Genomic DNA, 53,356 nt, shown 5'->3' with positions numbered 1-53,356 from the left:
CCGGCGAGATCCTCCACGACCTCCTACCACCACGCCGACAACGCACCAACCCCCGCGTCGTCAAACGAAAGATGTCCGGCTGGCAACTCAAACGGATACCCAAACCCGCCTAAGTAAACGGTATTGGGGCTAAATGGGTGTGGCCTCTTCGTGTGACCGGTTCCAACAGTAGCCTTGGGGCCTCAGGATCGTGACAAGCGGGCTCGGCTCTGGCCATAAGATCACTCTCACCCGTGCCTAAGCAGACAACCCTAGCTAACGACACTTGAGTAGGCTTTGAGGCGGGTACAACAGCTCAGGTGATGCCGATAGAGAACTAAACGACGTAGCACGCATATGAAGTCAAATGTCGAGATGTCTGCAGAAAATCCCTACATGCAGCCTGCTTTCGTAAATGGCAAAGTGAACTCTATTCTTGTACCGATCAAACTTTGTATGCCATTCAAAGGTAACATTCTCATCATTAACGGAGCGCACTCGGGTCGACATGGCCTTGCTATTGCGCCGGGTCTTATTGCTCTCCTTCGAACAATCAACTCCAGCGCGAGAGCCCATCTCGGCTGCGATCCTATTAGGATCGTTGGTCGACGTGTAGATTTCTAAAAAGTGATCATCCAGTGCTGAAAGATGAACAATAAGAGTATCGCGCATGGTGCTCTCATCGCCATCGAAGTCCTTGACGCCGTTCCATACCCTGTCGACGAATATCAATGTTGGGAATGCTCGCCTCGCTACCTGCTCTACACTGGTAATTGATGCCCTCAAGGCAGATGGTACTTGCCGCCAAAAAAGCTTAAAATGTTGATTGTTGGAAATAACAAAAATTCCCAAGCTAGCATCCTGGTGAGGCTCCCAAGCTTCGGTGGCATCCGAATAGGCCCGCAGAATTGTCGAAAGGACAGCGGAAGGGGTTCCCGAAAGCATTCTCGTAGCGCTTTCTTGAAAGGCGCGAGAAGTAGCTTGATCATGCCTTTGATCTTCAGACTTCTGACCGATAACGTCATCCGTTGCAGCCCAATTCTGGCATTTTTGGAGCATGCCCGAGAGCCGGTTTCGAACATCGCGGTCGATCCCGGGCAGGAAAAGTATGTCGCTCAGACTTCGATTATCGGTTGCCATTAGTTCCCAGATCGTCTCTAAGCAATGCACATCACTTCCCTCACTTCGCGCAGATAACAGCACATCTGCAAGCTGAGAAAATATGACGGAGATTGCGTCATCGGAAATCTCACCCAGGCAAAGGGACGTCTCGTCTAAGAAGTACTCGGCATGGCTAATCACACTCATTGGACGGCAGTCGTAATCACAAATAGATCCTTATCCATCTGGTCAAAGAATCCAGCAGGCCACTGACTTAGTCTGCCACGGCTGTCAACGTCGATACTCTCTACTGCATCCTCCCCGAAAAAATGTAGTTTTACGTCGGAGTGGCTGAGGCTAGCCGAAGTTGCGACATGTCGTCGAATCCCGTTGATTATATGGTCACTGTGGGTCTCTATCAGCACCTGTACGCCCGTGCTGGCCACGGCAGCTAAGAACCCTCCCATAGCGGACTGGCCAGCGGGGTGTAAATGAGCCTCTGGACTATCGACGATCAGAAGGCCCTTCGCTTGAGATATGAGACCGGCCACGACGATGGGCAGGCAATAGCTCACTCCGAAACCGGTGTTGGCTGGAAGGACCCATTCTGAGGAGAAATTCTGCTTGCGAATACGTAGCGTTACTAAGTTCGTTCGGGGAATCTGACTAGCCTCGACTTGTGTGGCACCCACCATGTCGCTCAACCAAGCCTCGACCTGCGAACGAAGGGTGTGCACATCGGGTTTGGACTCATGACGAAGCCCCTCGGCGATCTCTTGGCGGCCGGAGACTGCAAGAACATGCGCCGTAAAGCGTCCGTCCGGCCCTACGGATGGCTTTTCCGGATCCTGCGAGGAGCTGGGATGCGTGGTGCGAGGCCCAAGGCGTTCTGCGCCGAGATAGACGAAACTCGAATTCCCGAAAACCGCATCTGGATCCTCTGGTTGCTTTACTACTTCCAGGTAGGGCACGTCTCCGACCGGGCCTATGTCAAATATCCACTCAAACGCCTCTGTATTCGTCAATCTGACCGTCATCTGGCCGGAAACGCTATCGTGGTTCAGAAGATCAGCGGAATGCCCGAGGTCGAGTCCTGATGTCACATCCAAGGAAACTGTTGACTGGGCGTTTGTGGCGGCCTTGTGGGCCAATACAACGGATTGGATAATGGTACTTTTCCCGCTGCCGTTTAGTCCGCTTAGAACAGTTAGCGGAGCAAGATCTAGGCTAAGTTCATGGAATCGCTTAAAGTTCTGTAATTCAAGCTTTTTTAGCATTTATTGCCTCTTCCACGGTGTTTCGGGCTACGATGAATCGTGTTCTCACGCGACCTGGGTGAGAAGTGGATGTTGTAATGCTCTCAAGGTACGAGTAGTCAGTAGTCATCTTTTTTCGTGCACTGGACGCAATGTCCTTGGCAGCAGGTTGAATCTCAGACGGTGAATGATCAGCAAGAACCGCGCTCCAACTCTCCAGTAAAGGGCGGTTGATGGGGCTTAATCTGGAAGTCCCTAGCGGCCATTTTCTGAATGCATGATCTCCGAATATAATCCTGGCATTTATCATGGCACGTTCGAAATCCTCGAACAGCTGATCAAGCTTGTTGTCAGAAACGCGTGATGGATCGTCAAGTTGCTCGGTAGCCCAAGAAAGTAGCCTTTCGAGCGATCCGAACTTCTCATAGGCACTAAGGTCTACCAAGAGTCGAAAAGCACAAAAACGAAGTACAGCTTCACGATCCTGCATTCGAACATGATCATATAATGCGTCACTCGTTGTTTTTCTGAACTCGATGCTGTCGATGCATCGCTTGAGAAAGCTTCGACTTCTATCTTTGCTCATGCAATGGCGTATTTCCATGGAGTTCAAGGGGGCGCCACCGGTATTGATTCGGGCAAAGATATCGTATTTAACCTCAGTGGGCGTCGATGGGTCAATAACGTTAGCAACTATTTGAGCATTCAGGAGTCGACGCTGCAGGACTGCGGGAAGTTTATCAAAGCGGAGACCCTCCTGGCCGGAGAGGTACTCAAGGTCTCGGAGCAGGAAATTCAGACTTCGTGCGTATGAATGAATGGTGGTAAGACGTTGAAGGCCATCGACCACCCTTAGAAGACCATCAGTATCTTCGGAAAAGTAAAAGGCGGGCATTGGAATTTGCAAAAACAAGCTCTCAATTAGTCGGGACTTTTGTTTAGCCTTCCACACGAACTTTCTTTGAAAGTCTGGAGCGAGATCCAGATCTCCGCTGTCGATCATGTCAAGTATGTGCCGCAATGAGAATGTCTTCGTCGTGACGCGAATTTTTTCGGGATCCCAGGGTTTAGGTCCGTCTTCGTTTGAGAAGTCGATCTCGCCTTCGTCCTCTTTTTCGACGCCAAGACTGTGTCCCTCGAACCATTCTTCTTCAGGTCCATCTGGAGCGATTGTCATGCAAGCCAGTATGCAGCAGTTCAAATGTCAAGGCGAACTGATGGTCCGAACGTTGAACGGCAGATAGTGACTTTGCCAGCCACCGCTCAGCGGGCAGGCGTTATCGACGGTTTCGAGGCGGCAACCTGCACTTCCGGCACCTTCTCTATTTCTTCCCGGCTATGCTGATGCAGGTGGTGGCGTCGTGGATCGTCACTGCTCGCGGAAGGACAAACGAATGGCTCGAGCGACAGTTCAGGACGTCGCCAAAACGGCGGGCGTGTCCGTGGGGACGGTCTCGCGCGTCTTGAACGGGAGTTCGGCTGTCAGTGCGGCGGCCAAGGAGAAGGTCACCGCCGCAATAAAGGAGCTCAGCTACCGCCCTCTCGCCTCGGCGCGGGATCTTCGGCGTGACCGGACAATGCGCGTACTGGCCCTTGCCAAGAACCTCGACTCCCTCGTTATCAGCGAGGTCTTCCGAGGTGTCGGCGACGCTGCGGCGGACTCGGGCTACGTCAGCCTCATCGCGGCCACGGACGGAGACCTCGACCGCGAACAGCAACTCGTGGACATGTTGCGCAACGGTTCCGTAGATGGACTGGTCATCTTCTCGCCAACGATGCCGGACGAGGACGTCAACACAGCCGCCGAGCAACTGAGCGTCATCCAGGTCTGTGAAATCGTCGATGCCGAGGCCGCGTTCGGAGTGTCCATCGATGACCGCCAGGCAGCCTACGACATCACCAAACACCTGATCGACACGGGTGCCAAGAAGCTGGCCATGCTCGCCCACAGGGGTGCCCGCTCGGGCCGGCTCCGGGAAGAGGGCTTCCGCCAAGCGCTCACTGAGCCAGGCCTGGAACCGGACCAGATCCTGTTCGGCGAAGGCAACTTCGGCTTCCACGCCGGCCGTACGCTCGCCAAGACGCTTCTCAAAGCAAAAGACCTCCCGGACGCCGTTTTCTGCGGGACCGATGTCGTTGCCGCCGGCTGTGTTCGCGAGCTCACCGATGCTGGCCTGAGAGTTCCCCAAGACATCGCCGTAGCTGGTTTCGATGACTCGGCTCAGGCGGAAATGTGCGTCCCGGAGCTAACCACCGTGAGGCAACCCGCCTACGAGATGGGCCGTGTGGCCTTCGCTGAACTCCTTGAGCGGATGACAGTCGAGGGCTCGCATCGCAAGGGAAGAACCTTCCTCCCGCACGAACTCGTCATACGAGACTCCACGAAATAAAGAGGGTTGACAGTCCTCAGTGGTCCCTGTCACACTCTTTTGGAATCGATTCCACGGTCGCAAGGCCGTTTTTCCAGACAACATTTGGAATCGATTCCACGAACCAATAAGAACCGCCGGCAAGGAAGCCACCCTCAGCACGCGAGACAGTCAAAACGCGCACTGAACGCCACCCGCCCACAGCCACCAAAGGAGCCACTTGTGGACTTGAACCGACCTGCTTCCCCGCTCCAGAGCCAGAACAACGCCGCAACACCCCGAACGACGAGGGGCTTCGGAGCGGCGACCGCAATAGCAGCAGCCCTCCTCCTCAGCGCTTGCGGCGGGGGAGCAGCGCCCCAAGGTGCGGAACAAGCGGCAGCTGCCGACCCGGCGTCGGGCGCTAATGCCAGCGGTTCCGTGAACATCTGCGGCGTCAAGGACGCAAGCGGCATCTACAAGGGCACGGCTGAGGCGTTCACCAAGGCGAACGGCAAGGTCACGGCCAAGTACACGGAGATCGGCGCCACCACGGATGAAGCCCGCACGCAGATCGTGCAGCGGCTGGAAGGCAAGTCCACCGAGTGCGACATCTTCATCACGGACGTCATTTGGACCTCCGAGTTCGCCTCGCAGGGCTGGCTGCTGGATCAAACCAAGCTGGTGGAAGCCAACAAGGATCGACTCATTCCCTCCACAGTGGAAACCACCAAGTACCAGGACAAGTACTGGGGCTCGCCGTTCTTCACCAACGCCGGCTTGATCTATTACCAGAAGGACAAGGTGGCCAAGCCCGAGTCCTGGCAGCAGCTCTACGCGGAAGCCGCAAAAGCTCCCGGCAACGGCTTCGTCTACCAGGGCAAGCAGTACGAGGGCCTCACGGTGAACTTCCTCGAGATGCTCTACAGCGCAGGCGGCGAAGTCCTGGACGATCAGGGCAACGTCAAGATTGACTCCAAGGAAACCCGCGACGTCCTCAACTTCATGAGCGACGGACTCAAGAACGGCTCAGCCGACCGCGCCGTCCTCACCTACAACGAAGACCCGGCCCGCCTCGCCTACGAGTCCGGCGACTTCGGATACCAGCGCAACTGGCCCCACGTGTACCGCCTGCTCAACGCGACACCGCTGGCGTCCAGCTTCGGCGTCGCGCCGTTGCCGGCGTGGGAAGGCGGCAAGGCCTCCGGCGTGCTGGGCGGCTGGAACCTCGCGATCTCGGCCCACTCCACCAACCAGGCCGGGGCTGTCGCGTTCATCGACTTCGCCACCACCCCGGACTGGCAGAAGCACGTTGCCATGGACTACTCGCAGGCCCCAGTGAACGAGGCCGCTTACTCGGACCCGGCAGTGCTGCAGAAGATGCCGTTCGCCACCGAACTCCTCGCCTCCGTGAAGGGTGCCAAGCCGCGTCCGATCTCACCGGTCTACCCGCAGATCAGCCAGGCGATCTACAAGAACGTCTACGCCGTCCTCTCCGGCACCGCCTCCACCGAGGAAGCCGTCAAGAGCATGTCCGAGGAAATCACCGCCGCCAAGGCGAGCTTCTGATTATGGCCACCAAGACACTCCAACCGGGCCGGGCCGCACCGGCAAAAACAAGCGGCCGCGACCGTGCCGAACGGAAGCTCGCGTTCCGCATGACCGCGCCGTCGCTGGTCATCATGGCGCTGGTCGCGGCCGTCCCCATCGGCTACGCGATCTGGCTCTCGCTGAACCAGTACAGCGTCCGCACCGCCGGACTCTCACGCTTCGTCGGGCTGGACAACTACATCGCCGCGCTGACCAGCTCAGAATGGTGGGCCGCTTTCGGCCAGACCTTCCTCTTCGCAGGCCTCTCCGTCAGCCTGGAACTCATCCTCGGCACGGCTATGGCGCTGCTGCTCAACCTAGCGTTCAAGGGCCGTGCCGTCCTGCGCACCGTGGTGCTGCTGCCGTACGCGATCATCACCGTGGTCAGCGCCATCACCTGGCAAACCATGTTCCAGCCCAACATGGGCCTGGTCACCAACGTCCTCTCCACGCTGGGACTGCCGGGCGGCGACGTCGTCTGGCTCGGTGAGCACGGCTATGCGATGGCCGTGATCGTCATGGCCGACGTCTGGAAAACCACGCCCTTCGCGGCACTCATCATCCTCGCGGGTCTGCAGGTCATCTCGGCTGAAACCTACGAGGCCGCGGAACTGGACGGCGCCAGCAAATGGCAGACCTTCGTGAACATCACCCTGCCGCTCCTGCGCCCGGCGATCGTCCTCGCTGCGATCTTCCGCACCATGGACGCCCTCCGCGTCTTCGACCTGCCGTTCGTCCTCACCCGCGGCGCCAACGGCACCGAATCCATGTCCATGCTCGCCTACGGCCAACTGCGCGAAAACCGGCTGGTGGGCGAAGGCTCGGCGCTGTCCATCCTGACCTTCCTCACCGTCATGGTGGTCTCCGTCATCTACATCCGCTTCGGCGGCGGCAACATCCGCGACGTCGCGAAGGAGGAACAATGAGCACGCTGACAGCAGAACGCCCGACGCCGGAACTCGCCACCGCGCGCAAGGCGCCAAAGCGTCGCTTGCGTGGGGAATCGAAACTGCATTCCTTGGTATGGTTGTTCGTGGTTGCCGTCATGGCTTTCTCGCTCATCCCCTTCTACTGGCTGGTCAACACCTCGCTCAAGAAGGGTGCGAGCCTGTCCCAGGGCGAGCTCTTTCCGAGCCAGCCGACCCTCGAGAACTACTTGGTGGTCTTCCAGAACCCCGAATTCCTCCTGGCCCTGCGCAACTCGGTGATTATCGCCGTCGTGACCACAACAGTGGCGCTGGTGTTCGCATCCTTTGCCGCCTATGCGCTGGCTCGGCTGAAGATGCGCCGCAAGGCGATGATCCTGACGCTGATTCTCTCGGTGACCACGTTTCCGGCCATCGCCATCGCGGCCCCGATGTTCTCCATCTGGCGGGAAATCGGCTTGTACGACACCTTGCTGGGCCTCATCATCCCGAAGCTGACGTTCGCGTTGCCACTGGCGATCTACACGCTGACGTCGTTCTTCAAGGAGATCCCGCGTGAGCTTGAGGAATCCGCGTACATGGATGGCGCTACGCCGTTTGTCGCGTTCCGCAAGGTGATCCTGCCGCTGGCGGTTCCCGGCCTGGCGACGACGGCCATCTTGGTGTTCATCTCGGTCTGGAACGAATTCCTTTTGGCCGTCACGCTGACCACCTCGCCGGAAGCACGGCCCGTGCCGGTGGCGATTGCATTCTTCAGCGGAACCAGCGAGTTCGACCAACCCCTGGGCACCATCAGCGCCGCCTCGGTGATCATCACCGTCCCGCTCGTGATCCTCGTGCTGCTCTGCCAGAAGCGCATCGTGTCCGGCATGACGGCCGGCGCGGTCAAGGGCTAAGTCCGTCAGCAAACCAAGAAAACCACAGAAAGAACAGGAACAACGTGAGCATTCAGCAGCAGGCCCCATCCGCAACCCCCAAGGTAGGAGTTGTGGGCATCGGTTGGGCCGGCCAGCAGCACCTCAAGGCGTACAGCAACATTCCCGGCGTCGAAATTGTGGCCGTCGCGGGCATGGAACAGGAGCTCCTCGCCCAGCTGACGGAGGAGTACAGCATCCCTCATGCCTTCGCCCGCTGGGAGGACATGATCGAGCTCGAAGATCTCGACGCCGTCAGTGTCGCCGTGCCCACGTTCCTTCATGCGCCCATCGCGATTGCGTCGCTTGAGCGAGGCCTGCATGTGCTGAGCGAGAAGCCGATCGCGCGCAACGCCGTCGAAGGTCAACAGATGGTGGACGCCGCCCGCAAGGCTGGCCGCGTGCTGGACGTTGCGTTCAACCACCGCCGCCGCGGCGACATCCAGGCGCTCAAGGAAGTGATCGACGCCGGCACGCTGGGTCGCCCGTACTACGCCAAGGCATCGTGGCTCCGCCGCCAAGGGATTCCGATGTTGGGCAGCTGGTTCACCAACCCTGAGCTGGCCGGTGGTGGTCCGCTGGCTGATATTGGCGTCCACGTGTTGGACTACTCCCTTCACCTCCTCGGGGAGCCCAAGGTTCTGGCCGTATCGGCGTCCATACACTCCGAACTCGGCCCGCGCGGTCTCGGCGGCAACGCCCGCTATACAGCCTCGAACTCCAGCCATAAGTTTGAAGTGGAAGACTTCGCCTCTGCATTTATCCGGCTTGAAGGCGGCGGTACCTTGATCCTGGAAGCCGGATGGGCCGCGTACCGCGACGAGAAGGACCTGATGGACTTCACCGTTTACGGGACCGACGGCGGAGCAGACTTGCGCTCGGTGGGCGCCTCCGAGAATCCGGTAGCGGACGTGCACGTCTTCACGGAGAAGGACGGCCAGAATGCAGATTTCGAAGTGGTGGCCGAACCCGGGCGAGCCCACCAGGCCGTCGTCGACGATTTCATTGCCGCCGTCCGCGGTGGCGAAACTGTTTGGGGAAGCCATGACGGTTCGCTTGCCCTGAGCCGTGCCTTGATACTCGATGCTTGCTACAAATCCGCCCTCGAACAACGTGAAGTGGTGCTCTGAAATGTCTGAACAGAAATTGAAGGTTGTCGTCTGGAACGAGGCCGTGCACGAGGCCCGCAACGAGCCTGCAACTATCGGCGAGATGTACCCGGAAGGGATCCACGGCGCCATCGCTGCTGGTCTTCGTGGCTTCTACCCGGACTCCGAAATCTCGACTGCCACGTTGGCGGATCCCGAACACGGGCTCTCCGAGGAAGTCCTTGCACAGACTGACGTGCTGCTCTGGTGGGGGCATATTGCGCACGAGGAAGTCGCTGACGAAGTGGTCGAGCGCGTGCAGCGGCATGTGCTGGGCGGCATGGGTTTGGTGGTTCTCCACTCCGGGCACTTCGCCAAGATCTTCACCCGATTGCTGGGGACCACCTGCTCCTTGAAGTGGCGCAACGAGGGCGAACGTGAGCTCGTATGGACGGTCAAGCCTTCGCACCCGATTGCGGCTGGGATTGAAAGCCCGATCGTCATTCCCCAGCAGGAGATGTACGGCGAACTGTTCGACATTCCGGAACCCGATGACCTGATCTTCATCAGCTCGTTCACTGGGGGAGAGGTGTTCCGTTCAGGCGTGACGTTCTCCCGCGGCAAGGGCCGGATCTTCTACTTCAGCCCCGGCGACCAGGAATACCCGGTGTACCACCAGCCGCAGATCCAGAAGGTGATCGCCAACGGTGTCGGTTGGGTAGCTCAGCCGGGTGTGTTCCGTGAGGCACCCGAGGTCTCGAACCCAGCGCGGGGCTGGTTCGAGGCCTAAGAGGGTGATCGCTCTCCCTGTTCCCTCTGGCCGTCCCTTGGGCGTGACCGCCGTCGGCTAACTAGCAAAGAGAACTCAGTTTGAACGGGTTGATACCCTGCGCAGCCATGAGATCCCCTGCCGTGCGTTCTACTCGAGCGATCCGGGGCAGTTCTTTATGAGGACGACGTTCAAGTTGTCGTGGTCCCGTACGAAGAAGTGGGCCTTCCCAGCGATGCTCATGGCATTCCTCGTCATGGTCTTTGAAGGTCTTCCCTGGGCGAGCTATGGCCGATTCAGGAGTTCAAGATCGGGACCCAGGTCTTGGGCCAGCTCCTTCAGATCCTTCCCGCTGGGAGGCCTGTTTGTGGTTGTCAGTGGTTCCACTGCGGGCTTGCCTTTCAGAGATAGGCGCCTCTAAGATCGACCGTTGGCTTGCGAGCTGGGTCGCGAATCCAGTGCTCGCACGACAAGGGACGCAGAGAACATGCCGATACCCAGCGGGAGCATGAGCTTTGTCAGAAAAACTGCCAAGCCGAACACGACGAAGCTCCCAACCTGAGCATTAGGCCCCAATGCGGATGATGCGGCCGAAGCTACCGCAGGCATGATCCACTCACCAGCCAGCATGCCGAAGGACATAAAAGCGATGCCTAAAGTAAATAGGCGACGAGCTGAGAGCTTCGGAGGCCAACCTTTACCGCCCCCTTTCGCCTCTGAGTCGGCCAAGTCATCGTGCGAGTCCTCCGCGCTAGTCATAACTTCTTCCTCGTCCTCAATTAAAATCGATTTCTACAAACTTCGACTTTCCGGCCTGCAATGCTCTCGAGTCGAACAAACGAAGTTCATCCGACATGAAGCTTCGTGTCAAGTCAAATGCAACGGAATCGTGCATAGGGGCAGATGGGAGGATGGCCAGTCGCATCCTCCCATTTGCAACCTAAGAGGCAGCTTTATTGGAATTGCCCAAATCCACCAGTCCAGCTAATGGAACGAGCTCTGATCGCCGGATACGCTGAGACGTTGTCCCACGGGACGCCGACCACTGCGGAGCGACCGCAACCAATGTCATACCAGGCCCTCCAGAGCCCGAAGCTGCTTCCGTTGTAACCTTGGTAGTAGCCCACACCTTGAGCGCATGCCGTGGTATTACTGCTCCCGTCCATGAACCAGCTGTAGGTTTTTCCAGCAGACCCCATGAGGTATGTATTTCCTCGGATCTCACCAGTCCACCCGTTGCCTATGGGGACCCAAAAACTTGTAAGGCTTGTGCTTGCCCTTGGTGTAATGGTAGGGGTGGATTCCGTTGTGTCGCTTCAGAGCTTCGCCCTCTCGGTGATTTCGCTGAGAATACGGGTTTCTTCGGATTTTGCAACTTTTCCGGGCAGAACTTGCAGGTCCTTCGCTACCTCCGGGAGAACAATCAGCGAGTTTTTCGCATCATCCGGCAGTGGGTAAAAGGTTGCACCACCATCTTCCGCGGCGGAATCAGAGGTATTCTCGCTGATCACAAATATCCCGTTGTGCTTATCTCTCATTCCGGGGCCTTTTTCCTCAACCGCCGCGAAAGCGTTTGCGGGCCGCAGCACTGCCAAAGTAAGAATTCCAATTGCGAAAAAGCTTGAACTAACTCTTCGAGCCATAACCATGGTCTCATCCTCCCGATGATCTCACTTGATTGCCTCCCCAGCGAAAGACTGGTTGAAAAGTAACACGTAAGTTCCTGACTGGCGATACTTTATTTAGTTTTTTATTGCGATTATTTGCAGTTATCGTATTGAGAAAAGGCGCAGCAAATGATAACCGCGAGAGTCCTTTTGGAATTGACGGTGTAGGTGTGTTGGCAGAATTGATGACAAATGCGATCAGCATTGAGCGCGGATTGAATCCATAAACTGCGCTGGTTAGTTCAGGGTCGGTGTTTCATTTAACTAGCCAATGTAGAAGAAGAAACTCATACCATGCCTCCACAAGTCTCGGGTCAGTGACCTTCGGAACCTAACCCCAGATTTTGTGACTAGGTACTGAATGCGTGGAAACTAGGTGGTGATTGGTGCCCTCTAGGTGGTGATTATCAACAAAATGAGTGGTGGCTAGCATGGTCTAGGTATTCAGCGGCCTCAACGATCCTGAGCCCGCTTTCTCTCCGCGGAGCCGCCACCCAGCCCGACGCAAGCACATCGGTGCGCCACAGGCCCTTCAGCACGAGGTCTTGGGCGAGGTCGCCACCGGACGGGGTGGATGCCTGGATCCTCGGGGTGCTGAACAGCGGCCCTCTAGGTGGCGGAGGGCCCCCAATCGGGCGCTTAGCTTGGAGGCAAATGCCTCAACCCGCGCGAACACTTCGGCTTGGGCTTGCTGCGAGGCCCGCCAATCGTTCGGGATCTGCAAAGAGTGATCGGCTCCCGGCACCTCAACGAACGTTCCGGCAGTCTCGCCCCTACGTCCGCCATCCCACAGCTTGTCCAAGGATCCACCTATAAACAGGTCATCTTTCAATGATGTGCTGATCGAGCTCCTCACCAGCTCATCTGTAAGTAGGGGCGTCAACCATATACCTGGGGTGAGGGTCTCCTCGGCCCACGGAATGCACAACGTGCTGAAGGATTTAGCGACAATCAAGCGTTGAGCGGCGTCGGGCGAAGCGGCAAAAGCATGTTGAGCGGCATTCGCGGCAAATTCATGTGGATCGGCGCTTGGCGAATCGTCGGAAGTCCACCGGACGGCCTGAACATGCCATCCCTGAGATCCCAGCATTTCACCTATCCAGAAGAGGACCGGGCCTTCTACCGGGTAGCCGGAACCGGGAAGCAGAACAGCGACTTTGGTATTCTCCGGGTGTTCGGTGGAGGTTTTCGCCCACGTGAAGGATTCCATAAGGCATGCTACTGCGCGGGTGAGGGGATTTCGGCCAGCAGGAGTCATCTGATGAGCGGCAAACGAGGCACCACCTAGACACCCCTCATCCACCACCTAGGTACTACCAATTGACCCCTATTTTCGGCCCATTCACCACCTAGTTCCCCCCTTTCCACCCTGTGGGCCTCCAGCCCGCCCATAGTGTCCTTCTCAGAACGCGGCCCCGGATCATCCGCCGGGATTGCTGCAGAACTTGGACAACTATTGGGGTTGGGGAATTGAAGCTGAGTCAGCAACAGAGCATTGCCGCCGCTGTGGATCAGTGGATCACCGGCATATCCGGACGGATCCCGGGCCACGTCATTTTTGTCGAGAATCCCGAACACACGGGCTACGCGAAGACGCTCGCCGGTGAGGGCTCCACCATCCTGGTCTTGAACGGTGACAAGGCCGACGCCGGCATCGTCCCGGTATCAGGGTCTTTTGACGCTGCCGGGGAAGAGCTCCTGGTCGATGGCACGCTCAGCCTGGAGATCCAGGACTATGTGGCCATCCCTTTCGTGAACCTGGTGGGCGTGACGGTGGTCAGGATTACCACCGAGGAGGACTGGCAAGCCTTTTTCGACGACGCAGGAGAGGCGATTCGCTCGGGCCACTTTGTCCAACAGCTCACCGAAGTCAACGCAGTGTTGGCGGAACGTGGACTGTTGAGCGGGGCTGGCAAGGGCAACCTCCTGCTGGCGCGGCTCCACATTACCTGGGACGGCTCCGTCAGGACCGGGCCCTACGGAACCAAAATCGGCAAGGTAGGCGACTCACTGGTGGACCTGCGGGTCCGGGCTATTTCGCTTAAGCCAGAGGCCGCCGTCGCCTCTGTCTACTATCCCTGGGACATTCAAGATTCCCTCGCCGCCAAGCCCTGGATCCCGCGATACCTTGCCGCACTGGATGCTTGGAAGTTCATCCCCCGGGAAGACCGGGCGGACACACGTCTGCTCGGGTTCGGCCTGAGCCTTTACGGAGCCGCAGCCAACCACGGCCTTCCATCAGCAAGTGCGCCCTTCATTCTCAAGAGAGGAGCAGAGCACAGCTTGCTGGACACGCAGACGGGCCGGCTCTTCAAAATCGGGACGGACGCAGCAGCCATCATTGAAGCCGTCTCCAATCTGAAGGACATCAAGGCTGCCGCCAGGGTGGTGGCACCGGCGCTCAAGGTATCGGTCGCTTACGCCGAAGGAGCAGCGCGCGGAGTCCTGGAACGGTTCGACCAACTCGGCATCGACATCATGGGTGCGCGCTGATGACCGTTGTGCCTGTCCTTCCGACTCCAAGAACGCAGCTCCCGCTCTGGGTTCCACTCGTTACCCAGCACGACTTTGATGAGGACAGTTACACGGCCGTCAGCGCCGAAGGGGTCCACGTCACCTTCGCGGATGGCCGGCGACGAATCTGCGCAAAGAGTGGCCTTTGGAACACCAACCTGGGCTACGGAAACCAACACATGGCGGAGGCCATAGCCAAGGAGCTCCAGGAAGCTTCCTACCTTCCGCTTTTCCGCACGTCCCACCTCAAAGCAGTCGAGGCTTCGAAAGCTCTCCTGAGCCTGCCAGCACACAACTTCCAACGGGTGGTCTTTTCAACCTCCGGTGGGGCGGCCAATGACGCGGCGATGAAGCTCGCCCGTCATTACTGCGTCCTGAACCGGCAGCCCGAGCGGAAGCTCATTGTGGGTCTGAGCGGCAGCTATCACGGGCTGACGTATGGAAGCCAGGCCCTGAGCGGTGATGAACTCGGCCAAGCAGTGTACGGCGTGGACCGCCGCAATATCCGCCACGTCAGATTCGACGACGACGGCGCGGAACTGGCCCGGCTCATGCAACGGGAAGGCCACAGGATCGCTGCCTTCATCATGGAACCCGTTCTGGGCTCGGGGGCGGAACAGGTACCAAACCACTTCATCAATGAGGTCATCAAACACCGGAACCAGCACGGCTTCCTCCTGGTTGCCGACGAGGTGGCCACGGGTTTCGGCAGGGTAGGCGGCTGGTTCGCGTCGGATGAATGGTCCGAGCAGCCTGATGTCATCGTCACGTCCAAGGGCCTGACCAACGGCACCAGCGCATGCGCCGCACTGTTGATAGCCCAACGGGTGACCCAACTTTTTGACCAAAGCGAGGCCGTCTTCGTCCACGGTGAAACCCAAGCTGGAACCCCGGCGACGTGTGCCGCCATCCTCAGCACCATCCACGAAATGAAGCGCCTGGACCACAACACGCTGACCAAGCAGGTGGCATCAGGGCTCGACCACCTGATCGGGGAACTCCAAGGCATCCGCGGCGTAGGTAACTCATCCGGTTTTGGCTGCATGCGCGGACTCAAGCTGCATTCCAGGAACGGCATGCCCCTGGAATCAAACGGAGTCCTGGCTGTCGTCCGGAGCATCCATGAAGCCGGGGCCATCGTGCAGCCAGGACCCGGGCGGATCCAACTCTTGCCGGCGCTCACCTACACCGAGGAGAACTTCGAGGAACTGCAGACCGCAATGGAAACAGGCCTGGCATCGGCTGAACGTGACGGAGTTTTCGAATGATCGCCGACCACGGGTGGAGGACCCGTTGCATCATCGTCGACGACGGGACGCTACCCAAGTACGTCGGCGGCCTCACCCGTGGACGCACGGGCGTGGTGGTGGACAGCGCACTTACAGTACACCGCGACAAACTCCTCTCAGGTGACCTCAAAGGAGCAGCGGTCCTGGAACTGTCCGCCGAACCGGTAACGGTGCAAACCCTGCGGAACGTGGGCAGCTTCATTCGCGAAAACGGACTTCAGACCATCGTGGGGCTCGGCGGTGGCTCAATCCTGGACGCGGTGAAGCTCGCCGCGCTCTTCACGGCTGACCCAAGCCTGACGATATTTGCCGAACGTCACGCCAAGCGCTCCGGCCTGCTGGTCCTGCCCCCGATCACGAACCCCAAGGAACGTCCCAAGACAATTCTCATGCCGTCCACCGTAGGAACCGGCGCGGAAGTCAGCGGTGTAGCGTGCCTGGACACCGCCGTCGGACGCCGCCTGATTGCCGCGCGGCACCTGGCAGGTGAGGTTGCAATGCTCGACGCCGGACACCTCGCCACGCTGCCCGGGCACCTTGTTTTTGAAGGACTGCTTGAGGCTGTCCTGCGGGTGGCCGGGACCATGATCGGCAGCCGACAGAGCATCTTCGACGATGACGGCCATGCCCTCATTCAACGGATGGTCCGCCTGGGGCAGCTGCTGACCCTGCACGATGCCCCGGAGCTGCGGCTGACTGCGGCCCGCCTCAGCATGGAGACACACCTGGGTTGGGCGCTCATGGGCCGCAATCCCTACGGCGCCAGGCATTGGTACCTCGCGAATGAGCTTGCGTACGTGACCGGGGCTCGAAAAATGACCGCAACAGTGTCCGTGATCGGTCCCGTCTGGGAGGAAATCACGAATGGTGCAGCAGCTTGGGGCGATCGCCGGCGCCTCCAAGAGCTTTGGTCCGTGGTTACCAACGAGGTTCCTGGCCTTGATCCCAACCCGGCTCTTGGCATCAACGAACTGATGGCGCGGTGGGGCATTGCCGGACTCGAAACGATCACCGAGGAGACGCTGGTCCGAACCACGGACGCCGCCATCCGGAATTGGGGCGGAGCGCTTCCGATGCTTCGCGGCATCGACGCCGTGCAGATTCAGCACATACTCACGGCAGCGGCCAGCGCGCGCCCAGTTCAGCACAAACCAAGTCTTGTCAGGCCCAACGGGCGATCCAACAACGGCAAGGGAGAGGAGGTGAGCACATGAACAGCAGCACAACACTCCAGGCTTTGGACCTCAACATTCAGGAGCTGGAAGCCATGGACGTTCCGGACGACTGGGACGAGCGAATCAAGGGCATCACGGCAGGACTGGCCCTGGTGGGAATCGCCGTCAGCATCACCTGATCGCGCACATCCAGCCACAAATGCACCGAGGGGAGGTGAAAGCGCATGCAAAATCAGCTCAACATCTCCGTTCAGGAGATCGAGTCAATGGATACCCCGGACTTCAACAACTGGTTCATCGGTGTGTCCCAGGGAGTTGCCATCGGCCTGATCGCCGTCAGCATCACCTAGGCACTGAAATTGGGCCGGCATCCAGAGACATAAACCCGCATCCAGAGACACAAGAAAGGAGGAGCCAATGATCGCAACCTCGAACCTTCAGCTAACCATCGAAGAGCTGGAGAACCTCGACACCCCGGACGATACACCGTGGTACATCCGCGTTGGTGACGTCATCATCATCGCCGGCGTCGTCGTCGGCCTCGCCGCCACTTAAGCCAGTGCACGCGGGTGGTGCACGTTCCGCCGCCACCCGCGTGTAACCCCATCCAAACTCCCGGAGAACACGAGCTGATGAACATCGCACCAGATAAGACCGCTGACGCCATCCTGCGGGTCCTGGGACACGTCGATCCGCCAGAGGATCTGTACAGCGCTTCAGGATCCCGCCTTTACGACCAAATCACCGCCAACGACTTGACCGAGCTTCCCGAAATCCTCACCGCCGTGCGCAAAACCTCGGGACCCATCCTTGAACTTGCTGCAGGATCCGGACGGATCACCCGGCCGCTTCTCGCCCTGGGTCGTCCGCTTGCCGCCGTCGATTCTTCACCGGAGATGCTCGCCATGCTGCAGGAAAAGGCAGGCACCAGGACGTTCAATCCGCGTGGAGTGGCTGTCGAGTTGATGGAGGCTGACATGTCCCGCTTCGAGGTGGACGGCGGATACGGTTGCGTGGTTCTCGGGGCCAGTTCCATCACGCTCCTGGATCCTGCGGGCAGGCGCGAATTGTTTCGGAGGGTACGCGACTGCTTGACGCCGGACGGCCGTTTCCTGCTGACTGTCCTGAACGCTGACAGTCACCAAGGGTCGGAAGAGGACGACGACGGCGGCACTACAGTTTCGCCGCTGGGGGACGACGCATTCCTGATTACGTCCGAAAGCCGCGATCCCGTGAACGGAGCGCGCCACGTGACCATGATCCATGTCAGCTTCAATGAGGAAGGCACGTATCGATCCTCGGCGTACGCGAGCGACATCGCTTTTGTGAGTAACAGCCTGATCGAAGAAGAGATCCTGGCCGAGGGCCTCACCGTCCTGGAGCGCCGACCGGTTCGGATAGCGTCGCCGAGTCCCGGGTTGAAGGACGTGGAGCTCTGGGTATGCGGCAAGTGAGCGTGGATCCCGTGCGGACGCTCGACCCCTCCCTGGGACTCGTGTCCGAAGCCTCCGTGTACGCGCCCAACGAGGTAGGTCTTTGGCGAACCGTGGGGCTGTTGGCCAATGGGGCGCCCGGCGCCAGGCTCGCCTCCGCCGTTGGTGCCTTCGACGTCACCAGGCGTGCTTCCCTGACCCGCGGCGCAGGAGAGGCTGTTGAACGATTCGCGTTGGTCCCTGTGCCTGCCGATTCCGAATGCCTCCATGCTCCGACCGGCAGTCGCGACGCGAAAATCGACTTCGCCAGCGCCGGATTAGGACGCGCATCCGCCCTCGCCCATGACTTTCCTTGGTACCGTGCCACTGATTTGCTGACGGGGAAGCCCACTCAAATCCCCGCGGCTCTGGTTGATTACACCCCCGGACGCGAGGAGTCGAACCCTTGGGATGAGTTCTTCGATCCCTCACCCAACGGCGCGGCGTCCGGACCCTCCGAAGCCTTTGCCCGGACATCGGCCATCGCGGAAGTCGTGGAACGGGATGCCTTCCTTACAGCCTGGCGTCTGAGAACTCCACTGCAACGATTCGACGCCGAAAGCATGCCCGTCGCGGTGCGTCAGGCGCCGGAAGCAAGAGGTCTTAGCCTGCTCCTTATTGCTGCGCGGGCAGCCGGGGTTGAGCCTACTCTCGCCTTCATTCCTGGCGGTCATAGTCCGCTGCTCACTGCTGTGTGCATCATTGCGGAAGAAAAGGGAACCGCTGGTTATGGCGCCGTCGGACTCAAGACTGCCTCGGACCCGGTCATTGCCCTGAGGGGAGCGCTCCAGGAAGGTTTGCAGATCCGGGAGCTCTTCCTCGCCCGAAGGCAATCCGCCGAGACGATTCCCGCCGAGTCGATTCCCACCGAGTCGGTTCCCGCCACTCCTTCTTCGGCAGTGACGGATGACGACTCCCGTGCGGACTTCTGGACTTCCGCGCCCGCGGTCGCTGAGTTGCGCCAGTGGGTTATGTCCTTCAAACCCTCCACCTTTCCTGTCGGCCAGGCCGCACCTGACGTGGATGCTTTGGTGCAGTACTTGGCGGGACGGAATATCCGCTCGCACTGGGTGGACCTCACATACAGGCTTCCCCCAGCGATCCGCGACTTGGGCTGGGTGGCTGGCAAGGCCATCTGCCCGGGGGCCATTCCCTTGACCATGGACGAGACCAAGAATCTGTTTGAGATTCCGGACCGCCCCTCCACCCCGCATCCCCTGATATGAGCAGCTCAGGGAGGCCGGAGGTTGAATGGCCGGTGCAGCTTGCGCCGTCGGCCTCCATCGATAGGCCGCTGCAGGAGGGCGGGCCTTGGATAGTCGCCGTCAACGGTGTGCCGAAAGCGCGAGTCTCCGCCGACGTCGCAGATGTCTTGAAGACCGTGGACGGCCACCTGCAAGCTGCCCAGGTCGCTCAACTGCTGGGGTCAGTTTGGAAGCCTGCGGACGTGGAGGGGATCGTGCGCCAGCTGGCGCACACAGGAATTTTCGACGGCGGTGCGCAGCCAACGGGGATCCGACGGGTCCAGTTCAGGCCACCCCTGACTGTTCAGTTCACCCTTTTCAATCCGGCACCGCTGTTGGAAGCTCTTCGGCCGGCAATCACAGCCATGGTTCGGCCAGGCGGGGCCGCCGCATCCCTGTTGCTCCTGCTCAGCGGACTATTCGGCGTGTTCCTGGCAGGGCCCAACATGTGGCGGGTTCTATCGACGCCCCTTCCTTTGGAAGCCTATCTGTACGTGATGGCGGCGATGTTTGTCTCCACGCTGCTCCACGAACTGGGTCACGGCATGGCGCTCACTTACTTCGGTGGCACGCCGCGACGCATCGGGATCATGCTGTTCTACCTGTCGCCTGCCTTCTTCTGCGACGTGACCGACGGATGGCGATTGAGTTCCAGGAAGCAGCGGGTACTCGTTGCCCTCGCAGGACCTCTGGTGCACGTTGCGCTCGGGAGTTTTGCCATGACGGTACAACTGTTCCTTCCGGAGTCTGCAGCTAAGGACGCGGCCGTCCTCTACGGGATGATTTGCTACGCCGTGGCTGTGCTCAACCTGTTCCCCTTCATCAAATTGGATGGCTACGTGGCCCTCATGTCCGCCGTGGACATTCCTCATCTTCGGAAGAAATCGATGGAGGCGTTGGCCGACATCGTCAGTTCCCGGGTTCTAGGATCTGTTCGCACCTTCCCCAGCCGAGGTCTTTTGCCCTGGTTCGGGCTTGCGAGCTTTGTTTCGGGAATTGTTTTCATGGTGGTCGGCTACCAACGGCTCGTGCCGATCTTCCTGCAGCTTGGCTACGCAGGGCACCTTGTGGTTCTCGGGGTCCTTTGCCTACTGCTTGTGATGGCTGTCAGAAGCATCCTCCGGTTCTTCCGCTCGGCGGCCACGAACGGAAGCCCGGCGTGGAGGCGGGCCTTTGTCATCTTGCTGGGAGCGGCGGCTGTTGGAGCGCTTCTGATGCTCGTTCAAGTGAGACCGGTAATCGTGGCCGGCTACACGTTTGCCGATGGCGAGTTGCGGATCGTGGCGCCGATTCAAAGTGGCAGGACCCTGGAGCCGGGCGATCGTGTCACCCTGCAATCGCAGGGAATGATTATTCACGAACATTTGGGCCGGGCCACCGTTGGTGAGCAGCCGCCGTCGAACTCCATGGCGTCTCTGGACACCATCGCGCCTATCGCCCTTTCCGGCAACAATCTGCCGGTTCTTGCGTACCCGGGCCAGCTGGAATCGGGGATAAACCTGGCCTCATCCGGACGCGCCGAAGTGACAAGTCAACGGGTCACGAGTTTGGGGGAGTGGCTGTGGGACGTGGCCAGGAACTCCCCGCTCTGGCCAGCTCAGTCCGGGCAAAGCATCGAATCCCAGAAGGGGGACTTATGAGCATCCACGCCAGTTTCGAGGCGTTCAGCAAGAAGAGAGGCTCACGGTTCGCCGTCGAAGAGCTAACTTTCAACGTGCCGGCGGGGCGTGTGGTGGGCCTCATCGGGCCCAATGGGGCGGGGAAGAGCACTGCGCTCGCCGGGCTAACGGGGCTATTGGAAGCAACATCGGGGCGAGCAACAGTCTTCGGCAGTGACTACAGGTCCCTGAGGAGTCCAGCTACCAAAGTTGGCGTGAACCTGGATGGTATGGAAGTGGAGCCCGGCCTGACGGGACGCCGACACCTGCAGATTTGCAGCCTCGCTGTTGGGGTTGGTCGCGAGGACGTGGAGCGGGTTCTTGAGCTGGTGGATCTCGCGGCCGAAGGAAACAAGAAGGTGCGGGACTATTCGCTGGGCATGCGGCAACGCCTGGGTATTGCGTCCGCCTTGGTGGGCAGCCCGCAGCTGCTTGTCCTTGATGAACCTGCCAACGGACTGGACCCGGAAGGCATCCAATGGCTGCGGCGATTCCTCCGGGACTTCGCTGCGTCGGGAGGGAGTGCCCTGGTTTCAAGCCACCAGCTCATGGAGCTGGAACAGGTTGTTGACGAGGTTGTGATCCTCAAACAGAGAATGCTGTTTCGTGGAACGCTCAGAGAGGCGAAAGCCCTGGGCGGAGGCAGCTTGGAATCCGCGTACTTCAAGATTCTGGAGGGCGCCCCGTGAAGGCAGCCACGCTCAGTTTCGTGACTCGTGGGCTGCGTTCAGAGCTTCTCCGGTACTTCAGTGGGTATTCGGTTCTCGGCATTCTGGCATTCACCGCACTGGTCCCTTGGTTCGCCGCAAACTTCCTGGGCTGGCCAGCTAACTCGGGCGAGCTGTCGGCAGCGGACAACGTCCAGGCTTTTTGGGCTCTGGCAGCGAGCATTGCGCCGGTAGCTACGTTTGCCGGGAGCTACTTGGTAACCCGGGAGTCCTACTACGGGACCCTCCGGCGCAGCGTGGTGATGTCAGGACTGCTGCAAGTGGTGATGGCCAAGTACGTGACCGCATTGGTTGTTGGTCTGGCCACGGCTGTCACAGGAATAGCGATTTTGAGCGTAAGCATGGCATTTTCGCTAACTCCTGACGTTCTGACCGAACTTCTGACAGCCGAATCATGGATCCAGTTGCCTGGTGTGGTGCTGGCCTCGGCCATGGGCTCCCTGTGGGGTTGCTCGCTCGGATGGATCATCCGGCACTACTACGCGACGACGATACTCACCATGCTGATTCCGCTCGCCATCGAGTTACCTCTCCTCGCAAGCGCCCCCGAGATAGCGCGCTGGCTTCCCTCCGGCGCTTTGGCGGGGGTAGTTTCCCTGCCCTTCGAGGGCCTGCTTGATCCGTTGCCAGCCTTCCTTGTTGCCCTGGGCTGGCTAGTCGCAGCTGGTTTCTGTGTACACCGGGTTCTCCAAGGGAAGGAGTTTTAGCATGGCTCACGTAGTGCCCGCTTTCCTTTCTGACCTTCATCGGCCATCGTTGTGGCGGGGGTCAGCCATTGGTGCCCTGCTGGTGTTGGGACTCCTAGGAACGCTCGTGGCCACAGCAAGTCTGGAACCCCAAAAACCACCGGGGATTGATCGGGTTCTCCTGAAAGCAGGCATGTCGCTTATGCTCACGGTAGCTGCAGTGCTGGGGTCCTTCTCCTTCACGTCGGACTATCGATCGGGCTGCTTCACCCGCCGGGTACTGCTGTTCCAGAGGGGTGCCGCTTTCGCTGGCCGGGCAGCCGCAACTGCGTTGGCGGCCCTTGTGATGGGAGCAGCCGTAGGCGTGCTTTTCGGCCTCTCCGGTGAACTGCTGGATGGTCTACGGGGCTTCAACTTCCCAGCCGTCCTGGGCTTCGCCGGCATGGCCGGTATGGGGTCGCTGTGGGGCTTTGCCGTGGGCTCCTTGATTCGCAGTCATTTGGTGAGCCTCTTTGTGGTCCCTCTGACTTTGGTGGTTCCGGAGCTTCTGTCCGGCTCGCTAGGGCAGGCCAAACAGTTCCTCTTCCCGGTTTTGGCTGCCGATTGGGCTGACCACGTAGCTTTCCACATACCAGCATCAGGTTCTTTCGTGGGAGTCGCGAGCTGGCTTTTAGTGGTTACAGCGGTTGCCTTTGGGGCGTTCCTAAAACGGGATCTGGCCTGACTTTTCATCTCTTCAATTAAGGAATTCGCAATGAACCGCAGTCCGTTGGTTTGGCTCTTCTTGGCATTGGTCCTGGGCGCCTATGCTGTGTCCATTTTCGTTTCGAATTCGGACCAAACGTGGTGGTCCACCGCTTCCGGGATCATCATCGCGGCAGCATCATTGCTCATGCTGTGGAGGTTCAGTCGGGAGGTTAGGAAGAACCGCCAACCTTGAAAAGATGAAACGAACCGGGCGCCGCAGCAGAAACCCGCCCCGCAGGCGCCCTTCAAGGGTGCCTCCGAGGCGGGCTTCGTCCGCTCGAGGAATGAGTTACACGCTACTTGCCAGGGTTCAAGGGCTTCACCACCATTGCCGAACCTCCACCACGGCGGTCCGGTTCGGCGGCCGCAGTCAACGATCCGTCCTTGTTGAACTCGATGGCGGTTGCTGAGCCTATTTCGGCAGCAGATGTAAAGGCGTCACCGGCTGGAACCAGATCATGCCCCAGCGACTCCAAGGCAGGACCGTAGGCGTCGATAAAAGCAGGCTCGGAGCTGACCGTCGCACCGTTACGTGGAGAAGTTCGTGGTGCAGCGAGAGCTTCGGACACATCCATTCCCAGGTCGATGCGGTTGAGGATGGTTTGCAGCACGGTAGTAATGATGGTGGAACCACCGGGGGAGCCGAGAGCCAGGAACGGATCGCCATCCTTCAAAACGATGGTCGGCGACATCGAGGACCGCGGACGCTTACCTGGCTGAATCCAGTTGGGATCACTCTCTTTGTAGACAGTGCTGAAGTCAGTCAGCTCATTGTTGAGCAGGAAGCCACGGCCCGGAACGACGATCCCGGAACCGTGCCGCCGTCGGGACCGAGAACTGCCGTCAAGACTTGCCTGCCCATGAGCACCCAGGGCAGTCTGACTCAGACGCTTCGGGGCGGCTGGGGTGTGAGGCATCAGGATACTATGCCGACTGGAATAATTGGGTGCGGGCCATCAGCCGCCTCCTCCCCTCTGCTATAGGTAGCTCTTCACGCTTTCCCGGAGAACTTCGCGTGCTCGTAGATCTCGTCAAGCGAACTGATGGGCACGCGAGTCTCTTCCTTGTTTGCGTCGAACAGGCCGATGTATTTCTGTGCTCGGTTGAAGTGGAGACGTGCGATTGGCTTCCTGTTGTTATCGTCCAGGAGTACGGCAAAGTATGACTTTGCATCGCGCTGGACGACGCGGGTGGGCTTCACTTCGCTGCAAACTATCGCGCGGACAATCTGGTAGCCCTCAATTTCTTCAAGGGTGGTCTCCAATGCGTCCGCCTCTGCCAAATCCGCCTCGGCGATGGGTTTGCTGGATACTGTGGCAGCAGCTATATCGTCGCTGGCCGCATAGGCTTGGGCGCCAAGTGCTTTTTTGAGCCGCTCGTTGACCTGATCATTCAGGAATTGCTTGGTGGCCTTAGCAACCAGTGCTGTGAACTGCTCGCGAACGCGCTGGGTATACGCGCCCGTGTAAACGCGAGAAGTTAGGAACTTGACCCATTCATCTTCTGGCTCACGAAACTGCGCGGCGAGGGTCCGTTTGAGTTCACCGATATATTTCAGTTCGCCTGCCGCGCTGATGATGGAATCCAAGTCGAAGACATCTTTGGAGAGTTTTTGGAGCTCGGGCAGCAGGGTCTCATCGATGTCGTTTAGGTCCAGCACCAGGAACGGCTTGGCGTCCATCCTGTTTGGGGCGTCGAGATCGGTGAAAAACTGGTAGGTCTCCCCGTTGGTGAGGATGGCGATCCTGGCGTTTGTTACCGCGAAGTAGCGGAACAGTTGAGATGCATGTTCGATCTTTACCGGCTCAATCGATTTCTTGCACTCAATAAGAATCTGGACTTCGCCATCCTTGACGATCGCGTAATCAATCTTCTCGCCCTTCTTCACGCCCACGTCTGCGGTGAACTCGGGAACTACTTCAAGCGGGTTGAAAACGTCGTAGCCCAGGATTGAGGAGATGAATGGCATGACGAAGGCGTTCTTCGTTGCTTCTTCTGTCTCAATAACACCTCGTTGCTGACGCACCTTTGCTGCTAGTGCAGACAGCCGTTCTGCAAATTCCATGCGACCCCCATTGGTCTCAATTTCGACAGGTGTGCCTACCTTAGCCGAGCTTTGGACTCTTGGGGCGAAACGGCCCGCGCGCTTAATCATCCTGCCGACCAACTGGCAGCCGCCTATCAAACAACCAACCTCAGCGGCCGCTGCCCCAACTGCACCGTGATCTCCTGCCCCCACGAAGCCACCAGCCGGTCATCTTCCATCCCGTCGCCGAACACCACGAGCTGATCCGATGCCACGGTGATCCGCAGTACTTCTCCGGCTTCCAGGACACCCTCCGTCAAAGAAGCTCCCGTTACTGGTGATGGCCATGCTTCGCGGACGAACCACGCGAGCCGCGGATCGGTCGGGGCGGGAAGGGCACGTCCGCCGCGTTCCAAAGCGATCGAAGCGCACCATCCGGTAGCGCCGGTCCCGGTTGAAACGATAAGGCCCGACGACGACTGCCGCTCAGTCTGTCCGCCCGGCTGGGTGAAACTTGGCGCGGTGACGGAGTACTTTGCCGACTGGTGCGATGCGTGCCCCACGAAAACTTCGTTGAGCGCTGAAAGCTGCTGACCGTCGTCGAGCGTTGCCGTCACAGTGGTGAGGTTTTGGCAGCGCAGGCGCGCAACGTCGCCGGCACCCAGAAGGGCGGCTGCCGCTGCGGGCGTGTGACGGACAAGCACGCCGGGGTTCGCGCCGGGCTCGGGATCGATGCCGATCACCGGCTGGCCGTTCAGATACTTCGCAACGTTCGCCACCAGCCCGTCTTGCCCCACCACGACGATGATGTCCTCGGCGGTGAGCAGGAAGCGGCTCAAGTCCGCCCGTTCTACTTCAGCTTGTCGCCAATCGGCCGGCACTGCGGACCTGATGGTTGTGAGTGCGGAAGTGAGTCGATCATGCCGTTCCTGCACGTCCTGGATGCTCCGACCGCGGGTGCGGAGGAAGAACTCGGCCTGGCCACGGGTGGCGTGCCTGTCCAGGAGTTCCTGGAGTTCGGTCCGGCGGTGGACGATGACGATGCGCGGGGTTGCCATGACGTGTCCTTATTTGGTGTCGGCGGTGGCGGCGGGCTCCTTGAACAACCCGGCGAGTGCTCCACTGAGCAGGTCCGGGGTGATGGTGAGGTTCCCGATGTTCGGCAGGCTTCCTGCTGCGTCCTTCAGAGCCAGTGCCAGCAGCGTGGCCTGTTCCATGCCGCGGTAGACCTCCATGGTGGCTGCTTCCCGTGCGGCGGCTGCTTCACCCACCAGGCGGATCTGGTTGGCCTCGGCTGCTGCGCCAATTCCCTTCCGTTCAGCTGAGCTCTGCGCCTCAATCAAACCAGCGGCGGCCTTCTCCTCGGCAGCGCGTCGGGCGTTCGCACCTTCCTGCGCCACCAGGTTTTCGCGGCGGACTGCCAGTTCGATTTGGCTCGCCATTTCGTTCTCGGAGATGGTCCGTTCACGTTCGACGGCGACCGCCCGCCTCTCGTAGACGGCCCGGTCCGCTTCGGCTTGGAGCTGTTCCCGAACCGGTGTCTGCAGGGCACGTTCGACGTCGGATTCGGGCCGCACCGCCAACACCTGGACACCGAGGATTTCGATGCCGGTGGACTGGAGCCTTGCGTCGGCACGGAGCGCGTCGGTGAGGACCAGCCGGAGCTGGCTGACTCCGCGTTCGAGTGCTTCGGCGAGCGTGGTGGTGGCGATCTGGTCGATTGCGTGGCTCTGGCACAGCTGGCCGATGATGGTGGACACTTGCTCGCGGCCGGTTGCCGGCGCCTTGCCTGCAGTCTGCAAACCGAAATCGAGCCGGGTTGAAACAGCTACGGGGTCGATGAAGCGGTAGGTCACGTTGGCCTGGACGCTGACGTCCTGGTGGTCGCGGGTGATGGCGTGGAAAAGGGTGGGCAGTTCCTGGTCGTCCACGGGAACCTCGCTGAGCACGGAGTTTGCGGGGCGGAAGAAGAACGCCTGGCCCACTCCTTGGTGCTTGACGGCGCCCTTTTGCAGGTGGACGACGTAGCCGGTGGGGCTGCCGAGGAAGTGGCTGAGCCAGGGGTAGCGCTTGATGGTGGCCATGATGATCACTCACTTTCGTTTAGTTGTCGTCAACTTGACGATAACTAAACCATAGAGCCGACTCTGGATTATTGTCAACATGACGATAATTACCTACGATTACTCCATGCCTGTATCCCATCCGGCGCCCGAGCGCTTCCCGGTAACTGTCGACGTCGTCGCCCTGACCGTGCGTAAGGGCGAGCTGAACGTCCTTCTCATCACGCGGCTAATCGAGCCTTTTCGCGGCAAGCTCGCGCTTCCGGGCGGATTCGTCCTTGCGGGCGAGGACCTGCACGAGGCGGCGGCCCGGGAACTAGCGGAGGAGACCGGCGTCGGGCGCCTGCCCGGCCATCTGGAACAGCTGGGGAGCTACGGACCCAGGGGTCGCGATCCCCGCGGAGACGTCCTGACGGTGGCGCACCTCCTGCTGGCGCCGGACTTTCCGGTGTTGGCCGCAGGCAGCGATGCCGAGCACGCTGCCTGGTACCCGGTTCGGGCCGTCCTCGATGGAGAGCTGGAGCTGGCCTTCGATCATGCCCGCATCCTGGACGACGCCCAGGAACGGGCTAAGTCGAAACTAGAATATTCACCGCTGGGCGCTGCCTTCTGCGGCGAGGAATTCACCATCGCCCAACTCCGTGCCGTGTACGAAGCCGTGTGGGGGACCCGCCTGGACCCGCGGAATTTTCACCGCAAAGCGACAGGGACGCCCGGCTTCCTTGAGGGCACGGGTCGAATGACAGCGGGCGACGCCGGGCGGCCGGCCGCGCTCTTCAGGCTGGCCCCCGAGGCGCGTCCGACGGCGGGCCAGCCCACCCGGGCGGTCCTGAACCCGCCGCTGATGCGCCCGCGGGATTGAAGCGGCGCCTCTGTGCCAAACTAGGTGCCCAACCAGGGACAGCAAACGTTCCATGGAGGGGTCAGCGGGCCTTTATCTGTCCCTCAGTTTGCCGGCGTGGGTCAGTATGGAAGCGGCAGTGGACTCAGGGTTCGGCGTCGAGATGAGCCGCGTACGTCGAGGTGTCTCCAGGACGATGGCCGGTCCGCCAACCAGCAAGCCCCACGTGCGTTGGCCCAAGTACCTGACGCCGAATCCTTCGGTCAGGGAACTGGGCGGCGCGGGGGAGGCGTCAACGATGTCCTCCAGCGGGATGGTCCTTGAGTAGAAAGGCCGGCATCCGACAACCAGGGTCTGGTCCGTGGCTTCAACAGTCACGGTGATGCGGAGTACTGCCACCGTCAGCAAGGCGATGACCGCAACCAGCCCTGTGCTGATCAGCAGGACGCCGCTGGGAATGGCCATTGCAATGACGGAGAAGCAAGCCAGCCCCACGACGCTTGCAATGACCTTCTGCGAGCCGCCGCTGATCCCGGCCTCTGAAATCAGGGGCGACGTTCTAGGGCCGCTCAAGATCGTGCGTTTCACTAAATGAGCTCCTCTGCGCACGTTTCGATTGCACTAGCCGATCAACATATAGAACCGCCGCAACTACAACGAAGCCGATCAGCAGGGCGTAGATAAATCCGAGAGGCCGCACCAAGAGCGCGTATGTCCCGAATCCGAACACGAACGTCAGAAGACTCCGTCTGGTTTTGGCACTCATCAATCCCCCAAAGACCCGCCGTTGTTGGCATGGGGGTGAGCCTACCCGGCGAGCGGCAGCACGCAAGTCACGTGCCTTGAACGATCAGTTGGGGTGAGGGACGGCCGGTTCCTTTCTTGTGGCAGAGACGAGCCGGTTCAGCTCTGCCAACACCCGCTCCGGAGTCTCAGCGGCGTGCACCACCACAAACCCGTCGAACTCAGGCAGCGAATGGTAAGCGGAACGGAAAGCCTGCAGGTCAGCCGGTGTTTCCTTGTCCGTACCGCGCGCCATGACGCGATGATGGGCAACACGCGGGTCAACATCGAAATGCACGTGCAAGTCGGGGGAGGGAAGCTTTTTCAGAAGCCAGGGGAGCAGGGGGCCGCGTCGCAAACCGCTGGCTTGGCGAAGCGCCAGCTGGCAGTGCAGGTGGCGGTCCATGACCACCAAACCGTCGAACTGCCGGGCGCGCACATGGTTAACCAACACGTTGAAGAGGCGAACGCCGGTTTCGACGAAGTCCGAAACGCGGGGCGCCACTTTCCAGCCAAAGCGCGCCGATAGAAGCGACATCCTCCGGCGGGCGGCGTGATTGCTGAGCAGCAGGGCGCTTCGACCTTCAGCGCGAGCCGAATCGACCAAGGCATGGGCCGCCGTCGTTTTTCCTGATCCGTCAATTCCCGTCAGAACTATGAGCATGAGCCCTCCCTTCGTCTTCTGTGCGAACTCGTTCTTTGTACAACGCGGCGAAGGCCTCGGTTGTGCCGGGTGAGGTGCAGATCACGCCCCGGGCTGCCCAAAACGCCCAGCTATATGAACCGGGCTTTCCGCGGCTGAGGAGCGCACGGAGGCCGATCGGCATGTTGGAGTAACTCCGCAGCGGCTCCAAGAAGGGTACTAAGTTTCCTGTCCAAATACTTCGCCCTAGCGGAGTGCGCGCCTATCATGATGCTATGTACGTGCCCCTCGCGGACTGCGGTTTTGGTTTGAACCTAATTTCGTGGGGGTACGTAAGCGATATGGAGAGCAATTCTCCGATCGGTGCCCGTTGGCATGGGTGGCGCTTCAGAAATGGAGTACCAGCGGACGCCTTCCTGAATAGACAACCGTTATTGAAGGGATGCGTAGCTCAATGAATACACTTTTGATTATCGCCGGTGTTATTGCGATCATCTTGCTCTTGGTCGGCGGATTCAACCAAGCCCTCAGCTTCCTGCTGTGGGTGGGAATCATCCTGCTGGTGTTGGCCCTTATTGGCTGGGTTCTGGGCCGTGGCCGGTCGCGCGTATGACCACTGATCCAAGCGAGGTTGCCGGTTTCGCGCAGGTTCGCGACGGGACAACCACTCCGGGACATCCCATTCCCCGGGATCCGGGGACGCCGGAATCGAGCAGCCAGGTACCCGTGGGTGATTCGTCGTCGGAAAGTCCGGAAGACGCCGTCGACGCTGGTCCCAGCGAATCAGCCAACCCGCCCGGGCCGGCAGAAGAGAAGGACGAAAAGACTGCGGACAATCGTGGTCTGACAACCGAAACCAACCCTACGGACTGAGTAGGGCAGGCGCGGCCGCGGACGGGAGAGATCCTGGTCCGCGGCCGCGTTTCTTTGGTCTTCAGCGTGTTTGTCAGTATGCTTACTAATAGCTGGGGGTTATCAGTTCAGCGATTGGGGTAGTGATGCGAATCGGTTCGATTGTGGGACTGGTGGTGGTGGTATGGCTCATTATCGGGGCTGTGGCAGCGGGGCAGCGCGGGTACTTTACCGCTCCGCCCGCACAGTGCTCGCAGTTTGCCACCATCGCACTGAATATTGTCGCGGGCCCATTGAATTACACAGGTTTGGATCCCCAGGGTGGTTGTGAAATTCCGCAACCGTCTTGATGCGCAGGTGATTCAGGGCTGTACAGTAACGCCTTCGCTCTCTAATTGCTAAGATTACTGACTAATTTCGTCAGAGCATGGACATGCCACCAGCTGCACTTATAGGTTCGAAGTGTTCCATAAACACGTTCACCGCTTTGGAAAGGACAGGTCTCATGGACAAGCAGAATGCCACACCGGAAGAGGAAGTGGGAGGCTACGGCACTCCTACGGCAGAGCAGGAGGCCGGCGGCGGCCAGGCTCAGCCCCGCGTGGAAGAAGACATCGAGGAAGCCGCTCTCGGAGAAGGCACCGGCGCCCCGAATCTAAGCCACTTGGATCCGGAGGATTCCGATAGCTCCGGAGAACCAGGCGCGGGCCGTTTTGGCGGAACCGACGAGCAGTACCTGGCCGAGCAGTCCACCCAGCCGGACGGCAATGATGGGGACCTTCCCGACGGCAGCGGCAACGACCTCCCCCAAGAAGAGTCGCCCAACGACGATGATGAAGAAAGTTTCGACGCCGGCTAAGAGCTTTGGCTGGCGCGCTTAAGACAGGCGCGCCACTGGTTAAGCAGCCAGCCGGCTGGCGCGCCACCAGCATTACCGCATGAGCACCCGAGACACGATCGAAGGAGCAAAACCTATGGCTACGGTTAATAAGTCAATCGAAGTAGACGTCCCTGTATCTGTTGCCTACAACCAGTGGACACAGTTCGAGACCTTCCCTCAATTCATGAATGGAGTGGAAGCCGTAGAACAAATCGATGAAACCGGCCTCCATTTCTCAACGAATGTGGGCGGAGTCAAGCGGGAATACAGCGCCCAGATCATTGAGCAGGTCCCCGATTCCCTGGTCAGCTGGGCCAGCGTTGACGGTCCCCGCAACGGCGGAACGGTGAGCTTCGAACCCCTGGACGCCGGCAGGACCCGCGTCAACGTGGAGATCGTCTGGGAGCCGGACGGCCTCGCAGAAAAGGCGGGCTCGGCCCTTGGCGTAGACAGCCTGCGCGTAGGTGCGGACCTGGACAAGTTCAAGAAGTTCATCGAAGCCCAGGGACATGAAACAGGAGCCTGGAGGGGCACGGTTTCCGGTGGCGATGTTGACGACACCGGCGAAACCTTCGGCAGCGGCGGGGTGGCAACAGCCGAGTTCCCGCCCGTCGATCCGGACCTCGCGGCCCCGGCGGCCAACGAAGGTCCTGCGGAACCGCCGCAGCCGCGCACTCCCGGGATCTAGCGCGTTGGGGTTGATCTGACCCACACTGGTTACAGAACCAATAAGTAAGCTCCAGCGAGGGCCGGCCACCACAAACGGGCCGGCCCTCGCGGCATACCCCGAAAGGCAGGAGTCCGCGGTCATGGCAACCTCCAGCAATGTGGAAGCCGAGCAGAAGTTCGACGCCGAAGCGTCCACGCCGCTCCCCGCCCTCGACGCGATCGACGGGATAGGGCGGGTGGGTGACCCCGCAAATCACAGTCTGGAAGCAATCTACTTCGACACGCGGCATCTGGCACTTGCTGCCCGGGGAATCACGCTGCGCCGCCGCACCGGAGGGCCCGACGCCGGTTGGCACCTGAAGCTCCCGCACAGTGCAGGCAAGCGAACAGAGATTCATGCACCGTTGGGCACTGCCGATACTGTCCCGGTGGAACTCATGGACCGTGTGCTTGCCTACACGCGCGGTCACGCAGTGGCCGCCGTCGCAACGCTGAACACCGAACGTACCAGCTACCCCCTATACGGCCCCGATGACCGCCGCGTGGCCGACTTCGTTGATGACCATGTCCGCGCCAAAGCAGGGCTCGGTGAACCCCGCGAGCTGGAATGGAGGGAGTGGGAGGTGGAGCTGGCGCCGGACGAAGCCGACGACGACGCCTTGCTGAACACTTTGACACAGCAACTTTCCGACGCCGGCGCAAAGCCAAGTGAGCGTACTTCCAAGCTGGCCACAGCACTGGGAGACCTGTGGCCTGCTTCGCAGCGGGCAGACCGTGAAGAGTCCAGCGGCAACGGCGCGGCCGTCATTCCCGTCCTCGAATATCTGGACGAGCAGGTGGCCGAGCTGCTCCTTCAGGATTCCCATGTTCGCCTTGAAAGGGACGACTCAGTCCACCAAATGCGATCCCAAATCCGCCGAATCCGTGCAGTGTTGCACGGTTACAGGGCGCTCTTCGAACAGGCGCCTGTTAAGGACCTGGAAAGGGAGCTGAAATCGCTGGCGAAGACTCTTGGCCGCTACCGCGATGTTGAGGTGTTGCACGAACGCCTGAAGAACAGCCTCGATGAACTGCCGGGGAAACTCGTCCTGGGCCAACTCCACAATGAACTGGAAGAACGGATGGCGCTGAGGGCCGATACTGCGATGTCTGCCATCAGGAACCGTTTGAACAGCCCCCGCTACTTCACGCTGCTGGATGACCTGGAAGCCTTCATCGACGTTCCGCCCATCACATCACAGGGATCCGAACCGGCGAGGGAGACTACGGCAAAGCTCGTCAACAAAGCCGGCAAAAGGCTTCGCAAACGGCACGACGAAGCGGTGGGTGCCGCCGTCGGACCTCAACGTGACAAGGCCTTCCACGAAGTCCGGAAGGCTGCCAAGAAGCTGCGCTTTGCCGCAGCGGCCGTCGAAGGCATCCACGGCAAACGTGCCTTGAAGCTCGGGGACGCTGCGCATAAGGTTCAGTCGATCCTTGGCGACCATCAGGACAGCGTCATGGCGCGCGCTGAACTGCTGAAGCTGGGCTCCGCGCCGGGTGTCAGCAACGGTGCATTCACGTATGGAGTGCTCCATGCGATGGAACGCACCGCCGCCGACACCACGGAGCAGGAGTACCTGCAAAAAGGCAAGAAGGCGCGGAAATTGCGCCTCAAGGAGTAAGAAAAAGGTTACTTCTTGAGGAAAGCCAGCAACGCCTCGTTGATCTCTGCGCCGTGCGTCCACAGCAGTCCGTGCGGCGCGCCTTCGATTTCCAGGTACTCGGCGTTGGGCAGCGCGTCCTTGAACCGGCGTCCCGTGACGTCGACGGGAAGGATATTGTCAGCTGTGCCGTGAACGATCAAGGCCGGCACGTCGATCTTGGGAATGTCGGCACGGAAGTCCGTCAGCCATGTGGGCTGGGCGGCAACTGATGCGAACGCTCCGGACTTGCTGGCCAGGTTCCAGCTGGCATCCAATGCTTCCTGGCTGAGGCGGTCCGTGCCCAGGAAGGTGTCGGTGTTGTAGAAGTTCTTGAAGAAGTCGGTGAAAAAGGCGTAACGGTCGGCGGTGACTGCCGAGGCGAGGCCGTCGAACACGTCCTGCGGCACGCCGTCCGGGTTATCGTCGGTCTTCAGGAGGAACGGCTCCAGCGAACCGAGGAACACGGCCTTGGCAACACGGGCCGAGCCGTACGTGCTGATGTAGCGCGCAACTTCACCGGTGCCCATGGAGAAGCCCACCAGCACGGCATCGTTCACATCCAGGGTGTCCAGCACCGTCTTCAAGTCAGCGGCGAAGGTGTCGTAGTCGTAGCCCTCGGTGGGCTGGCTGGACTTGCCGAACCCGCGGCGATCATAAGTAATGACGCGGTAACCGGCGTCGAGCAGTGCGGCAGTCTGCTTCTCCCACGAGGACCCGTCCAGGGGATAGCCGTGGATCAGGACCACTGCCTGGCCGCTCCCGTGGTCCTCGTAATAGAGCTCGATCTCAGTGCTGTTTTCGTTTCCGACGGTGATGTAAGCCAAAACTCAAGTCCCTTCGATGCGGTTCAACACGAACGTTTCCAGCCTACTGTCCGGGGCTGACAGTGGCACGGTCCCGATCATGGTGCTGCCTCGACGCCGCCACAGCATCCATGTTGTCCTCGGCCCATGCCTTCAGGTCGAAAATGATCGGAAGCAAGGATCGTCCACGGGGAGTGAGCTCATAATCAGTCCGCACCGGAACAGAAGCCGTGACCTCGCGGTGAATCAGGCCGTCCCGCTCGAGTGTTCGGAGCGTGGAGGTCAGCATCTTCTGGCTGGCTCCGGGAATATGGCGGCGGAGTTCACTGTGCCGTTGCGGACCGTCCTCCAGGGCGAGCATCACCAAGGTCACCCATTTACTGCTGATGGCTTCCAGCAGCTGGCGCGCCGGGCAGAGCTCCAAGGAGGCGTTGTAGTGGTGCTGCGCTCTCCGGCGGCTCTGGTCAGCTGTGAGTGTCATGCCCTCATCATTGCAGGCACGTGGAGGTGCCTTGGGCACCATAAAGTGCGTTCTTACGCTGCGTGACATCCCGGGCGAGGATCGAGGAGGGGACAAGACGACCCCTGATTCGAAAGGAACACCATGCCCTCCATCCTCCACATCAACGCCTCACCCCGGTACGCCAACAGCGATTCCCTGCGCCTTGCCCGCCACTTCATCGACTCTGTTCAAGCTGCAGCACCGGGGACGTTCGAACTGGAGACCCTGAACCTGTTCGACGACGGCGCGTTGCCGGCTTTTGGTCGGACGGCGGCTGCCGCGAAAATGTCCGTTTTCACGGGCCAGGACCAGACACCCGATCAGATTGCGGCGTGGGAGTCCGCTCGTGCGGTCTTTGACCAGTTCGCAGCCGCGGATGCCTACGTGTTCAACATCCCCATGTGGAATTCCGGTGTGCCCTATGTCCTGAAGCAGTGGATCGACATCATCACCCAGCCAGGCTGGAGCTTCGGGTTCGACCCCCACAAGGGCTACAGCGGACTCATGGAAGGCAAGCATGCTGTAGCGATCCACAGCAGCGGTGTCTACGCGCCCGGCGTTCCGGCAGCGTTCGGGTCCGATTTCAGCAGCACGTTCTTTGCCGACTGGTTGAACTTTGTCGGCATCCACGACGCCACGCATGTCCGGTTTGCCCCGACAGTACTCAACGCGGATGTGGAAGGCACCCGCCAGCTCGCTGAAACGGACCTCAGCGACGCCGCCCTGTTGTTCGCGGGGAAGCTGTGGGCGCTTCAGCTGGTCACCGACTGATTCCCCTACAGGTTGGTCATGCGCTCACCGGCTTCGTTGTACCTGCCACCCTCCACGGTGATCTTCGCCGCGGCCGCCTCGATTTCGTCCAGCTCAGCAGGCGAAAGCGCGACGTCGGCCGCGGCCAGGTTTTCTTCGAGGCGGTGCAGTTTCCGTGTGCCTGGAATCGGCACGATCCACGGCTTCTGAGCGAGCAACCATGCCAAGGCGATCTGGCCCGGCGTCGCGCCTTTCCTTTCAGCGATCCCGGCGAGCAGGTCCACCACCGCCTGGTTGTTCTGCATGGCCTCCGGGGTGAACCGCGGGATGGTGCTGCGGATATCGTTACCGGATTCGAAGCTGGTGGAAGCGGTGATGGTCCCGGTCAGGAAGCCTTTGCCCAAAGGGCTGAAGGGAACAAAGCCGATGCCAAGTTCTTCGCAAACGTCCAGGACTTCTTCCTCGGGGCGCCGCCACCACAACGAGTACTCGCTCTGCACAGCAGCCACGGGAAGGACCGAGTGCGCTCGCTGGATGGTCCCGGCCGCAGCCTCAGACATGCCGAAGTGCTTCACCTTTCCGGCATCCACCAATTCCTTGACAGCTCCGGCCACGTCCTCGATGGGGACGTCGGGGTCAACCCGGTGCTGGTAGTAGAGATCAAGTGCGTCCACTCCCAGCCGTTGCAGTGATCCTTCCACTACCTCTTTGATGACTTCCGGGCGGCTGCTGACCTTCCCGCTGGCCTTCCGCGCTGCCGGGTCAATGTCCCAACCGAACTTGGTGGCGATCACCACCTGGTCCTTGAACGGAGCAAGGGCTTCGCCCACGAGTTCCTCGTTGGCGTAGGGGCCGTAAATCTCGGCGGTGTCGAAGAACGTTACGCCCCGCTCCACTCCGGTGCGGATGAGCGAGATCATTTCGTCGCGGTCCGGCCGTTCGCTGTACCCGCCGGTCATGCTCATGCATCCCATGCCGATGGCGGATACTTCCAAGCCGCCGTTGCCAAGTGTGCGCTTTTCCATGGTTGATCTCCTGTGTGATTCCGGCAGATTGCTTCTTCGACGGTATGGCGATGCTGCCGCTTGAGGGAGTCCCTGCCATTACCCCTCACTTCCCTCTAGTTGCCCGCAGCAACCAGACGTAAACTGGCCTTCGGTTCATATTGCCTGGCTCGGAGACCCCATGCTGTGGAAGGTACTTGTTCGCTTCCTGCGGCCGCATCGGCGGCTGCTGATCGCCGTCGTCGTGTTCCAGCTGGCGCAGTCCATCGCGTCCCTCTACCTTCCGACGCTGAACGCCGACATCATTGACAACGGTGTCGCCACCGGGGATACGGACTACATCCTGCGCATGGGCGGGCTGATGCTGCTCATTACTTTGCTCCAGATCGCGTGCGCGGTGGTGGCCGTGTACTTCGGCGCGAAGGCTGCCATGGGGATGGGCCGTGACCTCCGCGACGCGATTTTCAGCCGCGTGGGCGAGTTCTCTGAGCAGGAGGTCACCAGGTTCGGGGCGGCGTCGCTGATTACCCGGTCCACCAACGATGTCCAACAGGTGCAGCAACTGGTCCTCATGTCCTGCACGCTTATGGTGGCGGCTCCCATGCTGAGCATCGGGGGCGTGGTCATGGCGGTGCGGCAGGACGTGCAGTTATCGTGGCTGATTGCGGTGTGCGTGCCGGTGCTGCTGGTGGCTGTTGGGCTGATCGTGACGCGGATGGTGCCGCTGTTCCGCAAGATGCAAGTCCGGATCGACGCCGTGAACAGGGTCCTCCGCGAGCAGCTCACCGGAATCCGCGTGGTGCGCGCGTTCGTCCGCGAAGACATGGAAGCAGCCCGGTTCGGCAAAGCGAACGACGACGTCACTGACGTTGCGCTGAGGGCCGGGTGTCTGATGGCGCTCATGTTCCCCGTGGTCATGCTGGTGATGAACGTGTCGTCCGTGGCGGTCATTTGGTTCGGGTCGTTCCGGATCGAGGACGGCTCCATGCAGGTGGGCACCCTGATCGCGTTCCTGAGCTACCTGATGCAAATCCTCATGTCCGTCATGATGGCCACGTTCATGGCGGTGATGATTCCGCGCGCGTCCGTTTCTGCCGACCGCATCGGCGAGGTGCTGGATACCGAGTCAAGTGTCCAGCCGCCGTCGAACCCTGTCACGGGCGGCATCCGCCGCGGCGAACTGGAAATGCGCGACGTCGGATTCGCCTACCCGGGCGCCGAACGGCCGGTGCTGAGCGGGCTGTCGTTCATCGCCCGGGCGGGGGAGACCACTGCGATCATCGGCAGCACGGGCGCCGGTAAAACAACCCTGGTGAACCTCATGCCCCGGCTCTTCGACGCCACGTCCGGATCGGTGCGGATGGACGGCGTGGACGTCCGCGAGCTGCATCCGGACCTATTGTGGGGCCATATCGGCTTGGTGCCGCAGCGGGCCTACCTGTTCTCCGGTACGGTCCGCAGCAACCTCCAGTACGGCAAGCCCGACGCCACCGACGACGAGTTGTGGCAGGCCCTTAACGTGGCCCGGGCCCGGGACTTCGTTGCAGATATGGAAGGCGGGCTGGATGCGGCCATCTCGCAGGGCGGGACCAACGTTTCCGGAGGGCAGCGGCAGAGACTCGCCATTGCCCGGGCCTTGGTGAAGCAGCCCGAGCTCTACATTTTCGATGACTCCTTCTCTTCCCTGGACACAGCCACGGACGCCCGGCTCCGGCAAGCCCTCAAACGCCACACCAACGGAGCAACGCTGGTGATTGTTGCCCAGCGGGTTTCCAGCATCGCGGACGCCGACCAGATCCTGGTGCTCGACGACGGCAGGATCGTTGGGCGCGGAACGCACCACGAACTGTTGGAGACGTCAGAAACGTACAGGGAAATCGTGTCCTCCCAACTCGCAGCGGAGGAGGCAGCATGAGCGCAGTATCAGCTGGCCCTCGGGGTCCCCAGCGTCCGGCCATGGGACCTGGCCGCGGAGGCCCGTTTGCCGGGATGAACATTCCGGCCGAGAAAGCCTCCAACTTCTCTGCCTCCGCACGGCGTTTGCTGGGCACACTGCGGCCTGAACGTTTTTGGTTGACGCTGGTGCTGGTCTTTGCCGTGGTCAGTGTTGCTTTGTCCGTGATCGGGCCAAGGTTGCTGGGCGAAGGCACCAACCTGATCTTCGCCGGCGTCGTCTCCAAAGAACTGCCCGCAGGCGCCTCCAAAGCCGAGGTGATCGCAGGGCTGCGCGCTTCAGGTGAGGACAGCAAGGCAGACATGCTGAGCGCCATGACCCTGACCCCCGGCGTCGGAATCGACTTTGGCGCCTTGGCCTCTCTGCTGCTGTGGGCGCTGGCGCTGTATGTCCTGGCCTCAGCGTTCGGTTGGATGCAGGCGTACGTGCTCAACGGCGTCGTGCAGCGAACTGTGTATAGCCTCCGCGAGCGGATCGAAGCGAAAATACACCGGCTGCCCCTGCGCTATTTCGACTCCATCCAGCGCGGCGAGCTGCTGAGCCGGGTGACCAATGATGTGGACAACATCTCCCAAAGCCTGCAGCAATCCATCAGCCAGGTGGTCTCATCACTGCTGACCGTGCTGGGTGTGCTGGTGATGATGTTCCTGCTCTCGCCGTTGCTGGCACTGATTGCCTTAGTGACCATCCCGCTGACCCTGGGGACAACGCTGCTGATCGCCAAACGTTCGCAGAAACTGTTCGTGGCGCAATGGAAGAACACCGGCGAGCTCAACGGCCAGATCGAGGAAACCTACACCGGGCACGCCCTGGTGAAAGTGTTCGGACGGCAGGACGAGGTCCAAGAGAAGTTCCGTGCGAAGAACGGCGAGCTGTATCAGGCGAGCTTCGGGGCGCAGTTCGTCAGCGGCCTGATCATGCCGGCCATGACATTCATCGGCAACCTCGTCTATGTGGGGATCGCGGTGGTGGGCGGCCTGCAGGTGGCCTCCGGATCCATGCAACTGGGCGACGTGCAGGCCTTTATCCAGTACTCGCGACAGTTCACCATGCCGCTGGCCCAACTCGGGTCCATGGCGAACATGCTGCAGTCCGGTGTTGCCTCTGCGGAGCGGGTTTTTTCCTTGCTGGACGAGGAGGAAGAGTCGGCCGAGCCTGCTCCTGTTCCACGGTCCGGCCCTTCGCGCGGACGTTTGATATTCGAGGACGTGTCCTTCCGGTATTCGCCGGACAAGCCGCTGATTACGGACCTCAGTTTGGTCGCCGAACCGGGTCAGAGTATTGCCATAGTTGGGCCCACCGGCGCGGGCAAGACCACGCTGGTGAACCTCATGATGCGGTTCTACGAGCTTGACTCCGGGCGGATAACGCTCGACGGCGTGGACATCGCCTCAATCCCACGGCACGAGCTGCGCTCGCGGATGGGCATGGTCCTCCAAGACACCTGGCTGTTCGGCGGGACTATCCGGGACAACATCGCTTACGGGCGACCCACTGCTTCCGAACCCGAAATTATGGAAGCCGCCCAAGCAACATATGTGGACCGGTTTGTTCGGTCACTGCCCGAGGGGTATGACACCCTGCTGGACGACGAAGGCGGCAACGTTTCGGCCGGTGAGAAGCAGCTGCTCACCATTGCCCGGGCCTTCCTGTCCCGGCCATCAGTGTTGATCCTCGATGAAGCCACCAGCTCCGTGGACACCCGCACCGAAGTGTTGGTTCAGAAAGCCATGAACGCCCTCCGCTCGGACAGGACCAGCTTCGTCATTGCGCATCGGCTCTCCACCATCCGCGACGCCGACCTCATCCTGGTGATGGAGGCCGGGCAGATCGTGGAACAGGGGACGCACTCGGAGTTGCTGGCCGCTGGTGGGGCGTATTCGCGGCTGTACGAGGCCCAGTTCGCGGCGCCGGTCTCTGAGGCCTGAGGGGCGTGTGGCTTCTGGCCCAACTTTCGACGCCGGACGGTCGGTTTGCAACTGTTTTAGGTTGGTTTTGGGGTGCTGGGGGACTCAACGCAGGGCCATCCGAGCAGTCTTAGAAGCGCCGGCCTAGCCGAATCGGTCAAAGGGGGGATCGATCTTGGGCTCCCTTCGTGCTTCCCGCCGCTTGACCACGGCCAGCGTGATGCCAGCGGCGCCAAGCCCGACGACAACGGCGACGAGTCCCCGCACCACTATGTTCACGTCAGTTCCTACGGCAAGTCCAACGCTGATCACAAGGATGGTGATCAGCAGTGCCGCCGTCGAAGCCAGTTCGCCGGGTGGCTTTCTCCGCGACGTACCCTTGGCATGTCGCTGGTCATGGATATCGGCCATGTGCTTCCTCCGCAGTCGGTGGTCGGGCAGTCGGGGTCGCAATGGGTTACAGGGCCCGACGGCGGAAGACGGTAAGCGCCACTCCACCAAGGACAAGAACCCACACCGCAAGTCCAAGTTGGCCACCCATCAGGTGGCCCAAACCGAGGTCCTCGATGGTGGACCCGCTGATGGCTCGCATGTATAAGGGGGTGGGGGTTGCATTCATGACAGCACTGACCGCCTCCGCCGCTTGCTCGGGGATCATGGCGCCCACAGCGAAGACGCCCAGGGGGAGGACCAGATTGACTCCGACCAGCAGCAGTACCGCCCCGAAGGCCCGCCCTACAATATGGGCCAGAGCCACGGCAATCAGAACCATGCTTGTACTGCCGACGACCGATACCGCCACGCAGAATAGCCCCGGCCCGGCAAATTTGCCGTCGGACAGAACCAAACCGAGCCCGGCGATGACGATCGTGATGAAGATGGTGACGCCTGCCGTCAGGGCAGCCCAGGACAAGATCCTGGCTACGAAGAGCCGGTCCCTTTTCGGTGTCAGGGACAGGGCCAGGCCCAACTGCCCTGTGTGGTCCCGGCCCACCGCGAAAACAGCTGCGATGGAAAGAACCAGCGCACTCATGAATGCCCCGGCTTCGATCGGGGCCGTGGCCATAATAAGGGTGGGTTCCGGGGTGAGGGACTTGATGATGAGCGTCGTAAGAACCCCGCTGGTCAAGGCCGCCGTGATCGCCACGATGACAAGAACGGGAACGCCGCCCTTCCCCAGGAGTCTGTGTGTCTCAGCCCGGGTAACAGCGCTGAGCTTCTGAAACGGGGTTACGGCAGTGAGGTGGTCGGGCGGCGATTCAGTCATGGTCATTCCGTTCCTCTGGATGCGCTCCGGGCCAGAACCTCGAAGTAGGTGTCTTCGAGACTTCGGGTCACCCGGGACAGGTGCGAAATCCCGGCTCCGGAGGCCAACGCCATAGAAGCGAGATTGCTCGGGTTTGTATGGTGGACGAGCAGTCCCTCGCGTTCGCGGGAGACGCGGAAGCCCCGTTGCGCCAAGGCAGTCAGCAGGATCTCGGGCCTGGGTGACTCAAGATAGTATGCCGTTTCGTCCAGATGCGACACGAAGTCCCCAATGCTTCCTTGCCCCAGGATCCGGCCTCCGCCGATCATGACAATGTCATCAGCCATTTCTGCCAGTTCCGCCATGTGGTGTGAGGACAGGAGGACCGTTGCGCCTTGTGAGGCCGCGGACGTAAAGAAGGACCTGATCCAGGCAATTCCGTCCGGGTCAAGCCCATTGATGGGTTCGTCCATGACCAGTACGTCCGGACGGCTCACGGTTGCGGTGGCGATGCCCAGCCTTTGGCGCATGCCTAACGAAAACGTGCGGACCCGGTTGTGTGCCACTTCCGCCAATCCGACCCTCTCCAGAGTGTCCATGCCCCATAAGAGTGGGAGTCCCTGCGAACGGCAGATGTAGTTGATGATGCCAGCTGCGGTTGCCTGCACTGGTAGCCATTCCGCCGATAAGAACAGTCCCATGGTCCTTCCCGGTCGCACGGCGTGCGCGAAATCTGTTCCCTTGACCCTTACGGCGCCAGTGTCAGGGCGTACCAGTCCAGCTATGGTTTTCAGGGCTGTGGACTTGCCTGCGCCATTGGGTCCAACGAATCCGGTGACCTTACCAGGCGCGGCGGTGAAAGAGACGTCCTGGAGCACCCTCTTTCTCCCAAAGCTCTTACTAAGGTGGTCAACGTGGATCATGAATATACTCCTTGGCGGTGGGGTGCTTGACAGTGCTGCGCTGCCGGTGAACGGCAATTTTAGGTGCGGACTCTGTCACAAGTTGGCCTATCTGGTGGGGGACCGCTGGTGAAAAGCTAAGCGCGGCCAACGTCTTAGGCCGACCAGCGAAGTAGTGGGCCCTCACTAGAGATAACTTGGTTGTCCTCAAGCTGGCGGCGGAAACGGAGTGAAGGCTGGTTGCGGCCAGGACCATTTCCTGATCCGCGAAGGAGTGACTGGCCCAACCGACACTCGCGCCAACTACAGAGATCTCTGCCCTCGCACGGCGGACCGCCATTGCTAGAACGGAGCATATGAGGGCTGATCCCATTGCGTCCAAGATGAGGCCGCCGCCTACCAGCTGGTGTAGAACCCAACCGGAAGCCAGTGATAGCGCCCCTACCGTCGCGAAGATCGCCAAGGATTTGGCGATGGATGCACGGCCGGAGGAGTCCAGCAGGGCTGGACGCGGGAGTTCCGGCAGGGATGAAGTGAGAATCTGTGTCACCTGCAATCGCGGCAAGGATGGGAGGACCATGTTTGTTCCCATTTGGGCATCCGAGTCCGTCGTCAGGATGGCGACCCGGGCTCGGTCGAGGAACATCTCGATAAGGTTGCGGCGTGCAGTGATTCCACCGACGGCCGAGGATTTCACGTCACGATGGTTGGTGGAGAGCCATCCGTAGCTGATGGTCAACCCGGCAGAATCACCGGTCACGGTAAAACCGTGGTATTTCACCAGGGAAGCGACCGACCCGACGAACAGGACCGCGCCGCCCAGCACTATGCCTCCCGACCATGGATGCGAAGTTAGTACGTGCAGGACACCATCCAAAACCTCCAGTTGGCTGGCCAGATCCGCTACCGTGATGATGGCAGCGGTCCCCAAAGCCACGACATGGCCGTAAATCAGGTTTGCAGTCACGAGGTCTCGCTTCCTGGCCGTGTACAGGACTGGCCGGCCCTTCACGTATAGCTCCGGAGCTGAGTTGTGGATGCCCGTGGCGGTGCTCCCGGACGGCGCAATCTGTGTATTTAGGGTTCGATGGGCCCTTACCAGCTCAACGATGGCGTCCAAGACCTTGTGTTCAATGCCGGGTACATCGATCTTGGTGTCATCTTGGCCGCCGGAGCGCAGGGAGATGGTCCCGAGTCCAAAGCGTCGAAACGCCCATGGTGAGCTGATGTCCACAACGGAGACATTCCGCCACGAAGTAGTACGCGTGGTTCTGAAGATAAGTCCACGGGTGAGGACGAACGAATCCTCTGAAATTGCATACCTCAGAGTTGACCACGTGTAGATGGGATGGACCAGGCGGATGATGAGTAGGCTGGCAATCAGGTAAACCGCCAGCGGTCCCGGCCAGAGCTGGGGTTGATACCCGTACAGGAATCCGGCGAAAACGAGGCTAGCAACGCTAGGAACTCCGCGGAGAGAGATGGCGGCCACAGCCTTCAGAGGTAGGCGCTGCCAAGCCTCAGTTGCCACGTGTCGGCGCTTCCATATAGGTGGACAACGCTTGCCTGCGGATTTCTTCGGCCACAGTGCGTTCCACGGGACCAAGCGGTTCAACGTGGTGGAGAGTAACAAACCTGACTTTGGCGAGGCCACCTTGCCGTAACAGCGGCCCCTCGATGACGGAGACATTCAAGATCTGGGCGGTCGAGAGGACCGTGTCCTTCGACACTACAAAACCCCGCTTAATCCGCACGGCATCTTTATCTACTTCGTAGGACGTGTGGCGAATCGTGAGTCGGCTGACAATCGGCACATCGATAATGAGACCTGCGGCGATGAGGACTACCATCGCAAGAAGGCATGGTGCGCTCCAACTTGGCGGGACGAGCAAGATGATCAGACCGCATGCGAGGATTCCAGTTATCAGCACCTCGGCTACGGAGCGGATCATGAGATAGCGCAAGGCCGCGGGCGGCAGGCTTGATGCATAGTTATGTGAACGGGCGGTGCGACTTGGCCGTCCATCCGCATTTTCTCCGCTAGTGCTGGCCACTCGGCCCCCTTCTATTTGCTCTGCCACGTACTCACTGTTGGTGGCACCGGTATGACTGGAGGGCGTTGGGCCTCCGGCCACACCGGTGCCCGACTCATGTCAGCCGATCCCTAGAATCTGCATGATCCATTGCGCGATGGTAGCGAAGCTCACACCTCGCTCCAGCCACCGCAGGACCGTACCCCAGTTATTCCTTGCCCACTGGGCGACAGCATTCACTACGCCTACTCCCCAGCGCCAAACCTGGCCAAGGACCCAACCAACAAACCTCAATACAGCTCCCATTTACATTCTCCATCTGACAATTAACGGTGATGTGTGGGAATTCCCCGCACGCATTCAACGCTATTTTTCAAATGAAACGCGGAATAGTATTCTATTCGCATCCGGAAATGTACTTCTGTATATGGCGTTGGTGCATTTGGCTACTTAAGGTGCAATTATCTGTAGTCAAATGTTTTAGACATCATTCTCTTGTCACTACTTGAACCTCGCCGGATTCAAGGGCGGCTATGAGGACTTGCAGACGATCATAGACGCCCCACTTCCCCATAATTCGTGATAGGTGGCCTTTGACGGCCGCCTCCGAGACGCTGAGATTCCTGGCAATGTCGCGATTGGAGTGCCCTTGGCGGAGGCATGCAACGACATCCCGTTCCCGGTTGGTTAAAGGGGGCAGATCGGCACGCGATGCCGCCTGTTTGGCGGGGCGCATTCTTCGCAACATGTCAAGCATTGCGATTAATGCGGATCGAGATAAATAGATGTGGCCTGCTGTCACTTCGGTAATAGCGGTCTGGATTTCGCGAACCGATGCATCTCCGGTGAGGATTCCGCGGGCGCCCGCGTCAATGATCTCCGGGATTCCTTCGGGCGTGGCGGCGTCGATGAAGACCATGAGATATGCCTGTGGGTAGAAGGAGAGCACGGGGAGGTACTCCGGCGCCGCCTCCCCGCGTGGTTGCCGCGCATCAACAACTACGAGGTTCGCCTGGTGGGCTCTACAGTCAGCCGCGAGCTCCAGGGGTGACATTGCTCGACTAAACATCGCCCGTGATCGCGGATTATATCGAAAGATTGCCGTCAGTACTGATTGCAACTGCGCGTCTTGGACGCTAACTACTACGGATACTTCCTGCACGCGGTAAACACCCTTCTTCATGGCCTCGCCGGGCAAGTTAGTTCCAACCCAATGCCCACTATGGTGAGCGTCGGGGTCTGTCGGTCGTTAGCAACTTGCGTTTTCTCCCCAAACGAACTGCTCGGTTGGGGCTCACCATAACCACGAAAAACAGTCTCTAGGTGCTCCAAACGCCAACACCTGGTCCCATTCGCACCAAACTAGGTGGTGAATGCACCAACCCCTAGTCCGGAACGGACCCATCTAGGTGGTGAGCAAGGCTCTCGGAACCACTGAGGAATACCGAGCCAGGGACTGGCGGCAGCCTGCGGCCTTCAGGCAACTACGTCAGCCGTGACGGTCGCAGGACGTTGGGGTGCCCGGCCTTGCTTGGGTCCAGTGGCACGGGACTGGTCAGCACGGCAGGGCCCCGATGCAGTAAGCCGCCGCCGATCACTTGGCATCGGACGCCGCCGCGCCCACGCATCGCTTTATGGGCGCCCGGGGCGAGCATTTCATCCATCCAGGCGCAGGGGTGGGCTGGTCGTCCGGCCTTGAGCCGCACCACGTCTCCACGGGACTCAATCGTGAAGTCGCGGCCCAGCAAAGGAGCCAGCTCTACTCCCCGAAGGACAACATTGCGTCGGGTTAGCAGGGGATCAAAAGGCCCGGCCCCGAGTTCTGAGGCGATGGCTTCCAAGGCTTCCACCGCGAACAGTGTAACGGCGGCATCCATGTGTGCCGCCTTGCCGAAGAACCTGTCGCCAACAATGCCTTTGCCCGCTACCAGCTCAGCCTGCCCGGCGTCGGTAGTGGGAACGTCTGCCGCTCCTTCGCGGGCACGGCCGAAGTAGGCGTGGCCCGGCGAGACCAAAAGGTGCAGCACCTCGACGTCGTACCTGTATTCAGCGGTCATCTCTCAACGCTAGCTCCAGCGTGGGCAGTATGCACCAGTCATTGCCCTCCGGAGTAAAGGCGGGGCCCTTGCGCCGCCTACCCGGCCTTCTCGCTCAGTGGCAGGATCTTCGTCTCCGATCACACGGTAACCCGCGACTCCCATGGCGAGCAGAGCGTGGAGTTGCAGTGGATGAGGCAAGCAGGGGCGGGCGCGTTCCTGGACGTCCTTATCGTCACCGTGGTTGCTTCGGTGGTGCTGGCCATCGGCCGGTTCGAAGTCGCCGCACTTCCTGTCCTTCTCGGTCTTGTTGGATTGAGCGCGGTTGACGCCGGGCTGCGATACGTGGCCATTCGCCACCGCGCGCTGAAGTGAAGGCGCGCTGAAGTGAAGAACAACCTCGCCGAGCGCCGTGCCGAGCGCCGATGGACGCAAGCTGACCTGGCAGCGGCACTAGGGGTTTCCCGGCAGACCGTCATCTCCATTGAGCGGGAGAAGTTTGATCCATCGCTCCCCTTGGCGTTCCTCATTGCCCGGACATTCGACTGTGCCATTGAGGACGTTTTCACGGCGGAGTAACGTGCTTGTGTCCCACGCCGCAGCGTTTTGAACGCCTGCCGGATTGTGGCACGGTGAACTTTGCGCAAGCCGCCGACGGCGCTGAACTCGCCTGGACTTCCGAAGGCCAAGGGGAGCCGATGCTGCTCATCGCCGGGCAAGCGACAGCCATGGACGGTTGGGGTCCGACGGCGGAACTTCTGTCCCGTCATTACCGCGTCATCCGCTTCGATCACCGCGGGATAGGCCGCAGTGGGAAGGGCGAAGCCGAGCGCTACACCACGCGGCTTCTGGCGGAGGATGCCGCAACTGTCCTTGATGCCGCCGGAGCGGATTTAGCACATGTGTACGGTCACTCGATGGGTGGCCGCGTTGGACAGTGGTTGGCCATCGACAAGCCGCAGAAAGTCCGTACTCTGATCCTCGCCGCAACGAGTGGTGGAAAGAGGCCGGAGGCCGGGATGCAGCCGGATAGGGCGGCCCTGCAAGCGCTCGTTAGTGGAGACATGGCCCGGCTTGAACCGCTCTTCTTTGATGCCGAATGGGCGCGGAAGAATCCGGGAGCGACGCATACCTTCTTCAACTCGCATGCTTCGGCTTGGGTCAAAGCACGTCATTTCAAGACCAGCCGCGAGCATGATGCTTGGAGTGGCCTCGGCTCCATCAAAGCGCCGACACTGATACTTCACGGCACCGAGGACGCCTTGGCCCCCTTGCCGAACGCGCTGCTCCTTCGGGAACAGATTCCCCGCTCGGTGCTCGTGAGGGCTCCCGGTGCTGGTCACGGCCTGCACTTGGACCATCCTGAGACGGTGGAGTGGATCCGGCAATTCATCGCCCGGAAGAGCAGCTAGCGCGCGGGAACCCGCAATACCTCGAGGGCCGCCAGCAGATACGGCACGGGATCCGGTTCGGAACCGGCAGCCCACTGCATCCAGGCTTCAAAGGTCGCGGCGAGGTAAGCGGCGCTCAAGTAGCGTGCCGCCGCGTCCGGAAGGCCGCTCTCAACCAGGAAGGCCAAGGTCTTTTCGCGCTGTGGCGCCAAGGATTCGTAGCTTCGACTGGTCAGTTCGGGGTGCTCGGCTATGAGGCGGAGCCTGCCGCGGGTGACCGATAGGTCCGGAATGGCGGCCACCCCGGCGGTAGTTGCTTCACGCAACCCGGCCAGCACTCCGGCGTCGGACTTTCCCTCCCTGTGGAACGAGCCGAAGGCGAGCGTGGACGCTTCAACCACCGGATCGCTGCCACCCCACACGAGGTCTGCTTTGCTGGCGAAGTAGCGGTAGAGGCTCTTGCGCCCGATGCCGGCGGCGCGGGCGATGTCTTCCATGGAGGTGTTCTCGTAGCCGTGCTCAGCGAAAAGGCCAAGGGCCAACCCGGCCACGGCGTCGGGGTCGATGGTTGAGGGTCGACCACTGGCACGCTGGGGCTTGGCATCTTCCGAAGTCATTCCTCCAGTATTCACTCTTACATAATGACACAGAGTGTCATAAGGTAGGGGAATCACCCGGCAATCATCGGAAGGACACCATGGGCATCGAAACTTCATGGCAGGAGGCCACCACCGCTGGCCGTTTTGCCGGCAAGACCGTCATCGTCACGGGCGCTGCATCGGGTATTGGACAGGCGACAGCTTTGAGGATCGCGAAGGAGGGCGGCAAAGTCATTGCGGCTGACATCAGCAAGGAGCGGCTGGATGCTCTTGTGGAGGAGAACACGAGTCTTGACCTGGTGCCCGTCTCCGGTGATATTTCCACCGAAGAGACAGTGGCGGCCGTGCTCGCCGCTGCGGGTGGACGCGTGCATGCCTTGGCTAACGTTGCCGGCATCATGGACAATTTTGCCCCGATCCACGAGGTTGATGACGAGCTCTGGGGGCGCGTTTTCCGCATCAACGTCACATCGCTCATGCGCCTGACCCGCGCAGTGGTGCCGCTCATGCTGGAGGCCGGATCCGGCTCGGTGGTCAACGTCGCTTCCGAGGCTGGCCTTCGTGGTTCTGCTGCCGGTGCGGCCTACACCGCCTCCAAGCACGCGGTGGTTGGCCTGACCAAGAATTCGGCGGTGATGTACGGTCCGAAGGGCTTGCGGTTCAACGCGGTTGCTCCGGGTCCCACCATCACCAACATCATGGCGAACTGGGGTTCACAGCTTGCTGCCGAGCGCCTCGGACCCCTGATGCAAGCAACAGTTCCCACGCCTGCAACAGCAGCTCAATTGGCTGCTTCCATTACGTTCCTGCTGAGTGACGACGGCACCAACGTCAACGGCGCCATTTTGGCGTCCGACGGCGGGTGGTCGGCGCTATAAGGAATGCTCACCAAGGTGTCGGACCAAGGCGTCGACGATAGGGAGTTGCCCTTTGACGAGCTTGGTCCGGGCCACCGCTTCCTCAAACCATTGAGCGTCGTCGATCTCCGGGAATTCCTTGATAGAGCCTGAGCCTTTGGGCCATTCCATGGGAAAGGTGTTGCTGAGAATCTGCTCAGGTTGAAAGTCGCTGGCTTCGGCTGTGAACGCGGTGATCAGCTTGCCTGAGGGCTGCCGAAAAACGCCTAATAGTTCGTACTTGGCCGCTGGCGGTGGGGTGCCGATTTCTTCGGTGAATTCCCGTTGTGCAGCAGTCAATGCGTCTTCATCCTCGGGGAATTCTCCCTTGGGAATTGACCATGCGTGTTCGTCTTTGCGGGCCCAAAAGGGCCCTCCCATGTGGGCTATCCACAGTTCCAGTTGCCCGGCTGTGTTTCGTCGATGAAGGAGGATGCCTGCGCTTCGAATGGTGATGTTCCCTCCCGGGGTAGGGTGCAGTTCGCAATTTCTGGGACACGTCAAGGCTAATCGCTGCGTTGGCACCGTTATCCAATTGATGTCTTGTGGACGGTTTTGCTTGTTCATTTTGCTTCCGGCAGGACCATGCCTACTCGATAATCGAGGACAGGCGTTTCTCGGGGGGGGGGGAAACGTCGTTTGCGGTCTCCGGCATCAGCCGGTGACGGTTCTGGGCGCATCAGCAGGAGGAAACAGCTATGGCATTGTCAGTGAGGCACCTTCCACGTGGGGGAAGAAAAGCAATGGGGTTGGCTGTCGTCGTTGCAGTCGGTTTATCGATGTTCACAGGGATGGGCCCAACGCACGCGGCGGACACCACGCCCATGGCTGAGGATCCTGGCCCGGTGGGCAGCTTCGCGTGGAAAGGGTTCAACTGGCAGAAGCGCTTTTGGGGCGGGGCGCCCATGTATAACGCAAGCTGGGATGCCAACAATGTGAGCAACCCGGACGCCAACGGGTACGTCAAGCTCTCCATCAGCAACCCCACGGGGTCGGCTCCGAAGGGCGCGGAATTCCAATCCACGCGTGAAGGATTCGGCTACGGAACGTACAGCACCACGGTGGAAAAGGACGTCAGCGCACTCCAGAAGGAAGTGGTGTGGGGCTGTCTGTTCACCTATGACCCCAATGCGGTGCCGGGGTATACGGAGATCGACCTTTGTGAAGCTTCGGCCTGGGGTGGGGGCGCCGCCTATGGTGAAAACTGGCCTGTGACCCAAGGCCATGGCTATTGGTTCGACGCCACTTTGCCTCCAGGGCAGGGCAACAACACCGTCACCTTTGATGTCACCAACGCTCCGATCCTCACGCACAGGATGGTTTGGGAACCGGGCAAGCTGACCTTCGAGACGTTTGCAGGGGAGGGCTACACCGGAACACTCTTGAAGCGGACGGTTCTGGAAGGCTCCAACGTTCCGCTTCCGGCCAAGGAACAGATTCACTTCAATCTTTGGGTGACCGGCGGTGGTGGCGGGGATGCGGCACGTGTGGCACCTGAGACTGTGACCATCCGGGACTTCTCCTTTGTTCCCGCAAATCAGGGTGAACTCACGGCACCAACACCCACCATCTCCGGTACGGCAGCAGTCGGCTCAACGTTGACCGCAGCGCCGGGAACCTGGACCACCGGAACTGCACTGAGCTACCAGTGGTTCCGGAACGGCACGGCAATTAGTGGTGCAACGGGTGCCACCAGGGTGCTCGCGGCCGCGGACCAGGGCACCAGCCTGACGGTCCGTGTGACGGGAACCAAGGCCGGCTATGCCACTGCCACCAAGGAGTCTGCTCCCACGGCTGCCGTGGTGGCGGGGACTCTAGTAGCTCCGATTCCCACCATCACCGGAACGCTTGCAGTGGGTTCAACGCTGACGGCCAACCCCGGAACGTGGACGTCCGGGACTGCCTTGACGTATCAGTGGTATCGCTCAGGTGTGGCCATCCCCGGTGCAACAGCCAAGAATTACAAGCTGGTGAGTGCTGACCAGGCTGACGCGATGAGCGTGAGGGTAACCGGTACCAAAGCCGGTTACAGCACGGTGGCCAAGTACTCCGTAAGCACGGCGCTGGTTCCGTAGGCATGTAGCCCGGATACAACGAAACCCGCAGTTGTGTCGCGCTGGAGGGTGCGACACAACTGCGGGCCTGATTTTTGCTAGCTCTTCTGTGCCCGGACCGGAACAATCCTCTTGATGGCGAGTCCGAGTGCCAGCATGGCAAAGGCTGCCAGTGCGAACCAGAAGAGATCTCCGGCTCCGGTCATTGCGAGCGTTCCGGAGCCCATTCCGGCGGCTGCTGCCCCTGTCACTGGAGCTACTGGGTTGTTGTACATGAGTCGACTACCAAACTTTCTTTCTGTTGAGTGCTGCGTCCAGGTACGCCTTGGCGTGAACAGCCTGGAGGAAGATATCGATGACGGTTTCGTACATGGTTGCGGCCAGGAGCATGTACCTCCAGCCCCGGAAACGCACCGTTACTATGCGTTCCAGGATGAAAATGCCGGTGACGGTAATCCAGAAGGGCTGAAGGTTCAGGCCCATCCCGGATATCAACGCGAACAGGAGGGAGCCGAAGTAGGCCAAGGTCACCAAGACGCCGAGCATGGAAAGAAATTGGCGTCCCCAGTAAGGCCTGGTCACTTTGGTCCATCCGTATTGCACGCAGTTCTCCACCGCGCCGCGCTTCCACCGCAGCCGCTGTGACCACAGTTCACGCCACGTAGGCATGACCTCTGTGACCAACGTGCAGTTTGATGGGGATGCGATGCGGTAGCCCAGGGTCAACAGGGCAAAGGAGAGTTCGTTGTCCTCGGTCAGGACCGAGGTATCGTAGACGCCGCCCTTGCCGTTGCCGGGAGGGAGGGTGCCCTTCAACCGGGCGGCTACGACGTCCCGCAATGTCTTGACGCGGAAAAGGGCCGCTGTGCCGGTGACCACCAGGCACTTGCCGTGCAGTCGTTTCACATCGCGTGCATAGCGTGCGTATTCGTTGCGTTGCAGATGGCCAACAAAGCCGCCACCAGGACCACCGCTGAACACGCCGCCAACGGCGCCGAGCAGTTCGTCGGCCAATAGGTTCTTGGTGGCATTCTCGATGAAGTCGAGGGCGAGCTGCGAGTCGGCATCCTGGACCAGCACAAGGTCCTCAGGGTCGGCATCAGGAAGGAGCTCGCTGAGCGCGAAGTTCAGCGCGCCGGCCTTTTTGTCCTTGTTGCCCGCCGTCCGGATCACTTCGGCGCCCTGGGCCAGTGCAAGCTCTTCGGTGTCGTCGGTGCAGTTGTCCGCCACTACGATGATGCGGTCCGGCCGGTGGGTTTGGTTGTTCAAGGAGTGAAGCGTCTCGGTGATGCCGGCGGACTCGTTGTGTGCCGGAACCAGGACGGTGACCACACCGCCTGCCGCGCGGTGGGATCGGCGCGGCCTGACTGCCGTGTCCAGCGTGTTTCCCGGGGCCGGTGCAGCTGTGGTGGCCTTGGTTTCCGTAAGCATTGTGATCCCTCCGTTCATGCGTTGAAGCGTTGTCTCACTTAGAGTTCCAACGCCAACGCAAGATCAGAGGAGGGAAAGCATCAAGGAAGTCTCAAGGTTGCATCAGGAGTTTCTGAGTGCCGTCACGAACGGTGTCCACCGTGCACTAGGGCGCAAACACGGCGCGGAACCCGTAGTTGTTCGAATTACGAGCCGAACAACGCCGGGGGAGTCGGACAAATGCGGGAGGCGATTAACCTCGATTTTTCATGACGG

Annotated in this window: 57 protein-coding genes and 1 pseudogene; 33 read left to right on the top strand and 25 right to left on the bottom strand. The window is 60.4% G+C overall.

The genetic code is table 11. From position 1 onward, the window contains the following. Positions 1 to 342: 342 nt before the first annotated feature. Genes ACLRGI_RS07280 through ACLRGI_RS07270 form a run of 3 tightly spaced genes read right to left on the bottom strand, consistent with a single transcriptional unit; the run spans position 343 to position 3,513 of the window. On the bottom strand, positions 343 to 1,287 hold the full coding sequence (locus tag ACLRGI_RS07280) for a hypothetical protein (protein ID WP_419200996.1): 945 nt from the start codon (positions 1,285 to 1,287) through the stop codon (positions 343 to 345). After that, on the bottom strand, positions 1,284 to 2,357 hold the full coding sequence (locus ACLRGI_RS07275; RefSeq protein WP_419200995.1) for a DUF3696 domain-containing protein: 1,074 nt from the start codon (positions 2,355 to 2,357) through the stop codon (positions 1,284 to 1,286). Before ACLRGI_RS07275 ends, ACLRGI_RS07280 begins: the two co-directional genes overlap by 4 nt. Continuing rightward, a complete protein-coding gene (locus tag ACLRGI_RS07270) occupies positions 2,341 to 3,513 on the bottom strand; it encodes a GmrSD restriction endonuclease domain-containing protein (protein ID WP_419200994.1) in 1,173 nt (390 codons plus the stop codon). The genes ACLRGI_RS07275 and ACLRGI_RS07270 overlap by 17 nt, the downstream gene beginning before the upstream one ends. Before the next feature lie 217 nt (positions 3,514 to 3,730). Between ACLRGI_RS07270 and ACLRGI_RS07265 the strand changes: the two genes are divergently transcribed. From ACLRGI_RS07265 to ACLRGI_RS07240, 6 genes are all read left to right on the top strand, one after another. Continuing rightward, positions 3,731 to 4,726, top strand: coding sequence for a LacI family DNA-binding transcriptional regulator (locus ACLRGI_RS07265; RefSeq protein ID WP_419200993.1), 996 nt, complete (start codon positions 3,731 to 3,733; stop codon positions 4,724 to 4,726). Positions 4,727 to 4,927: 201 nt separating this feature from the next. Then, positions 4,928 to 6,253 carry an ABC transporter substrate-binding protein gene (locus tag ACLRGI_RS07260; RefSeq protein WP_419200992.1) on the top strand — a complete coding sequence of 442 codons (1,326 nt, stop codon included), beginning with the start codon at positions 4,928 to 4,930 and terminating at the stop codon, positions 6,251 to 6,253. A 2-nt stretch (positions 6,254 to 6,255) separates the two neighbouring features. Then, entirely contained in the window at positions 6,256 to 7,200 is a 945-nt protein-coding gene (locus ACLRGI_RS07255; protein ID WP_419200991.1) for a carbohydrate ABC transporter permease, read from the top strand. Beyond that, the gene (locus ACLRGI_RS07250) at positions 7,197 to 8,096 is read left to right on the top strand and encodes a carbohydrate ABC transporter permease (protein ID WP_419200990.1); all 900 of its coding nucleotides are present in this window, start codon (positions 7,197 to 7,199) and stop codon (positions 8,094 to 8,096) included. The genes ACLRGI_RS07255 and ACLRGI_RS07250 overlap by 4 nt, the downstream gene beginning before the upstream one ends. 44 nt (positions 8,097 to 8,140) lie before the next feature. Then, positions 8,141 to 9,244, top strand: coding sequence for a Gfo/Idh/MocA family protein (locus tag ACLRGI_RS07245; protein ID WP_419200989.1), 1,104 nt, complete (start codon positions 8,141 to 8,143; stop codon positions 9,242 to 9,244). A 1-nt stretch (position 9,245) separates the two neighbouring features. Further along, positions 9,246 to 9,992, top strand: a complete 747-nt coding sequence (locus ACLRGI_RS07240; protein WP_419200988.1) for a ThuA domain-containing protein — start codon at positions 9,246 to 9,248, stop codon at positions 9,990 to 9,992. A 1,295-nt stretch (positions 9,993 to 11,287) separates the two neighbouring features. Here ACLRGI_RS07240 and ACLRGI_RS07235 read toward each other — a convergent pair. Then, positions 11,288 to 11,620: a hypothetical protein gene (locus tag ACLRGI_RS07235; RefSeq protein WP_419200987.1), complete on the bottom strand. Its 333-nt coding sequence runs from the start codon at positions 11,618 to 11,620 to the stop codon at positions 11,288 to 11,290. A gap of 1,488 nt (positions 11,621 to 13,108) precedes the next feature. On the opposite strand from ACLRGI_RS07235, the gene mpaB reads away from it, so the two are divergent. The 13 genes from mpaB (at position 13,109) to ACLRGI_RS07170 (ending at position 23,344) form a co-directional block, all read left to right on the top strand. Further along, the gene (mpaB, locus tag ACLRGI_RS07230) at positions 13,109 to 14,131 is read left to right on the top strand and encodes a daptide biosynthesis RiPP recognition protein (protein ID WP_419200985.1); all 1,023 of its coding nucleotides are present in this window, start codon (positions 13,109 to 13,111) and stop codon (positions 14,129 to 14,131) included. Then, positions 14,131 to 15,420: a daptide-type RiPP biosynthesis aminotransferase gene (gene mpaD / locus ACLRGI_RS07225; protein WP_419200984.1), complete on the top strand. Its 1,290-nt coding sequence runs from the start codon at positions 14,131 to 14,133 to the stop codon at positions 15,418 to 15,420. Before mpaB ends, mpaD begins: the two co-directional genes overlap by 1 nt. Beyond that, the gene (mpaC, locus tag ACLRGI_RS07220) at positions 15,417 to 16,655 is read left to right on the top strand and encodes a daptide-type RiPP biosynthesis dehydogenase (protein ID WP_419200982.1); all 1,239 of its coding nucleotides are present in this window, start codon (positions 15,417 to 15,419) and stop codon (positions 16,653 to 16,655) included. The genes mpaD and mpaC overlap by 4 nt, the downstream gene beginning before the upstream one ends. Next, entirely contained in the window at positions 16,652 to 16,795 is a 144-nt protein-coding gene (locus tag ACLRGI_RS07215; protein ID WP_419200981.1) for a daptide-type RiPP, read from the top strand. Before mpaC ends, ACLRGI_RS07215 begins: the two co-directional genes overlap by 4 nt. 45 nt (positions 16,796 to 16,840) lie before the next feature. After that, positions 16,841 to 16,966 carry a daptide-type RiPP gene (locus ACLRGI_RS07210; RefSeq protein WP_274595832.1) on the top strand — a complete coding sequence of 42 codons (126 nt, stop codon included), beginning with the start codon at positions 16,841 to 16,843 and terminating at the stop codon, positions 16,964 to 16,966. A gap of 67 nt (positions 16,967 to 17,033) precedes the next feature. Beyond that, on the top strand, positions 17,034 to 17,171 hold the full coding sequence (locus tag ACLRGI_RS07205) for a daptide-type RiPP (RefSeq protein WP_159705956.1): 138 nt from the start codon (positions 17,034 to 17,036) through the stop codon (positions 17,169 to 17,171). A 77-nt stretch (positions 17,172 to 17,248) separates the two neighbouring features. Further along, positions 17,249 to 18,070, top strand: a complete 822-nt coding sequence (mpaM, locus tag ACLRGI_RS07200) for a daptide-type RiPP biosynthesis methyltransferase (RefSeq protein ID WP_419200980.1) — start codon at positions 17,249 to 17,251, stop codon at positions 18,068 to 18,070. After that, entirely contained in the window at positions 18,058 to 19,314 is a 1,257-nt protein-coding gene (locus ACLRGI_RS07195; RefSeq protein WP_419200978.1) for a YcaO-like family protein, read from the top strand. The genes mpaM and ACLRGI_RS07195 overlap by 13 nt, the downstream gene beginning before the upstream one ends. Continuing rightward, positions 19,311 to 20,972, top strand: coding sequence for a daptide biosynthesis intramembrane metalloprotease (mpaP, locus tag ACLRGI_RS07190; RefSeq protein WP_419200977.1), 1,662 nt, complete (start codon positions 19,311 to 19,313; stop codon positions 20,970 to 20,972). The genes ACLRGI_RS07195 and mpaP overlap by 4 nt, the downstream gene beginning before the upstream one ends. Then, on the top strand, positions 20,969 to 21,679 hold the full coding sequence (locus ACLRGI_RS07185; protein WP_419200976.1) for an ATP-binding cassette domain-containing protein: 711 nt from the start codon (positions 20,969 to 20,971) through the stop codon (positions 21,677 to 21,679). Before mpaP ends, ACLRGI_RS07185 begins: the two co-directional genes overlap by 4 nt. Next, on the top strand, positions 21,676 to 22,425 hold the full coding sequence (locus ACLRGI_RS07180; protein ID WP_419200975.1) for a hypothetical protein: 750 nt from the start codon (positions 21,676 to 21,678) through the stop codon (positions 22,423 to 22,425). Before ACLRGI_RS07185 ends, ACLRGI_RS07180 begins: the two co-directional genes overlap by 4 nt. A 1-nt stretch (position 22,426) precedes the next feature. Next, on the top strand, positions 22,427 to 23,128 hold the full coding sequence (locus ACLRGI_RS07175; RefSeq protein ID WP_419200974.1) for a hypothetical protein: 702 nt from the start codon (positions 22,427 to 22,429) through the stop codon (positions 23,126 to 23,128). Between the two features lie 30 nt (positions 23,129 to 23,158). Then, complete coding sequence (locus ACLRGI_RS07170; protein WP_419200973.1) at positions 23,159 to 23,344, top strand: SoxR reducing system RseC family protein; 186 nt, start codon at positions 23,159 to 23,161, stop codon at positions 23,342 to 23,344. 103 nt (positions 23,345 to 23,447) lie between these two features. Here the strand turns inward: ACLRGI_RS07170 and ACLRGI_RS07165 are convergent. From ACLRGI_RS07165 to ACLRGI_RS07150, 4 genes and pseudogenes are all read right to left on the bottom strand, one after another. Further along, positions 23,448 to 23,966 (bottom strand): annotated as a pseudogene (locus ACLRGI_RS07165) (gamma-glutamyltransferase); the annotation flags it as partial. 176 nt (positions 23,967 to 24,142) lie between these two features. After that, the gene (locus ACLRGI_RS07160; protein ID WP_419200972.1) at positions 24,143 to 25,216 is read right to left on the bottom strand and encodes a type I restriction endonuclease; all 1,074 of its coding nucleotides are present in this window, start codon (positions 25,214 to 25,216) and stop codon (positions 24,143 to 24,145) included. Between the two features lie 116 nt (positions 25,217 to 25,332). Next, positions 25,333 to 26,235, bottom strand: coding sequence for a diacylglycerol kinase catalytic domain-containing protein (locus ACLRGI_RS07155; protein WP_419200971.1), 903 nt, complete (start codon positions 26,233 to 26,235; stop codon positions 25,333 to 25,335). A 9-nt stretch (positions 26,236 to 26,244) separates the two neighbouring features. Then, positions 26,245 to 27,261, bottom strand: a complete 1,017-nt coding sequence (locus tag ACLRGI_RS07150; protein WP_419200970.1) for an SPFH domain-containing protein — start codon at positions 27,259 to 27,261, stop codon at positions 26,245 to 26,247. A gap of 79 nt (positions 27,262 to 27,340) precedes the next feature. Here ACLRGI_RS07150 and ACLRGI_RS07145 point away from each other — a divergent pair, with 79 nt between their 5' ends. Then, positions 27,341 to 28,102, top strand: a complete 762-nt coding sequence (locus ACLRGI_RS07145) for an NUDIX hydrolase (protein WP_419200969.1) — start codon at positions 27,341 to 27,343, stop codon at positions 28,100 to 28,102. A gap of 72 nt (positions 28,103 to 28,174) precedes the next feature. On the opposite strand, the gene ACLRGI_RS07140 is transcribed toward ACLRGI_RS07145, so the two are convergent. Both ACLRGI_RS07140 and ACLRGI_RS07135 read right to left on the bottom strand, forming a co-directional pair. Beyond that, positions 28,175 to 28,669 carry a hypothetical protein gene (locus ACLRGI_RS07140; RefSeq protein WP_419200968.1) on the bottom strand — a complete coding sequence of 165 codons (495 nt, stop codon included), beginning with the start codon at positions 28,667 to 28,669 and terminating at the stop codon, positions 28,175 to 28,177. Between the two features lie 262 nt (positions 28,670 to 28,931). Then, positions 28,932 to 29,528, bottom strand: a complete 597-nt coding sequence (locus tag ACLRGI_RS07135) for a nucleoside/nucleotide kinase family protein (protein ID WP_419200967.1) — start codon at positions 29,526 to 29,528, stop codon at positions 28,932 to 28,934. Between the two features lie 433 nt (positions 29,529 to 29,961). Between ACLRGI_RS07135 and ACLRGI_RS07130 the strand changes: the two genes are divergently transcribed. The 5 genes from ACLRGI_RS07130 (at position 29,962) to ACLRGI_RS07110 (ending at position 33,572) form a co-directional block, all read left to right on the top strand. Further along, positions 29,962 to 30,120 (top strand): hypothetical protein, encoded by a 159-nt coding sequence (locus ACLRGI_RS07130; RefSeq protein ID WP_017200690.1) that lies wholly within the window; start codon positions 29,962 to 29,964, stop codon positions 30,118 to 30,120. After that, entirely contained in the window at positions 30,117 to 30,380 is a 264-nt protein-coding gene (locus ACLRGI_RS07125) for a hypothetical protein (protein WP_419200966.1), read from the top strand. The genes ACLRGI_RS07130 and ACLRGI_RS07125 overlap by 4 nt, the downstream gene beginning before the upstream one ends. A gap of 406 nt (positions 30,381 to 30,786) precedes the next feature. Beyond that, a complete protein-coding gene (locus ACLRGI_RS07120; protein WP_044569311.1) occupies positions 30,787 to 31,218 on the top strand; it encodes a hypothetical protein in 432 nt (143 codons plus the stop codon). A gap of 79 nt (positions 31,219 to 31,297) precedes the next feature. Further along, complete coding sequence (locus tag ACLRGI_RS07115) at positions 31,298 to 31,927, top strand: SRPBCC family protein (RefSeq protein WP_419200965.1); 630 nt, start codon at positions 31,298 to 31,300, stop codon at positions 31,925 to 31,927. A gap of 121 nt (positions 31,928 to 32,048) precedes the next feature. Beyond that, positions 32,049 to 33,572, top strand: coding sequence for a CYTH and CHAD domain-containing protein (locus tag ACLRGI_RS07110; protein WP_419200964.1), 1,524 nt, complete (start codon positions 32,049 to 32,051; stop codon positions 33,570 to 33,572). 8 nt (positions 33,573 to 33,580) lie between these two features. Here the strand turns inward: ACLRGI_RS07110 and ACLRGI_RS07105 are convergent, their stop codons facing one another. Together ACLRGI_RS07105 and ACLRGI_RS07100 are read right to left on the bottom strand one after the other, a co-directional pair. Then, positions 33,581 to 34,417, bottom strand: a complete 837-nt coding sequence (locus ACLRGI_RS07105) for an alpha/beta fold hydrolase (RefSeq protein WP_419200963.1) — start codon at positions 34,415 to 34,417, stop codon at positions 33,581 to 33,583. Between the two features lie 43 nt (positions 34,418 to 34,460). Then, positions 34,461 to 34,877: a winged helix-turn-helix transcriptional regulator gene (locus ACLRGI_RS07100; protein WP_419200962.1), complete on the bottom strand. Its 417-nt coding sequence runs from the start codon at positions 34,875 to 34,877 to the stop codon at positions 34,461 to 34,463. Between the two features lie 123 nt (positions 34,878 to 35,000). Here ACLRGI_RS07100 and ACLRGI_RS07095 point away from each other — a divergent pair, with 123 nt between their 5' ends. Then, positions 35,001 to 35,669, top strand: coding sequence for an FMN-dependent NADH-azoreductase (locus ACLRGI_RS07095; protein ID WP_419200961.1), 669 nt, complete (start codon positions 35,001 to 35,003; stop codon positions 35,667 to 35,669). 5 nt (positions 35,670 to 35,674) lie between these two features. On the opposite strand, the gene ACLRGI_RS07090 is transcribed toward ACLRGI_RS07095, so the two are convergent. Continuing rightward, positions 35,675 to 36,673: an aldo/keto reductase gene (locus ACLRGI_RS07090; RefSeq protein ID WP_419200960.1), complete on the bottom strand. Its 999-nt coding sequence runs from the start codon at positions 36,671 to 36,673 to the stop codon at positions 35,675 to 35,677. A gap of 160 nt (positions 36,674 to 36,833) precedes the next feature. On the opposite strand from ACLRGI_RS07090, the gene ACLRGI_RS07085 reads away from it, so the two are divergent. Then, positions 36,834 to 38,567 carry an ABC transporter ATP-binding protein gene (locus tag ACLRGI_RS07085; RefSeq protein WP_419200959.1) on the top strand — a complete coding sequence of 578 codons (1,734 nt, stop codon included), beginning with the start codon at positions 36,834 to 36,836 and terminating at the stop codon, positions 38,565 to 38,567. After that, a complete protein-coding gene (locus tag ACLRGI_RS07080) occupies positions 38,564 to 40,534 on the top strand; it encodes an ABC transporter ATP-binding protein (protein WP_419200958.1) in 1,971 nt (656 codons plus the stop codon). The genes ACLRGI_RS07085 and ACLRGI_RS07080 overlap by 4 nt, the downstream gene beginning before the upstream one ends. Before the next feature lie 123 nt (positions 40,535 to 40,657). On the opposite strand, the gene ACLRGI_RS07075 is transcribed toward ACLRGI_RS07080, so the two are convergent. The 8 genes from ACLRGI_RS07075 to ACLRGI_RS07040 all read right to left on the bottom strand — a co-directional run bounded on the left by ACLRGI_RS07075 (position 40,658) and on the right by ACLRGI_RS07040 (position 46,751). Further along, complete coding sequence (locus tag ACLRGI_RS07075; protein ID WP_419200957.1) at positions 40,658 to 40,924, bottom strand: hypothetical protein; 267 nt, start codon at positions 40,922 to 40,924, stop codon at positions 40,658 to 40,660. A gap of 46 nt (positions 40,925 to 40,970) precedes the next feature. Further along, a complete protein-coding gene (locus ACLRGI_RS07070) occupies positions 40,971 to 41,780 on the bottom strand; it encodes a hypothetical protein (protein WP_419200956.1) in 810 nt (269 codons plus the stop codon). Positions 41,781 to 41,782: 2 nt separating this feature from the next. Then, entirely contained in the window at positions 41,783 to 42,682 is a 900-nt protein-coding gene (locus tag ACLRGI_RS07065) for an ABC transporter ATP-binding protein (protein ID WP_419200955.1), read from the bottom strand. Beyond that, positions 42,669 to 44,192 carry a PH domain-containing protein gene (locus tag ACLRGI_RS07060; RefSeq protein WP_419200954.1) on the bottom strand — a complete coding sequence of 508 codons (1,524 nt, stop codon included), beginning with the start codon at positions 44,190 to 44,192 and terminating at the stop codon, positions 42,669 to 42,671. Before ACLRGI_RS07060 ends, ACLRGI_RS07065 begins: the two co-directional genes overlap by 14 nt. Then, positions 44,182 to 44,715, bottom strand: coding sequence for a PH domain-containing protein (locus ACLRGI_RS07055; RefSeq protein WP_419200953.1), 534 nt, complete (start codon positions 44,713 to 44,715; stop codon positions 44,182 to 44,184). The genes ACLRGI_RS07060 and ACLRGI_RS07055 overlap by 11 nt, the downstream gene beginning before the upstream one ends. A 99-nt stretch (positions 44,716 to 44,814) precedes the next feature. After that, complete coding sequence (locus tag ACLRGI_RS07050; protein WP_419200952.1) at positions 44,815 to 45,000, bottom strand: aureocin A53 family class IId bacteriocin; 186 nt, start codon at positions 44,998 to 45,000, stop codon at positions 44,815 to 44,817. A gap of 181 nt (positions 45,001 to 45,181) precedes the next feature. Continuing rightward, positions 45,182 to 45,613 (bottom strand): response regulator transcription factor, encoded by a 432-nt coding sequence (locus ACLRGI_RS07045; RefSeq protein ID WP_419200951.1) that lies wholly within the window; start codon positions 45,611 to 45,613, stop codon positions 45,182 to 45,184. A gap of 565 nt (positions 45,614 to 46,178) precedes the next feature. Further along, the gene (locus ACLRGI_RS07040) at positions 46,179 to 46,751 is read right to left on the bottom strand and encodes an MOSC domain-containing protein (RefSeq protein ID WP_419200950.1); all 573 of its coding nucleotides are present in this window, start codon (positions 46,749 to 46,751) and stop codon (positions 46,179 to 46,181) included. A gap of 171 nt (positions 46,752 to 46,922) precedes the next feature. Between ACLRGI_RS07040 and ACLRGI_RS07035 the strand changes: the two genes are divergently transcribed. The 3 genes from ACLRGI_RS07035 to ACLRGI_RS07025 are packed head-to-tail and all read left to right on the top strand — an operon-like array spanning position 46,923 to position 48,142. Then, the gene (locus ACLRGI_RS07035) at positions 46,923 to 47,105 is read left to right on the top strand and encodes a hypothetical protein (RefSeq protein ID WP_419200949.1); all 183 of its coding nucleotides are present in this window, start codon (positions 46,923 to 46,925) and stop codon (positions 47,103 to 47,105) included. A gap of 12 nt (positions 47,106 to 47,117) precedes the next feature. Then, positions 47,118 to 47,309: a helix-turn-helix transcriptional regulator gene (locus ACLRGI_RS07030; RefSeq protein ID WP_419200948.1), complete on the top strand. Its 192-nt coding sequence runs from the start codon at positions 47,118 to 47,120 to the stop codon at positions 47,307 to 47,309. 53 nt (positions 47,310 to 47,362) lie between these two features. After that, entirely contained in the window at positions 47,363 to 48,142 is a 780-nt protein-coding gene (locus tag ACLRGI_RS07025) for an alpha/beta fold hydrolase (RefSeq protein WP_419200947.1), read from the top strand. Here the strand turns inward: ACLRGI_RS07025 and ACLRGI_RS07020 are convergent. Continuing rightward, positions 48,139 to 48,738 (bottom strand): TetR family transcriptional regulator, encoded by a 600-nt coding sequence (locus tag ACLRGI_RS07020; RefSeq protein WP_419200946.1) that lies wholly within the window; start codon positions 48,736 to 48,738, stop codon positions 48,139 to 48,141. The two genes, ACLRGI_RS07025 and ACLRGI_RS07020, sit on opposite strands and share 4 nt — an antisense overlap. 80 nt (positions 48,739 to 48,818) lie before the next feature. On the opposite strand from ACLRGI_RS07020, the gene ACLRGI_RS07015 reads away from it, so the two are divergent. Continuing rightward, complete coding sequence (locus ACLRGI_RS07015) at positions 48,819 to 49,598, top strand: SDR family NAD(P)-dependent oxidoreductase (protein ID WP_419200945.1); 780 nt, start codon at positions 48,819 to 48,821, stop codon at positions 49,596 to 49,598. Here the strand turns inward: ACLRGI_RS07015 and ACLRGI_RS07010 are convergent. Then, on the bottom strand, positions 49,593 to 50,072 hold the full coding sequence (locus tag ACLRGI_RS07010; RefSeq protein ID WP_419200997.1) for an NUDIX hydrolase: 480 nt from the start codon (positions 50,070 to 50,072) through the stop codon (positions 49,593 to 49,595). The genes ACLRGI_RS07015 and ACLRGI_RS07010 overlap by 6 nt on opposite strands. Positions 50,073 to 50,440: 368 nt before the next feature. Between ACLRGI_RS07010 and ACLRGI_RS07005 the strand changes: the two genes are divergently transcribed. After that, a complete protein-coding gene (locus ACLRGI_RS07005; protein WP_419200944.1) occupies positions 50,441 to 51,691 on the top strand; it encodes a hypothetical protein in 1,251 nt (416 codons plus the stop codon). Positions 51,692 to 51,768: 77 nt separating this feature from the next. Here the strand turns inward: ACLRGI_RS07005 and ACLRGI_RS07000 are convergent, their stop codons facing one another. Both ACLRGI_RS07000 and ACLRGI_RS06995 read right to left on the bottom strand, forming a co-directional pair. After that, a complete protein-coding gene (locus ACLRGI_RS07000) occupies positions 51,769 to 51,945 on the bottom strand; it encodes a hypothetical protein (RefSeq protein ID WP_419200943.1) in 177 nt (58 codons plus the stop codon). Positions 51,946 to 51,952: 7 nt separating this feature from the next. Beyond that, complete coding sequence (locus tag ACLRGI_RS06995) at positions 51,953 to 53,101, bottom strand: glycosyltransferase family 2 protein (protein ID WP_419200942.1); 1,149 nt, start codon at positions 53,099 to 53,101, stop codon at positions 51,953 to 51,955. Positions 53,102 to 53,356 lie beyond the last annotated feature (255 nt).

It is taken from the genome of Paenarthrobacter sp. PPS72, from assembly GCF_048537125.1.
GTDB classification, from domain to species: domain Bacteria; phylum Actinomycetota; class Actinomycetes; order Actinomycetales; family Micrococcaceae; genus Arthrobacter; species Arthrobacter nitroguajacolicus_E.
The sequence above is the reverse complement of the archived record's forward strand: the minus strand, read 5'-3'. Positions and strand labels throughout refer to the sequence as shown.

What these genes read in the sequence shown, in the direction of transcription:
- ACLRGI_RS07280 (WP_419200996.1), bottom strand. Translation starts at nt 1,287, where the DNA reads ATGAGTGTGATTAGCCATGCCGAGTACTTCTTAGACGAGACGTCCCTT.
- ACLRGI_RS07275 (WP_419200995.1), bottom strand. Translation starts at nt 2,357, where the DNA reads ATGCTAAAAAAGCTTGAATTACAGAACTTTAAGCGATTCCATGAACTT.
- ACLRGI_RS07270 (WP_419200994.1), bottom strand. Translation starts at nt 3,513, where the DNA reads ATGACAATCGCTCCAGATGGACCTGAAGAAGAATGGTTCGAGGGACAC.
- ACLRGI_RS07265 (WP_419200993.1), top strand. Translation starts at nt 3,731, where the DNA reads ATGGCTCGAGCGACAGTTCAGGACGTCGCCAAAACGGCGGGCGTGTCC.
- ACLRGI_RS07255 (WP_419200991.1), top strand. Translation starts at nt 6,256, where the DNA reads ATGGCCACCAAGACACTCCAACCGGGCCGGGCCGCACCGGCAAAAACA.
- ACLRGI_RS07250 (WP_419200990.1), top strand. Translation starts at nt 7,197, where the DNA reads ATGAGCACGCTGACAGCAGAACGCCCGACGCCGGAACTCGCCACCGCG.
- ACLRGI_RS07240 (WP_419200988.1), top strand. Translation starts at nt 9,246, where the DNA reads ATGTCTGAACAGAAATTGAAGGTTGTCGTCTGGAACGAGGCCGTGCAC.
- ACLRGI_RS07235 (WP_419200987.1), bottom strand. Translation starts at nt 11,620, where the DNA reads ATGGTTATGGCTCGAAGAGTTAGTTCAAGCTTTTTCGCAATTGGAATT.
- mpaD (WP_419200984.1), top strand. Translation starts at nt 14,131, where the DNA reads ATGACCGTTGTGCCTGTCCTTCCGACTCCAAGAACGCAGCTCCCGCTC.
- mpaC (WP_419200982.1), top strand. Translation starts at nt 15,417, where the DNA reads ATGATCGCCGACCACGGGTGGAGGACCCGTTGCATCATCGTCGACGAC.
- ACLRGI_RS07215 (WP_419200981.1), top strand. Translation starts at nt 16,652, where the DNA reads ATGAACAGCAGCACAACACTCCAGGCTTTGGACCTCAACATTCAGGAG.
- ACLRGI_RS07210 (WP_274595832.1), top strand. Translation starts at nt 16,841, where the DNA reads ATGCAAAATCAGCTCAACATCTCCGTTCAGGAGATCGAGTCAATGGAT.
- ACLRGI_RS07205 (WP_159705956.1), top strand. Translation starts at nt 17,034, where the DNA reads ATGATCGCAACCTCGAACCTTCAGCTAACCATCGAAGAGCTGGAGAAC.
- mpaM (WP_419200980.1), top strand. Translation starts at nt 17,249, where the DNA reads ATGAACATCGCACCAGATAAGACCGCTGACGCCATCCTGCGGGTCCTG.
- ACLRGI_RS07195 (WP_419200978.1), top strand. Translation starts at nt 18,058, where the DNA reads ATGCGGCAAGTGAGCGTGGATCCCGTGCGGACGCTCGACCCCTCCCTG.
- mpaP (WP_419200977.1), top strand. Translation starts at nt 19,311, where the DNA reads ATGAGCAGCTCAGGGAGGCCGGAGGTTGAATGGCCGGTGCAGCTTGCG.
- ACLRGI_RS07185 (WP_419200976.1), top strand. Translation starts at nt 20,969, where the DNA reads ATGAGCATCCACGCCAGTTTCGAGGCGTTCAGCAAGAAGAGAGGCTCA.
- ACLRGI_RS07175 (WP_419200974.1), top strand. Translation starts at nt 22,427, where the DNA reads ATGGCTCACGTAGTGCCCGCTTTCCTTTCTGACCTTCATCGGCCATCG.
- ACLRGI_RS07170 (WP_419200973.1), top strand. Translation starts at nt 23,159, where the DNA reads ATGAACCGCAGTCCGTTGGTTTGGCTCTTCTTGGCATTGGTCCTGGGC.
- ACLRGI_RS07160 (WP_419200972.1), bottom strand. Translation starts at nt 25,216, where the DNA reads ATGGAATTTGCAGAACGGCTGTCTGCACTAGCAGCAAAGGTGCGTCAG.
- ACLRGI_RS07155 (WP_419200971.1), bottom strand. Translation starts at nt 26,235, where the DNA reads ATGGCAACCCCGCGCATCGTCATCGTCCACCGCCGGACCGAACTCCAG.
- ACLRGI_RS07150 (WP_419200970.1), bottom strand. Translation starts at nt 27,261, where the DNA reads ATGGCCACCATCAAGCGCTACCCCTGGCTCAGCCACTTCCTCGGCAGC.
- ACLRGI_RS07145 (WP_419200969.1), top strand. Translation starts at nt 27,341, where the DNA reads ATGACGATAATTACCTACGATTACTCCATGCCTGTATCCCATCCGGCG.
- ACLRGI_RS07135 (WP_419200967.1), bottom strand. Translation starts at nt 29,528, where the DNA reads ATGCTCATAGTTCTGACGGGAATTGACGGATCAGGAAAAACGACGGCG.
- ACLRGI_RS07130 (WP_017200690.1), top strand. Translation starts at nt 29,962, where the DNA reads ATGAATACACTTTTGATTATCGCCGGTGTTATTGCGATCATCTTGCTC.
- ACLRGI_RS07125 (WP_419200966.1), top strand. Translation starts at nt 30,117, where the DNA reads ATGACCACTGATCCAAGCGAGGTTGCCGGTTTCGCGCAGGTTCGCGAC.
- ACLRGI_RS07120 (WP_044569311.1), top strand. Translation starts at nt 30,787, where the DNA reads ATGGACATGCCACCAGCTGCACTTATAGGTTCGAAGTGTTCCATAAAC.
- ACLRGI_RS07115 (WP_419200965.1), top strand. Translation starts at nt 31,298, where the DNA reads ATGAGCACCCGAGACACGATCGAAGGAGCAAAACCTATGGCTACGGTT.
- ACLRGI_RS07110 (WP_419200964.1), top strand. Translation starts at nt 32,049, where the DNA reads ATGGCAACCTCCAGCAATGTGGAAGCCGAGCAGAAGTTCGACGCCGAA.
- ACLRGI_RS07100 (WP_419200962.1), bottom strand. Translation starts at nt 34,877, where the DNA reads ATGACACTCACAGCTGACCAGAGCCGCCGGAGAGCGCAGCACCACTAC.
- ACLRGI_RS07095 (WP_419200961.1), top strand. Translation starts at nt 35,001, where the DNA reads ATGCCCTCCATCCTCCACATCAACGCCTCACCCCGGTACGCCAACAGC.
- ACLRGI_RS07090 (WP_419200960.1), bottom strand. Translation starts at nt 36,673, where the DNA reads ATGGAAAAGCGCACACTTGGCAACGGCGGCTTGGAAGTATCCGCCATC.
- ACLRGI_RS07085 (WP_419200959.1), top strand. Translation starts at nt 36,834, where the DNA reads ATGCTGTGGAAGGTACTTGTTCGCTTCCTGCGGCCGCATCGGCGGCTG.
- ACLRGI_RS07080 (WP_419200958.1), top strand. Translation starts at nt 38,564, where the DNA reads ATGAGCGCAGTATCAGCTGGCCCTCGGGGTCCCCAGCGTCCGGCCATG.
- ACLRGI_RS07075 (WP_419200957.1), bottom strand. Translation starts at nt 40,924, where the DNA reads ATGGCCGATATCCATGACCAGCGACATGCCAAGGGTACGTCGCGGAGA.
- ACLRGI_RS07070 (WP_419200956.1), bottom strand. Translation starts at nt 41,780, where the DNA reads ATGACTGAATCGCCGCCCGACCACCTCACTGCCGTAACCCCGTTTCAG.
- ACLRGI_RS07065 (WP_419200955.1), bottom strand. Translation starts at nt 42,682, where the DNA reads ATGATCCACGTTGACCACCTTAGTAAGAGCTTTGGGAGAAAGAGGGTG.
- ACLRGI_RS07050 (WP_419200952.1), bottom strand. Translation starts at nt 45,000, where the DNA reads ATGGGAGCTGTATTGAGGTTTGTTGGTTGGGTCCTTGGCCAGGTTTGG.
- ACLRGI_RS07045 (WP_419200951.1), bottom strand. Translation starts at nt 45,613, where the DNA reads ATGGTCTTCATCGACGCCGCCACGCCCGAAGGAATCCCGGAGATCATT.
- ACLRGI_RS07040 (WP_419200950.1), bottom strand. Translation starts at nt 46,751, where the DNA reads ATGACCGCTGAATACAGGTACGACGTCGAGGTGCTGCACCTTTTGGTC.
- ACLRGI_RS07035 (WP_419200949.1), top strand. Translation starts at nt 46,923, where the DNA reads ATGAGGCAAGCAGGGGCGGGCGCGTTCCTGGACGTCCTTATCGTCACC.
- ACLRGI_RS07020 (WP_419200946.1), bottom strand. Translation starts at nt 48,738, where the DNA reads ATGACTTCGGAAGATGCCAAGCCCCAGCGTGCCAGTGGTCGACCCTCA.
- ACLRGI_RS07015 (WP_419200945.1), top strand. Translation starts at nt 48,819, where the DNA reads ATGGGCATCGAAACTTCATGGCAGGAGGCCACCACCGCTGGCCGTTTT.
- ACLRGI_RS07005 (WP_419200944.1), top strand. Translation starts at nt 50,441, where the DNA reads ATGGCTGAGGATCCTGGCCCGGTGGGCAGCTTCGCGTGGAAAGGGTTC.
- ACLRGI_RS07000 (WP_419200943.1), bottom strand. Translation starts at nt 51,945, where the DNA reads ATGTACAACAACCCAGTAGCTCCAGTGACAGGGGCAGCAGCCGCCGGA.
- ACLRGI_RS06995 (WP_419200942.1), bottom strand. Translation starts at nt 53,101, where the DNA reads ATGCTTACGGAAACCAAGGCCACCACAGCTGCACCGGCCCCGGGAAAC.